The 57,260-nt window shown below is 64.1% G+C and carries 53 protein-coding genes and 3 pseudogenes (1 of these 56 only partly in view); 33 read left to right on the forward strand and 23 right to left on the reverse strand.

Annotation, left to right across the window (positions count from 1 at the left end; translation table 11 throughout):
* Window positions 1–112 precede the first annotated feature (112 nt).
* Complete coding sequence (gene urtA, locus J1M87_RS07570) at window positions 113–1,387, reverse strand: urea ABC transporter substrate-binding protein (protein WP_206488943.1); 1,275 nt, start codon at window positions 1,385–1,387, stop codon at window positions 113–115.
* A gap of 180 nt (window positions 1,388–1,567) precedes the next feature.
* Between urtA and J1M87_RS07575 the strand changes: the two genes are divergently transcribed.
* The 3 genes from J1M87_RS07575 to J1M87_RS07585 all read left to right on the forward strand — a co-directional run bounded on the left by J1M87_RS07575 (window position 1,568) and on the right by J1M87_RS07585 (window position 2,953).
* Window positions 1,568–1,780 carry a helix-turn-helix transcriptional regulator gene (locus J1M87_RS07575; protein WP_206488944.1) on the forward strand — a complete coding sequence of 71 codons (213 nt, stop codon included), beginning with the start codon at window positions 1,568–1,570 and terminating at the stop codon, window positions 1,778–1,780.
* Window positions 1,777–2,298, forward strand: coding sequence for a hypothetical protein (locus J1M87_RS07580; RefSeq protein WP_206488945.1), 522 nt, complete (start codon window positions 1,777–1,779; stop codon window positions 2,296–2,298). The genes J1M87_RS07575 and J1M87_RS07580 overlap by 4 nt, the downstream gene beginning before the upstream one ends.
* Before the next feature lie 328 nt (window positions 2,299–2,626).
* Complete coding sequence (locus tag J1M87_RS07585) at window positions 2,627–2,953, forward strand: hypothetical protein (protein WP_206488946.1); 327 nt, start codon at window positions 2,627–2,629, stop codon at window positions 2,951–2,953.
* A gap of 16 nt (window positions 2,954–2,969) precedes the next feature.
* Here J1M87_RS07585 and J1M87_RS07590 read toward each other — a convergent pair whose 3' ends face one another.
* The gene (locus J1M87_RS07590) at window positions 2,970–4,016 is read right to left on the reverse strand and encodes an agmatine/peptidylarginine deiminase (RefSeq protein ID WP_374222366.1); all 1,047 of its coding nucleotides are present in this window, start codon (window positions 4,014–4,016) and stop codon (window positions 2,970–2,972) included.
* On the reverse strand, window positions 4,013–4,999 hold the full coding sequence (locus tag J1M87_RS07595) for a nitrilase-related carbon-nitrogen hydrolase (protein ID WP_206488947.1): 987 nt from the start codon (window positions 4,997–4,999) through the stop codon (window positions 4,013–4,015). The genes J1M87_RS07590 and J1M87_RS07595 overlap by 4 nt, the downstream gene beginning before the upstream one ends.
* 81 nt (window positions 5,000–5,080) lie before the next feature.
* Between J1M87_RS07595 and J1M87_RS07600 the strand changes: the two genes are divergently transcribed.
* Window positions 5,081–5,680 carry a TetR/AcrR family transcriptional regulator gene (locus J1M87_RS07600; protein ID WP_206488948.1) on the forward strand — a complete coding sequence of 200 codons (600 nt, stop codon included), beginning with the start codon at window positions 5,081–5,083 and terminating at the stop codon, window positions 5,678–5,680.
* Window positions 5,681–5,747: 67 nt separating this feature from the next.
* Complete coding sequence (locus J1M87_RS07605; RefSeq protein ID WP_206488949.1) at window positions 5,748–5,924, forward strand: hypothetical protein; 177 nt, start codon at window positions 5,748–5,750, stop codon at window positions 5,922–5,924.
* A 17-nt stretch (window positions 5,925–5,941) separates the two neighbouring features.
* Here the strand turns inward: J1M87_RS07605 and J1M87_RS07610 are convergent, their stop codons facing one another.
* From J1M87_RS07610 to J1M87_RS07630, 5 genes are all read right to left on the reverse strand, one after another.
* Window positions 5,942–7,459, reverse strand: coding sequence for an APC family permease (locus tag J1M87_RS07610; RefSeq protein WP_206488950.1), 1,518 nt, complete (start codon window positions 7,457–7,459; stop codon window positions 5,942–5,944).
* A complete protein-coding gene (locus J1M87_RS07615; RefSeq protein ID WP_206488951.1) occupies window positions 7,456–8,313 on the reverse strand; it encodes a universal stress protein in 858 nt (285 codons plus the stop codon). Before J1M87_RS07615 ends, J1M87_RS07610 begins: the two co-directional genes overlap by 4 nt.
* A 28-nt stretch (window positions 8,314–8,341) precedes the next feature.
* The gene (locus tag J1M87_RS07620; RefSeq protein WP_206488952.1) at window positions 8,342–10,279 is read right to left on the reverse strand and encodes a primary-amine oxidase; all 1,938 of its coding nucleotides are present in this window, start codon (window positions 10,277–10,279) and stop codon (window positions 8,342–8,344) included.
* The gene (locus tag J1M87_RS07625; protein WP_206488953.1) at window positions 10,276–11,715 is read right to left on the reverse strand and encodes a gamma-aminobutyraldehyde dehydrogenase; all 1,440 of its coding nucleotides are present in this window, start codon (window positions 11,713–11,715) and stop codon (window positions 10,276–10,278) included. Before J1M87_RS07625 ends, J1M87_RS07620 begins: the two co-directional genes overlap by 4 nt.
* Window positions 11,716–11,814: 99 nt before the next feature.
* Window positions 11,815–12,477, reverse strand: a complete 663-nt coding sequence (locus J1M87_RS07630) for a TetR family transcriptional regulator (RefSeq protein ID WP_206488954.1) — start codon at window positions 12,475–12,477, stop codon at window positions 11,815–11,817.
* A gap of 70 nt (window positions 12,478–12,547) precedes the next feature.
* On the opposite strand from J1M87_RS07630, the gene mqo reads away from it, so the two are divergent.
* Complete coding sequence (mqo, locus tag J1M87_RS07635; protein ID WP_206488955.1) at window positions 12,548–13,870, forward strand: malate dehydrogenase (quinone); 1,323 nt, start codon at window positions 12,548–12,550, stop codon at window positions 13,868–13,870.
* Window positions 13,871–13,944: 74 nt separating this feature from the next.
* Here the strand turns inward: mqo and J1M87_RS07640 are convergent, their stop codons facing one another.
* From J1M87_RS07640 to J1M87_RS07665, 6 genes are all read right to left on the reverse strand, one after another.
* Window positions 13,945–14,721 (reverse strand): LLM class flavin-dependent oxidoreductase, encoded by a 777-nt coding sequence (locus J1M87_RS07640; RefSeq protein ID WP_206488956.1) that lies wholly within the window; start codon window positions 14,719–14,721, stop codon window positions 13,945–13,947.
* Window positions 14,722–14,829: 108 nt separating this feature from the next.
* The gene (locus J1M87_RS07645; RefSeq protein WP_206488957.1) at window positions 14,830–15,444 is read right to left on the reverse strand and encodes an ABC transporter ATP-binding protein; all 615 of its coding nucleotides are present in this window, start codon (window positions 15,442–15,444) and stop codon (window positions 14,830–14,832) included.
* Window positions 15,441–16,196 (reverse strand): ATP-binding cassette domain-containing protein, encoded by a 756-nt coding sequence (locus tag J1M87_RS07650; protein WP_307830755.1) that lies wholly within the window; start codon window positions 16,194–16,196, stop codon window positions 15,441–15,443. Before J1M87_RS07650 ends, J1M87_RS07645 begins: the two co-directional genes overlap by 4 nt.
* On the reverse strand, window positions 16,193–17,032 hold the full coding sequence (locus J1M87_RS07655; RefSeq protein ID WP_206488959.1) for an ABC transporter permease: 840 nt from the start codon (window positions 17,030–17,032) through the stop codon (window positions 16,193–16,195). Before J1M87_RS07655 ends, J1M87_RS07650 begins: the two co-directional genes overlap by 4 nt.
* Window positions 17,029–18,018 carry an ABC transporter permease gene (locus J1M87_RS07660; RefSeq protein WP_307830756.1) on the reverse strand — a complete coding sequence of 330 codons (990 nt, stop codon included), beginning with the start codon at window positions 18,016–18,018 and terminating at the stop codon, window positions 17,029–17,031. The genes J1M87_RS07655 and J1M87_RS07660 overlap by 4 nt, the downstream gene beginning before the upstream one ends.
* Complete coding sequence (locus J1M87_RS07665) at window positions 18,008–19,600, reverse strand: ABC transporter substrate-binding protein (RefSeq protein WP_206488960.1); 1,593 nt, start codon at window positions 19,598–19,600, stop codon at window positions 18,008–18,010. Before J1M87_RS07665 ends, J1M87_RS07660 begins: the two co-directional genes overlap by 11 nt.
* Before the next feature lie 106 nt (window positions 19,601–19,706).
* On the opposite strand from J1M87_RS07665, the gene J1M87_RS07670 reads away from it, so the two are divergent.
* Entirely contained in the window at window positions 19,707–20,003 is a 297-nt protein-coding gene (locus J1M87_RS07670) for a helix-turn-helix transcriptional regulator (RefSeq protein ID WP_206488961.1), read from the forward strand.
* Between the two features lie 89 nt (window positions 20,004–20,092).
* On the opposite strand, the gene ramB is transcribed toward J1M87_RS07670, so the two are convergent.
* Window positions 20,093–21,505: an acetate metabolism transcriptional regulator RamB gene (ramB, locus tag J1M87_RS07675; RefSeq protein ID WP_206488962.1), complete on the reverse strand. Its 1,413-nt coding sequence runs from the start codon at window positions 21,503–21,505 to the stop codon at window positions 20,093–20,095.
* Between the two features lie 146 nt (window positions 21,506–21,651).
* Between ramB and J1M87_RS07680 the strand changes: the two genes are divergently transcribed.
* The 5 genes from J1M87_RS07680 (at window position 21,652) to J1M87_RS07700 (ending at window position 26,386) form a co-directional block, all read left to right on the forward strand.
* Entirely contained in the window at window positions 21,652–22,056 is a 405-nt protein-coding gene (locus tag J1M87_RS07680) for a hypothetical protein (protein WP_206488963.1), read from the forward strand.
* A 497-nt stretch (window positions 22,057–22,553) separates the two neighbouring features.
* Window positions 22,554–23,843: an isocitrate lyase gene (gene aceA / locus J1M87_RS07685; RefSeq protein WP_206489097.1), complete on the forward strand. Its 1,290-nt coding sequence runs from the start codon at window positions 22,554–22,556 to the stop codon at window positions 23,841–23,843.
* A 163-nt stretch (window positions 23,844–24,006) separates the two neighbouring features.
* Window positions 24,007–24,882, forward strand: coding sequence for a 3-hydroxybutyryl-CoA dehydrogenase (locus J1M87_RS07690; protein ID WP_206488964.1), 876 nt, complete (start codon window positions 24,007–24,009; stop codon window positions 24,880–24,882).
* A 91-nt stretch (window positions 24,883–24,973) separates the two neighbouring features.
* Window positions 24,974–25,249: a hypothetical protein gene (locus J1M87_RS07695; protein ID WP_206488965.1), complete on the forward strand. Its 276-nt coding sequence runs from the start codon at window positions 24,974–24,976 to the stop codon at window positions 25,247–25,249.
* 96 nt (window positions 25,250–25,345) lie between these two features.
* Window positions 25,346–26,386 (forward strand): NAD(P)-dependent alcohol dehydrogenase, encoded by a 1,041-nt coding sequence (locus tag J1M87_RS07700; RefSeq protein ID WP_206488966.1) that lies wholly within the window; start codon window positions 25,346–25,348, stop codon window positions 26,384–26,386.
* A gap of 79 nt (window positions 26,387–26,465) precedes the next feature.
* On the opposite strand, the gene J1M87_RS07705 is transcribed toward J1M87_RS07700, so the two are convergent.
* On the reverse strand, window positions 26,466–27,323 hold the full coding sequence (locus tag J1M87_RS07705) for a polyphosphate kinase 2 family protein (RefSeq protein WP_206488967.1): 858 nt from the start codon (window positions 27,321–27,323) through the stop codon (window positions 26,466–26,468).
* Between the two features lie 33 nt (window positions 27,324–27,356).
* Here J1M87_RS07705 and J1M87_RS07710 point away from each other — a divergent pair, with 33 nt between their 5' ends.
* Entirely contained in the window at window positions 27,357–27,818 is a 462-nt protein-coding gene (locus tag J1M87_RS07710) for a PPOX class F420-dependent oxidoreductase (protein ID WP_206488968.1), read from the forward strand.
* 24 nt (window positions 27,819–27,842) lie between these two features.
* On the opposite strand, the gene J1M87_RS07715 is transcribed toward J1M87_RS07710, so the two are convergent.
* Both J1M87_RS07715 and J1M87_RS07720 read right to left on the reverse strand, forming a co-directional pair.
* On the reverse strand, window positions 27,843–28,823 hold the full coding sequence (locus tag J1M87_RS07715) for an iron-siderophore ABC transporter substrate-binding protein (protein ID WP_206488969.1): 981 nt from the start codon (window positions 28,821–28,823) through the stop codon (window positions 27,843–27,845).
* Window positions 28,824–28,839: 16 nt separating this feature from the next.
* Window positions 28,840–29,385 carry a type 1 glutamine amidotransferase domain-containing protein gene (locus J1M87_RS07720; RefSeq protein WP_206488970.1) on the reverse strand — a complete coding sequence of 182 codons (546 nt, stop codon included), beginning with the start codon at window positions 29,383–29,385 and terminating at the stop codon, window positions 28,840–28,842.
* Window positions 29,386–29,447: 62 nt separating this feature from the next.
* Here J1M87_RS07720 and J1M87_RS07725 point away from each other — a divergent pair, with 62 nt between their 5' ends.
* A complete protein-coding gene (locus J1M87_RS07725; RefSeq protein ID WP_206488971.1) occupies window positions 29,448–29,621 on the forward strand; it encodes a hypothetical protein in 174 nt (57 codons plus the stop codon).
* On the opposite strand, the gene J1M87_RS07730 is transcribed toward J1M87_RS07725, so the two are convergent.
* Window positions 29,618–30,376 carry a TetR/AcrR family transcriptional regulator gene (locus J1M87_RS07730; RefSeq protein WP_206488972.1) on the reverse strand — a complete coding sequence of 253 codons (759 nt, stop codon included), beginning with the start codon at window positions 30,374–30,376 and terminating at the stop codon, window positions 29,618–29,620. The two genes, J1M87_RS07725 and J1M87_RS07730, sit on opposite strands and share 4 nt — an antisense overlap.
* Before the next feature lie 73 nt (window positions 30,377–30,449).
* On the opposite strand from J1M87_RS07730, the pseudogene J1M87_RS07735 reads away from it, so the two are divergent.
* Window positions 30,450–30,584, forward strand: a pseudogene (locus J1M87_RS07735) (DUF445 domain-containing protein); the annotation flags it as partial.
* On the opposite strand, the pseudogene J1M87_RS07740 reads toward J1M87_RS07735, so the two are convergent.
* Window positions 30,585–31,551 (reverse strand): annotated as a pseudogene (locus J1M87_RS07740) (IS3 family transposase); the annotation flags it as partial.
* 148 nt (window positions 31,552–31,699) lie between these two features.
* On the opposite strand from J1M87_RS07740, the gene J1M87_RS07745 reads away from it, so the two are divergent.
* The 5 genes from J1M87_RS07745 to J1M87_RS07765 all read left to right on the forward strand — a co-directional run bounded on the left by J1M87_RS07745 (window position 31,700) and on the right by J1M87_RS07765 (window position 37,452).
* A complete protein-coding gene (locus J1M87_RS07745; protein ID WP_206488973.1) occupies window positions 31,700–33,154 on the forward strand; it encodes a phenylacetate--CoA ligase family protein in 1,455 nt (484 codons plus the stop codon).
* The gene (locus J1M87_RS07750) at window positions 33,151–34,254 is read left to right on the forward strand and encodes a ThiF family adenylyltransferase (protein ID WP_206488974.1); all 1,104 of its coding nucleotides are present in this window, start codon (window positions 33,151–33,153) and stop codon (window positions 34,252–34,254) included. The genes J1M87_RS07745 and J1M87_RS07750 overlap by 4 nt, the downstream gene beginning before the upstream one ends.
* A gap of 332 nt (window positions 34,255–34,586) precedes the next feature.
* Window positions 34,587–34,841 (forward strand): hypothetical protein, encoded by a 255-nt coding sequence (locus tag J1M87_RS07755; protein ID WP_206488975.1) that lies wholly within the window; start codon window positions 34,587–34,589, stop codon window positions 34,839–34,841.
* Window positions 34,842–34,949: 108 nt separating this feature from the next.
* Window positions 34,950–36,083 carry a hypothetical protein gene (locus tag J1M87_RS07760; protein ID WP_206488976.1) on the forward strand — a complete coding sequence of 378 codons (1,134 nt, stop codon included), beginning with the start codon at window positions 34,950–34,952 and terminating at the stop codon, window positions 36,081–36,083.
* Window positions 36,084–36,192: 109 nt separating this feature from the next.
* Entirely contained in the window at window positions 36,193–37,452 is a 1,260-nt protein-coding gene (locus J1M87_RS07765; protein ID WP_307830758.1) for an Ig-like domain-containing protein, read from the forward strand.
* A gap of 13 nt (window positions 37,453–37,465) precedes the next feature.
* Here J1M87_RS07765 and J1M87_RS07770 read toward each other — a convergent pair whose 3' ends face one another.
* Entirely contained in the window at window positions 37,466–38,221 is a 756-nt protein-coding gene (locus tag J1M87_RS07770) for an SDR family NAD(P)-dependent oxidoreductase (RefSeq protein WP_206488978.1), read from the reverse strand.
* Window positions 38,222–38,553: 332 nt separating this feature from the next.
* On the opposite strand from J1M87_RS07770, the gene J1M87_RS07775 reads away from it, so the two are divergent.
* The 10 genes from J1M87_RS07775 (at window position 38,554) to J1M87_RS07820 (ending at window position 50,982) form a co-directional block, all read left to right on the forward strand.
* Window positions 38,554–39,804, forward strand: coding sequence for an ROK family transcriptional regulator (locus tag J1M87_RS07775; protein WP_206488979.1), 1,251 nt, complete (start codon window positions 38,554–38,556; stop codon window positions 39,802–39,804).
* A 10-nt stretch (window positions 39,805–39,814) separates the two neighbouring features.
* Entirely contained in the window at window positions 39,815–40,666 is an 852-nt protein-coding gene (locus J1M87_RS07780) for an alpha/beta fold hydrolase (RefSeq protein WP_206488980.1), read from the forward strand.
* A 94-nt stretch (window positions 40,667–40,760) separates the two neighbouring features.
* Window positions 40,761–42,089, forward strand: a complete 1,329-nt coding sequence (gene mshA, locus J1M87_RS07785) for a D-inositol-3-phosphate glycosyltransferase (protein ID WP_307830759.1) — start codon at window positions 40,761–40,763, stop codon at window positions 42,087–42,089.
* Complete coding sequence (locus J1M87_RS07790; RefSeq protein WP_206488982.1) at window positions 42,086–42,583, forward strand: YbjN domain-containing protein; 498 nt, start codon at window positions 42,086–42,088, stop codon at window positions 42,581–42,583. Before mshA ends, J1M87_RS07790 begins: the two co-directional genes overlap by 4 nt.
* A 58-nt stretch (window positions 42,584–42,641) precedes the next feature.
* A complete protein-coding gene (locus J1M87_RS07795) occupies window positions 42,642–44,072 on the forward strand; it encodes a nucleobase:cation symporter-2 family protein (RefSeq protein ID WP_206488983.1) in 1,431 nt (476 codons plus the stop codon).
* 75 nt (window positions 44,073–44,147) lie between these two features.
* A complete protein-coding gene (locus J1M87_RS07800; protein ID WP_241256540.1) occupies window positions 44,148–45,239 on the forward strand; it encodes a BMP family protein in 1,092 nt (363 codons plus the stop codon).
* Between the two features lie 46 nt (window positions 45,240–45,285).
* Window positions 45,286–46,788 (forward strand): ABC transporter ATP-binding protein, encoded by a 1,503-nt coding sequence (locus tag J1M87_RS07805; RefSeq protein ID WP_206488984.1) that lies wholly within the window; start codon window positions 45,286–45,288, stop codon window positions 46,786–46,788.
* On the forward strand, window positions 46,772–48,019 hold the full coding sequence (locus J1M87_RS07810; RefSeq protein ID WP_307830760.1) for an ABC transporter permease: 1,248 nt from the start codon (window positions 46,772–46,774) through the stop codon (window positions 48,017–48,019). Before J1M87_RS07805 ends, J1M87_RS07810 begins: the two co-directional genes overlap by 17 nt.
* A complete protein-coding gene (locus tag J1M87_RS07815; protein ID WP_206488985.1) occupies window positions 48,016–49,293 on the forward strand; it encodes an ABC transporter permease in 1,278 nt (425 codons plus the stop codon). The genes J1M87_RS07810 and J1M87_RS07815 overlap by 4 nt, the downstream gene beginning before the upstream one ends.
* 99 nt (window positions 49,294–49,392) lie before the next feature.
* Entirely contained in the window at window positions 49,393–50,982 is a 1,590-nt protein-coding gene (locus J1M87_RS07820; protein WP_206488986.1) for an AMP-binding protein, read from the forward strand.
* A 105-nt stretch (window positions 50,983–51,087) separates the two neighbouring features.
* Here J1M87_RS07820 and J1M87_RS07825 read toward each other — a convergent pair.
* Both J1M87_RS07825 and J1M87_RS07830 read right to left on the reverse strand, forming a co-directional pair.
* Window positions 51,088–52,002 (reverse strand): annotated as a pseudogene (locus J1M87_RS07825) (glucosyl-3-phosphoglycerate synthase); the annotation flags it as partial.
* A 34-nt stretch (window positions 52,003–52,036) separates the two neighbouring features.
* The gene (locus J1M87_RS07830; RefSeq protein ID WP_206488987.1) at window positions 52,037–53,059 is read right to left on the reverse strand and encodes an alpha/beta hydrolase family protein; all 1,023 of its coding nucleotides are present in this window, start codon (window positions 53,057–53,059) and stop codon (window positions 52,037–52,039) included.
* A gap of 260 nt (window positions 53,060–53,319) precedes the next feature.
* Here J1M87_RS07830 and J1M87_RS07835 point away from each other — a divergent pair, with 260 nt between their 5' ends.
* The 3 genes from J1M87_RS07835 to J1M87_RS07845 all read left to right on the forward strand — a co-directional run.
* On the forward strand, window positions 53,320–54,774 hold the full coding sequence (locus J1M87_RS07835) for a condensation domain-containing protein (RefSeq protein WP_206488988.1): 1,455 nt from the start codon (window positions 53,320–53,322) through the stop codon (window positions 54,772–54,774).
* Window positions 54,771–56,228 (forward strand): MFS transporter, encoded by a 1,458-nt coding sequence (locus J1M87_RS07840; RefSeq protein WP_206488989.1) that lies wholly within the window; start codon window positions 54,771–54,773, stop codon window positions 56,226–56,228. The genes J1M87_RS07835 and J1M87_RS07840 overlap by 4 nt, the downstream gene beginning before the upstream one ends.
* Before the next feature lie 101 nt (window positions 56,229–56,329).
* Window positions 56,330–57,260: the 5' portion of a lipase family protein gene (locus J1M87_RS07845; RefSeq protein ID WP_206488990.1), read on the forward strand. The gene runs 278 nt beyond the window's last position; only the first 931 of its 1,209 coding nucleotides appear in the window; it begins with the start codon at window positions 56,330–56,332; its stop codon lies off the right edge, out of view.

Raw genomic sequence — 57,260 nt, forward strand, 5'->3', positions numbered from 1 at the left:
TCGACAGGCCGGTGAACAACTGTCCGATCACGACGTCCATAGGAAAGCTCCTTCGGAGCATGTGAGTGGAACTTCGGAGCAGGCTCCGAAGTTCCACTCACATGGGTGGTGGTCAGTTGAGGTCGGAAGCCCAGTCGTAGGTCTCGAGGAACGGATCGGGCTCGATCGGCTCCGGTGACTCGGAGACGGTGTAGATCAAACCGTCCGGACGAATCTCACCGATACGCGCAGTCTTGGAAATGTGGTGATTGTCGCCGTTGATGACGACCTCACCCTCAGGAGCGGCGAAACTGACACCACCAGCAGCATCCTGAATATCCGCCACCGCAAACGAATCAGCCTTCTCGACAGTGTTCTTCCACAGGTACACCGAGGTGTAGGCGGCTTCCATCGGGTCCGAGGTGGGCTTGTCGGCACCGTACTTGGCCTTGTAGTCCGCTACGAACTTGGTGTTCTCGGGGGAATCGACCGTCTGGTAGTAGTTCCACGAGGTCAGCTGACCCGCGATGTTCTGAGCGCCGATGCCGGCGACCTCTTCCTCGGCAATGGACACCGACATCACTGGCATGTCGGCAGCTTTGAGGCCGGCATTGGTGTACTCGCGGAAGAAGGCGACGTTGGAATCGCCGTTGAGGGTGTTGAACACCGCATCGGCATTCGCGGTGCGGACCTTGTTGACGATGGTGGAGAAGTCCGTCGAACCCAGCGGGGTGTAATCCTCACCGAGAATCTCGATACCGTTCGCGGCCGCGTAGGCCTTGATCTCTCGGTTCGCGGTCTGCGGGAACACGTAGTCGCTACCGACCAGGTAGAGGGACTTCACGCCCTGGTCCTTGAGGTAGTCCAGAGCCGGGACGATCTGCTGGTTGGTCGTCGCGCCCGTGTAGAAGATGTTCTTCGAAGCCTCGAGGCCCTCGTACTGGACCGGGTAATAGAGCAGCGCGTCGTTGTCCTCGAACACCGGCAGCATGGCTTTGCGGCTCGACGAGGTCCATCCGCCGAAAACGGCTGCGACACAGTCGCTGCTGATCAGCTTCTCGGCCTTCTCCGCGAACACGGTCGGCTCGGACGCCCCGTCCTCGGCGACGATCTCGATCTGCTTGCCGTTGACTCCGCCTGCCGCATTGATCTCTTCGACGGCCAGTGCGATCGAATCACGCACCGTCACTTCGCTGATCGCCATGGTGCCGGACAGGGAGTTGAGCGAGCCGACCTTGATGGTGTCACCCGAGGTGTCCACACACGAGGTGGTAGAGCCGCCGCCGTCGGCAGAGGTGGTGTCGCCGGCCTTGCTGCCGCAGGCAGTGGCCACCAGGCTCAATGCAGCCAGCGCGGCGGGAACGACCATCAGGCGTCTGGCTGATTTGCTCTTCGAGACAACAGGCATCTACGACCCTTTCGGAGTTTTGTATACGGAGCTGTATTCGCGATTGCGAACAGTAAAGGGCAGTTATTGCGTAGGTATGTTGCCCGGTGACGAGTCTGTTTCCCGCGTTACGCCGACGTAAATGCACGGAAATGACAACCCTGCTTGACATCTAATGACAAGTAGAGTTGACTTTTCCTCATGCCGGGATCCAACAACGTTCGCGAGCATCGCAAACGGGCGCGCATAACCCAGGCCGAACTCGGCACCATCTGCGGGGTCAGCAGGCAGAGCATCGTCTCGGTCGAAGGTGGCGACTATGCACCCAGCGTCTATCTGGCGCTGCGATTGGCCCGTGCACTCGACACAACGGTGGAAACACTGTTCGGAGACCAAGGAGAGTCCGCACCATGAGCGCATTCGTCAAAGCTGCCCGGTTCGTCGGAGACCTCGACGACGAGTTCTACGCCGACGAGCTGCAGCGCGACATCTGGAACGAGGCCTCGGCCGTCGGATTCCAGGCACTGCTGTGGATCGGATTGATCACCGGTGCGATCCTGCCTTTCGCGGCGGGTGTCACCGGGGCCTGGGTGGCGCTGGGTATCTACTTGGCCTTGAACGTCGTCGCCTTCGTGGTCCTGGGATATGCCCGCGCTCGGGGCATCGACATGTACACCGCGCAGGAACTTCGACGCGTTCGGATAGGACTCGCTGCCGTGCTGTTGGTAGTCAGCGGTGGGGGCGCGGCGATTCGCTTACTGGCTCATTACGGCGGCGGCGGTCTCGGGTCCTTGTCGATCGGAGCGGTCTTCGGCGCGTCGCTCGGTTTCGCCGCGGCGGTCGTCGGAGTCAGGCTGCATCAGCGGAAACAGCGCGAGACCGAGCGCGCTGCGGAAGAGGCCGAGGCACTCGGCTTCGAGTCGAACGAATGAACTGCGCGCCGAATGCGGGTAGTGCCATTTACAGCGTGTGAGAATACGTAACGGTCTCGGTTCCATCAGTTGGTTCGCAGATTCGGACCTCGGGAGGTATGTTCTGACCGGTGACATCGAGATCGTGCGGTGTCTGTGCTGTTGGCGGGCTGTTCGGACGCGTGGTTCGTAACGCGACCGACGATGCGCCCGAAGAAGAGAGAGGCTCGGTTCGAGGCCGATGACGACGTGCATCACCAATCCGTCCACCGTCGTGCCACGAAGTACCACTGAGACCACGTCGGGCGTTCACCTCAGGGTGGAGCAAGCTAACAGGGAAGTCGAGGCCGTGCGCAGAGACAAGAGTTACCTCAGACTCGTCGGGTCGAGCACGCCGGAACCTACCATCGAGGTTGTCGGCGGACCCAAGACCATCACCGTTCACGTCGACAACGTTCTGCCAGGTCAGACATGCGAGATTCTGCACAACGGCATGCTGTCGCTGAGCCACCGCATCGTCGTCGGCGACAACACCTCGAGCATCGATATCATCACCTTCGCCCTCAAGCCCGGTGAATACCACGTGTCGTTGCGGCTCGACGGCCGAGTCGAGTGTGTCACCGAGGCACAGACCGTCACCGTAGGAGAGCAGCTCGAAGTTCGGCGTAGCTCCTAGAACCGAGCAAGCACCGTCAGCCGAGCTTCAGAGCCGACGGCTGGTGCTGGGTGATGCAGTGGATGCCACCGCCCCGCTCGAAGAGCGGCCTCGCGTCCACCGTGACCACTTTTCGGCCCGGGTAAGCGTCGCGCAAAATGGCTGCCGCCTCCTCGTCCATCGGGTCGCCATAGCTGCAGGCGATCACGCCGCCGTTGACGACGAGATGATTGATGTAGCTGTAATCGACGAATCCGTCGTCATCGCGCAAGGTCTGTGGAGCCGGCACCTCGACGATGTTCCAATCTCCACCCGAGCCGTTGTGGCTGGCGCGGAAAGTGTCGATGATCAGCGCGCTGACCTCGTAATCGGGGTGAGACGCATCACGTTGTAGGTGCACCAGAACAGTTCCGGGTGACGGTATTGCCGCCACGATGTCCACGTGGCCGCGCGTGCCGAATCGCATCGAATCTCGAGTCAGCCCCCGCGGAAGCCAGATGACGTGCCGCGCACCGATGGTCCGCGTCAGCTCTGCTTCGATGTCGGCCTTCGACAGGGTCGGGTTGCGGCCGGGATCGAGTTGCACGGTCTCGGTGACCAGCACGGTGCCCGCGCCGTCGACCGCGATGCCGCCGCCCTCGTTGACGATGGGGGACGTAATCCGCTGTACTGCAGCCTGATCGGCGACGAATTCACCGATCTTGCAGTCCTTGTCCCATTGCGCCCAGTCCTGCGCGCCCCAACCGTTGAAGATCCAGTCGACCGCAGCGATCGAGCCGTCCTCTGCGTGAACGAAGGTGGGGCCGATATCGCGCATCCAGGCGTCGTTCAGCGGTGCCTCCACGACGTCGATGTCGCGCGAGAGATACGTCGCTGCGATGTCGCGCTCGGCTGGATCGACGACGACGGTCACCGGCTCGAACTCGGCGACTGCATGCGCGACGGCTGCCCAGGTGGAGCGAGCCCCGTGCTTGGCCTGCTCGCTCTCGCCGAGGGAATACCCCTCACAGGGAAATGCCATCCACACCTTGTCCTGCGGAGCCGTCTCTGACGGCATCGTCAATGCCGTTGCTGCCGTGTTCATTTGATCACCGGCGTCGCCGGATGTCCGTCACCGTACGGAGCGTCGGTGCGCACCGGCTCGGTCAGGCGGGCATAGGTGTCCGGTCTGCGAGTGAGCAGAAACGGGAACAGCTCCAACCACTCCCGTCGCTGATCGAGGTCGAGATCGGCGACGAGGACGGCCGGTTCGTCTCGGGGTGCCTGAACCAGGATGCGGCCGTAGGGATCGGAGATGAACGATGAGCCGTAGAAGGTGATCTCACCTTCGTTGCCGCAGCGGTTGGGCACCACCATGAACAGGCCATTCGAGATGCCATGGCCGACGATGACGTGCTGCCAGAGCGGTTGAGTGTCGAATGCCGGGAACGACGGTTCGGAGCCGATGGCCGTCGGGTAGGCGAGAATCTCTGCGCCGCCGAGTGCATAGCTGCGCGCGACCTCCGGGAACCACTCGTCCCAGCACGTGGGCAACCCCACCCGGGCACCGCCGAGGTGCTCCGGTGCGTAGACGGGATATGGGTCGTCGGCGGGACCGGCGCGGAAGTAGGTGTCCTCGTAGTAACCCGCCGAAATGGGGATGTGCAGTTTGCGGGTTCTGGCCAGTAGCTCGCCGGACGGGGAGACCATGATGGCGCTGTTGTAGCCCAATCCGTCTGCCGCCTCGGACTTCTCGTAGAGGGAGGCATGAACGACGATGCCGTTCGCGGTTGCTGCCTCCGCGGCGAGGGTGAATGTGGGTCCGGTCAGCAAGTCCTCCGCTTCGCTGCCCGGGTTCTCCCCGGCGCGGGTGTCGGCGGGGTAGCGCAGTAGGGCGATCTCGGGCAGGAAGACAACCTGCGCCCCCTGTTCGGCCGCAATGGAGATGGCCCCCTGCAGCTCGGCTTTCAGTGCGGCGGCATCGGGATTCCAGCGATGTTGCACCAGTGCGACACGCAGGGGAGTGCGAGCGCTCGGATCGACCCGCAGTGGCGCAGTGGGGGCGGTGAGGCTGGTGATCGTCAGCATGGAACCTCCGTTAAAACGAATTTGATTCGTTAAGTATTGTCGATGACGATCGGAACCGCAAGAGGATGAGGAGTGCGCACCGTGGGGAGACCGTCCGCGCCACTGTTGGACACCGGGAGGATCACCACAGCCGCCCTCGCGCTGGTGGGTGATTCCGGCGGCTTCACCATCCCGCTTCTCGCCAAGAAACTCGGTGTCAGTCCGTCGTCCCTGTACAACCACGTGTCCGGTCGCGACGAGATAGTCGAATTGTTGCGCGAGCGCGCCATGTCCGAGGTCGAGCTCCCTCCACACGGGCTCGACTGGCGCGAAACCGTCGCGCAGATCGCCCGTGCCTACCGCGACAGCTACGCCCGCTACCCACGTCTGATTCCACTGCTCACCGAGCACGCGGTGAACAGTGCACATGCCTTCGGGATGTACAACGCCCTCGCAGATGCGCTGTCGGAGGCCGAGTTCGGCCCCGCGGACGTGCTCAACATCATCACCGTTCTCGACAGCTTCGTGCTTGGCTCGGCGCTGGACCTGGCGGCACCCGAGGCCCCATGGCGTCCCAGCGTGGAGGTCGGCTCCGCCCTCCGCGCCGCCCTGGACACCGCATCCTCGAAGGCTTCTCGCTCCGACGAGGCTTTCGAGTACGGACTGCGCGCACTACTGGCCGGATTCGATCCCGCGACCTAGTCCAAGTTCGTCGGTTCACCCCGAGGATCCACAGATCCAGCAACTCGCCGACGACACGGTCGAATGGATGATCGACACCTGGGCCGGTGACGCCCGCGAGTGGTCCTTCGAGCGCGGTCTCGACGACCCTGCGGCCAACGCACTGCTCGCGGAGCAGTGGGCCGACCGGCCTGCCTGGGTGCGCGTCACCGAGCTGATCATGAAAGGCCTGCAGGAGCGCGGCATCGAGCATGCCCCACCCTGACGAAGGCCAGAGGATCGTCAGTCTTCGACGATCAGCGGCGGAGTATCGCGGCGAAGGATGTCGCCCTTGAAGAACTCGGGCTTGCGCAGCGCCACCACCAACATGATCACGAGACCGAGAGCGATGATGCCGACTCCGATGAGAAACACCATTCCGATGCCGAAAAGTGAGGAGCCGCTACCGAACTCGGGATCCCAGGCGTCGATCGAAGTTTGGATGAACACCACGGCCATGCCGACACCGCCGAGCAGCGGCGCGAGGAACTTGAAAAAGAAGTTGCGGGTGCTGGTGAACAAATCCTCGCGGAAGTACCAGACGCAGGCGAAGGCGGTGATGCCGTAGTAGAAGCAGATCATCAGGCCCAGCGCGGCGATGGTGTCGGTGAGTACGTTGTCGCTCACCACCCGCATCACGGCGTAGAAGGCTGCCGAGGACCCGCCTGCCACCAGCGTCGCGAAGCCTGGGGTGCTGAATCGCGGTGTGATGGAGGCGAACCGCGTCGGGAGCGCTTGGTAGTGGCCCATGGCCAACAAGGTGCGCGCCGGTGAGATGAACGTGGCCTGCAGTGAACTGGCCGAACTGCTCAGCACAGCGAGGGAGAGCAGAATCGCGAACGGTCCCATCACCGGACCGGCCAGTGCGGCGAACACATTGTCGGTGGTGTCGGGATTCTGCAGCCCGTTGCCGGTATCGCCGGTGCCGGCGAACAGCAGCGTGGCCACGGCGGTGAGCAAGTACAGAACGATGATGCAGAACACCGTGACCAGAGCGGCCCTGCCGGGAATCTTGGCGCTGCCCGCAGTCTCCTCGTTGACCGTCAGGCACACGTCCCAGCCCCAGTACATGAAGATCGACAGCGACAGGCCCGCAGTGAAGGCGGAGAACGTGGGAATGCCGAAGGGATCGAACCAATCCAGGCTGAAGGAGATGCCCTCGGCGCCCTCACCGGCACCGACCTTGACGAATGCAGCAACGATGAACCATGCCATCACCAGCAATTGGAACGTGAGCATCGTGTACTGGACGCGCTTGGTCTCCTGCATTCCCCGGTAACACAGCCACGCGGAGAGCGCCATGAACACCAGGCAGGTCACGATGTTGAGAGGCTTGTCGGCGGTCAGATCAGCCAGCGAGTCGTTGCCGGTGACCTGTGCGAGAAAGAGATAGAAGAAGTCGACGGCCACTCCCGCCAGGTTGGAGAGCACGATGATGGTGGCCGCGATCAGGCCCCATCCGCCCATCCAGCCGACGTACGGACCGAATGCCTTCGACGCCCACGTGAACGACGTGCCGCTGTCGGGTTCGGCGGCATTGAGCTCTCGATAGCCCAACGCCACCAACAACATCGGAATGAAGCCGACGATGAAGATCGCGGGCAGATGCACACCGACCTCGGTGACCGTCGGCCCCAACGAGGCCGTCAGCGCATAGGCGGGCGCGATGGTCGAGATGCCGAGCACCACGCTCGCGAGAAGCCCGAGTTGGCCGGCCGACAGGCCCTTGGACTCGACATCCACTGCCGCACGCTCGTTCATTTACCGGCCTCTCTCGGAACAACGATCATCGGAACGGGTACGACCCGAAGCATCTTTGCGGCAACCGATCCCAGAAACAGGCGGTGAGGTTGCGCGAGTCGGGACGAACCCACCATCAACACATCACCGGAGTGCCAGTCCAGTGAGGACGCGGCCTTCTCGATGCCCGAGCCCTCGGCCACCTGCAACTGCACATCCGATCCCGCGGGCAGTTCCGCCTTGACGGTGCGCAGCACGTCCTCGGCCTTGGCGAGACCGTTCGACCCCGGGGCCTGTATGGATTCCGCTTCGGCGGAGACGAGGGAGAGCAAGCGCAGCGGCAACTCGGCCGACGTGGAGAGGTCGGTGGCTGCCTCGACGAGTTCGGCAGCTCCCGGACGGCTTCCGATGGCGCAGGTGAGTTCGCGAATGCGCTGCGGGGGAGAGTGCCGATACCCGCGCGGTGCCAGGGCGACGGGTACGTGTGCCACGTGCAACAGATCGCTGGTGACGGTCCCGATCGAGTGGCGTCCGAGCAGACCGTCTCCGGCAGCGCCGACGACGATCATGTAGGCATCGCAGTGCTCTGCACAGTCGAGCAGACCTCGAGCGAACGACTCGTCGAACAGCAGATGAGTGCGCGCCTCGACATCCTCCGGCACCAGCGTCAGTGCCTCGGTCAGCCAGTCGGTAGCCTGATCGACCAGAATATCGTCGTATCCGGCCTCGACGGGTGCTTTGGACGGCACCGGACGCTCCCGAGGCAGAACAAGGCAGATGTCCAGCGAGGCCTGCAACGAGCGGGCGAGGGTTGCGCCCAGGGCGATTCCGTCCGCGCCACTCGGTGTTGCCTGGTATCCGACGATCAGACGCATGGGCGGACCTTCCCTGAAGTTGGTCGAATCAATGACAGGTACTGCCGGGCTCTGTGTGGCACGAACTCGACTCCGACGCCGCAACGTCGAGGGCGGGGTTACGGTCGAAGAATCCGAACGGCTCGAGCCGGAACGAGACCGTGTCCGCGGGCATCACCGGCCAGTCCTCCGGCCGAGTGATGTGGTGGATACCGAACGTGTACCAGACGACGACATCGGTGTTCTCGATGCTGCGATCCGCCTCGGTCCACTCGGGAAGCCCATGGTCGATACCGCTCTGGTTGACGAACTCGCCACTGGGCCAACGCTCGTCGGGCGAGTTGGGGGTGACCCACACGGTGTGACCGATCACCTGGGCCCGTTGGAAGATCGGCGAAGCAGGATCGAACATCGACGGGATCGCCGCTCCCGGCACCAACTTGTATGCAGGACGGGTGCCGAGACCGTTGGTGACGTTGTCGTTGACGACTTTCCACGCTCTCTGGGTGTTCCAGTCGTAATCCTGCTTGCCCTCCGACTCGGTGGTGAGCGGGGTGTTGACCTGAGTCAGCGCAAGACCGTAAGGATTGTTCGGGCCCATCGGAACACGTTGCGTCTCACTGGCGTACACCGTGTTCTCGGTGCCGTCGATGTCGAGATCGAGCCGGGCGACGAGGAAGTGCTGGTGATAGGGCGCGTAGGTGCGATTGTCGACGAGTGTGCCCGACGGGTGCGTGCCGCCCTCGGCGAGGTGGGTGACCACCATGATCCCGGTCGCGCGGACCTCGCACTCGATGTTGCCGTCCTGGTAGAACCGCCAGTAGACGAGATACTCGTAGTTCGCCACGGTGGCATGGAAGCTGACCGTGAGGCGACGCATGCGCCGTACCTCGGCCCCGGCGTCGTGATCGACGTGCTTCCACAGCACGGCATTGTCTTCCTCGTGGATGCAGATCGCGTTCGTGATGGTGTACGGCTCGCCCTTGCTGTTGTGCAACACAGCGTCCAGGTAGCGGATCTCACCGAGACAATCGCAACCGAGTTCGAGTGAGGTGGTCATGAATCCCAGGCCCCACTCGCCAATATCGAACGCAGTACGTCGGTAGTGATCCTCGGTGTGATCACGGTACGGAACGACCATCTCCGCGAACGACATTCGATTCGCGATCGACCGCACGTTCCCGTTGTCGTCGTACGTCACCGCGTGTAGCGTCATGCCCTCGCGGTAGTTGAACCCGACCCGCAGTGACCAGTTCTGCCACGTCAACTTGTTGCCGTCGAGCTGGAACGACGGACCGGACGGTTGAGTGATCTCGAGCGGCTTCAGCGGCGGACGGCTGCTGGCGGCACGGATACGCTCTGGAATATGACGGGGGACGTACTCGCCCATGATCTCCGGACGCTCGACCCGGTACGTGTCCTCGATCTCGAGCAGTTCCATCGTATTGACGTCTATGACGCAGTGGAATCCGCCGACCGGCCCGGCGTACGGATTGGCACCCTCGGCAGCCTTGACCCACGTGTCCGACCAGCCGAGGCGTCGACCCTTGTACTTCTCCGGCGTCACCGCATCGCCGTAGGTCCAGGTGTCCATGAACACCAGATCCAGATCGGTGATACCGCGATCGGCAAGGGCAGCAATCACATCGGGATGGGCACGCAGGGCGGCGTCGGCCTCTTCCCACTCGTCGACCGTGAAATTCGGCTGCACACCCGGTACGTGCGTCCACGATTCGGTGGTGCGATCGTCCAAGGAGACAACGGCCTTGAAGGTGGTGTTCTCGGCACGGTTGAGCACCACCGACACGGCCCGACGGGCAGGCACGGTACCGGCTGCATCGAACGCGACGATCTCGGCCTTGGTCGGTTCGATCATCTCGATGGAGGCGTAGCGCCAGCCGTCGCCGACGCCGTGATCGCGGCCGAGGACCTCGGCCACGGTGGCGAATTCCGCCTCGGAGAGGGGATCGAGAGGATGGAATGTCATCCGATGGACTCCGTCGAGCTCATGACGTGCTTGATGCGGGTGTAGTCCTCGACGCCGTAGGCCGAGAGGTCCTTGCCGTAGCCCGAGTACTTGAAGCCGCCATGCGGCATCTCGGCCACCAGTGGGATGTGGCAGTTGACCCAGACGGCACCGAAGTCGAGAGCAGCCGAGATGCGCAGTGTTCGAGCATGATCGGAGGTCCAGACACTCGACGCGAGACCGAAGTCGACATCGTTGGCGAGCGCGATCGCCTCCGCTTCGTCGGTGAACTTCTGCACGGTGAGTACCGGGCCGAACGTCTCTTCCTGCACGATCGGATCGGACTGCCGGACACCGGTGACGACGGTCGGCTCGTAGAAGAAGCCCTTGTCGCCGATGCGCTTGCCGCCGGTGACGATGGTGGCGTGCGCGCCGATGCCGTCGACCTTGGCGCTGACCTGTCCGAAGTGGTTGACGTTGTTCAGCGGCCCGAGGAAGGTATCGGGATCGTCTGGTAGGCCGACTTTCAACGTCTTCGCCTTGGCGACCAGGGCATCGACGAGAGTGTCGTGCACCGATTCGTGTACCAGAACGCGGGTGACGGCCGTGCAGTCCTGGCCTGCGTTGAAGAACGCGGCCTCGGCGATACCGTCGGCGGCCTTACTGATGTCTACGTCGCCGAAGACGATTGCCGGCGCTTTCCCACCGAGTTCGAGGTGTGCCCGCTTGAGTTGCTTGGCGGCGGCCACGGCGACGGCGATGCCTGCGCGAACGGACCCGGTGATCGACACCAGACCGGGAGTCTTGTGCTCCACGATGGCCGCGCCGGTACCGCCGTTGCCGAGAACGATATTGAGCACGCCGTCCGGAACGATCCCCTTCGACAGCTTCGCCAGCACCAGCGTGCTCTCGGGAGTGGTGTCGCTGGGCTTGAGCACGATGGTGTTTCCGGCGGCCAACGCAGGACCGATCTTCCAGATCGCCATCATGAACGGGTAGTTCCACGGCGTCACCTGCCCGACGACACCGATCGGTTCGCGTCGAACGTACGAGGTGAAGCCATCCATGTACTCGCCTGCCGACTTGCCCTCGAGCATGCGGGCAGCGCCGGCGAAGAATCGAATCTGATCTGCACCGACGGTCACTTCCTCGGCGGCGATGGTGGCTTTGGGCTGACCGGTATTGCGACTCTGTGCCTCGACGATCTCGTCGCTGTGCGCTTCGATCGCGTCCGCGAGCTTGAGCAGTACCTTCTGTCGTTCGCCCGGCGTCGTCTTGCCCCAGGTCTCGAAAGCCTTGGCAGCGGCAGACATTGCAGTGTCGATGTCGGCCGCGTCGGAGATGGGAGAGTGGGCGACGATCGACTCGGTCACCGGATCGACCACATCGAGCATCTCGGTGCCCGAGGGCGTCACGAACGCCCCGTCGATGTAGTTCTGCAGGACAGGCACCGTCATCACTCAACCCCTAGCGTCGTCACTGTTGCGGTTCTGCAAAGCCTGCACCTCCGGACGAGACTTCGCCACCCGACAAGATGTCCAATGTCTTGGTTCGGATCAGGACGAAATGTCGGTCTCTCCGGCCAAGGCTCTGACGCCCGCGACGAACGTGTCGAGACCGAGCTTCTCGAATGCCGCTCGAGTCGAGGCATCGCCCAGATGTGGGGCGGCAGCGAGGATGTTCGGGAACTCCTCGGGATCGAGGGATTCCATCGTGGACGCCACCTCGTGCTCGACGTGCGCCCGGCGCTCCGGCTCGACATCGACACCGGTGAACAGTGGCTCCGTGATCAGCGAAATGGCGACCCGAACGCCCTGGCGGGCGAGCTGGGTGGCGTCGGGAAGGGAGAACCCGGCCTCACGTAGAAGTTTCAGGGTCAGCTCCATCGCAGCTCTGCTGTTGGCGGAGAACAGCATTCGCGGCACCACGATGGTCGCGGCTCCTGGATGTTCCCGCAGGGCGCGCATGAAGTCCTCGAGTACGGTGCGTAGTTGCTCCCACCATCCCGCGGTGGGATCGACGGTGAGCTCGAGTTGTTCGCAGACGCGATCGCCCATGGCGTCGAGAAGCTCGTCCTTGTTCTTCACGTGCCAGTAGATCGCCATCGGGGAGACGCCCAGTTCGCCGGCGATCTTGCGGATGGTGAGCGAATCCAGGCCGTGGTGATATGCGACGTCGAGGGCGGCGTCGACGACGGCGGTCCTGGTCAGGCGAGGCATCGACAGAACTATACACCTGTACGAGTCGGTGCTAGCGTTGGTTGTACTTAGTACGAGAAGGGGTGGATAGATGGACGACGTCATCCTCGTCGGCGGCGGAATCATGAGTGCGACGCTCGGCACGCTGCTGCACCGGCTGGAACCGACCTGGTCGATTCGGGTGCTCGAGCGATTACCGCGCGTGGCCGCAGAAGCATCCGATGGCTGGAACAATGCGGGAACGGGCCACGCTGGTTTGTGCGAAACCAATTACACGACCATGAGATCCGACGGTTCGGTGGACATTGCCCGAGCCGTGGGGGTCGCCCAGCAGTTCGCGACGACCCGCCGCTTCTGGTCCACCTTGCCCACGTCCGGTTTCCTGCGCCCGGTGCCGCACATGACGTTCGTCCGAGGTGCCGACAACGTCGCGTTTCTGCGAGCGCGGCACCGGGCACTGAGTGCTCACCCGCTGTTCGAGGCGATGGAGTACACCGAAGACCCTGCGGTGTTGCAACGATGGGCACCGCTGGTCGGCGAGGGCCGCACCGGCACCTGGGCGGCCACGCGGGATGCGACGGGCACCGATGTCGACTTCGGAGCGGCGACTCGACACATGTTCGACGCCATGGCGCGCACCGGTGCGAGCGTGGAGACGGGCCGGGAAGTGCGTGGGCTCTCGCAGGCTCGGGACGGATCCTGGCGACTTGAGGTGCGAGGCGGCCGGCCGGTGGAGCACGCTCGATTCGTCTTCCTCGGAGCCGGCGGCTGGGCGTTGAAGTTGTTGCGGCAAGCGGGGATTCCGGAGGCGCGTGGCTACGGACTGCTGCCGATCAGTGGACAGTTCCTGCGGTGTGACCGACATGAGGTGGTCGATCGACACGATGCCAAGGTCTACGGGACACCTCCTGTCGGTGCACCGCCGATGTCGGTGCCGCACCTGGACACCCGCATCGTCGGCGGGCAACGCTCCATATTGTTCGGGCCGTACGCAGGCACGAATCCCAGGTTCATGAAACACGGATCGCTGCTGGACCTGCCGCGATCGATCAGGCGAGACAACATCGGTTCGTTGCTGACGATGGCCCGAAACAACACACCGCTGATCGCACTGCTGCTCTCCGAACTGACAGCCACGCGTGCTACGAAGACAGCCGCGCTGCGTCAGTTCGTCCCGCACGCTGCGTCTGCGGATTGGGCCATCGTCGGTGCCGGTCAGCGTGCGCAGATCGTCAAAGCCGGCGAACTGCGGTTCGGCACCGAAGTGGTTGCCTCGCAGGACGGCACCATCGCGTCGGTGCTCGGAGCATCACCCGGTGCGTCCACGGCCGTTCCGATCATGATCGAGGTACTCCGCCGATGCTTCCCCGGGCGCGAATTGGACCAGCGGGTGCGCGAGATGCTGTCCGCCTAGTCCGATGCGTCGAGCACGGGCGGCTCACCCAGGATCAGAAGCGCCAGTGCCCCGAACAGGGCCGTCGAGTGGTCCTAGCGGCTCGCATCGAACTCTGTCGTCAACGAGGCCGCGGCCTCGAACACGCTGTTCAGATCGGAACGATCTGCGGAGGGCTCGAGCACCACAGTTGTTGCCCCGGCGTCGATCCAACGTTGCACAGCGTGCGTGGAGGTGTCGGAATCGGAATCGACCGAAACGTAGACGATCACCTCGTGCCGAGGCCCTCCGTCGATGTGCTCGATAGCGGTGCGCACCTGTTCCGGGGTCGTCTCGCTGGTGAGGATCGTTCCTGTGCTGCTGCGACCGCTCAGGGCCAGTGTCTTCGGGCCCGTCGCACCGACGAGCAGCGGCGGTGGTTGCGGCGGTGGCCAATTCAACTTCACCTCGTCGAGCGAGACGTATCGTCCCTGCACCGTGACCAAGTCACCCGCCAGCAGGCTCGTCAGCGCCGCCATCTGCTCGCGCAGCAGGGTCAGGGGAGACTGCACTCGGCCACCGATCTGACCCATCCAGGATTGAACGCCGTGGCCGAGCCCGACGCGTAGCCGTCCCGGATGGACTCGGGCAATGGTCGCGATCTCCATCGCCGTCGACGCCACGTTGCGCATCGCGGTGGGGAGCACTCCGATTCCGACGTTCACCCGATCGGTGTGCGCGAGAACAAGTGCCGCAGTGGACAGCCCACCGGAGAAGAAGCAGTCTTCCCACAGCCACACCTCGTCGACGCCTGCGGCGTCAGCTGTGCGCGCCGCCTCGATCAGTGCTTCGGGAGCAATCTCGGGTCGAAGTACAACGCCTATTCGCGTCATCGGAGTTCCTCTCGAGGCCGATTTCTCATCCGATCAGTGAACGTACCTGGACTCGAGCGGTGAGCGCATCACCTGCGGGGCTCGGGACGAACTACGTGGGACAGACGCTCACACTGTGTTGTGTGGGCGGAGTTCGAGATGTTCGGGCGCGAGTGCGTCGATGACGGCCCGGTCGTGGCTGACCACAGCGAGCCCGGCACCGTCTGCGGCGAGTGCAGCAAGCAGTCGCATCACGGCGCGGGTGGCGATCGGATCGAGCATGGACGTCGGCTCGTCGCACAGGATGTAGATCGGCCGTTGCACCAGGATGCGCGCAAGGCAGGCGCGTTGGAGTTGCCCGTCGCTCACCTGGGCCGGGAATCGCCGTAGCAGAGCGGTATCGAGGCCGACGCGCTCGCAGACGGTGTCGAGGTCGATGGTCTCCCGGCGAATCGATGCAGGCTCGGACACGATCGAACCGAGGGTCCACCGCGGATTGCACACCAGTCTCGGATGCTGCGCGAGCAGAGCGATGGATCCGCGCGGGGGCCGGGCCTGCCCATCCCAGGTGACGGTGCCTGCATGCGGCTGTATCGAACCGGCCAGCACCCCGAGCAGCGTGGTTTTGCCGACGCCGGACGGGCCGGTGATGCCGGTTGTAGCGCCGCGGGCAACGGTCACCGAGACATGTTGTAGGACAACGCTACCGCCGAACTCCACAGCGACATTGCGAGCTTCGATCATACTGTCGCCCCATCGAAGAGAGCGCCGATGTAGTCGTCCTCGTGCGCGAGTATCGCCGCCGGCGTGGCCTGGAGTACCGTCGCCCCTGCCTTCATCACCGCGATGGATCCACAGGTGCCCGAGCGCATCATCGAGGTCAGATCATGAGTGACGACGAGAACGGCTCGACCGTCTGCCGCGATGCCGCTCAACAGTGCCCAGACCTGTTCTGCCAGAGCAGGATCGAGTGCAGACGTGGGCTCGTCCGCAATCACCAGATCCGGTGATCCGGCGAGCGCCGCGGCGATCGCGGCGCGCTGCGCCATTCCACCGGACAGTTCGTGTGGGAACAGTTGCGCGGCCGATGACGGGAGTGCGACGCGGTCGAGCAGCTCCGGCACACTGTGTGCGCTTTCGAGGGTTCGTGCGATCTCGGCGAGTTGGGATCCGAGGGTGCGCACGGGTGTGAACGAGGTAGCGGGTGACTGTGGGATCAGCCCGATACCGTGCCCGCGGAGGCGTCGCCAGTCGGCCTCGGTCTGCACTGCATGTCCGGCTATTTCGAGGGTTCCGGTCGTGTGTGACCCGGGGGGGAGCAACCCGCACAGTGCGCGCGCGACGAGGGACTTTCCGCATCCCGATTCGCCGACGAGGGCGGTGACCCGGCCGGAGGCGACGTCGAGATCGACGGAGTTCAGCGTGCGCACCACCGTGCCTCCCCGGCTACGGGAGTCGATGTCCACGCTGTATCCGCAGAGCCTGGCTGCGCTCACCACACCGAACCTCCGGGGGGCGTGAGTCGGCGTCGCAGCATCGACAGTCCAAGGGTGAACGCGAGTGCCGTCACCACCAGCGCCGTGGCCGGAACGGCGAGCGTCCACCACGCGCCGAGCATCACGTCACCTCGGGCCTGCCCGAGCAGTGTGCCCAGGCTCGCCCGATCGGGTGAGAGGCCGACACCGAGGAACGACAATGTCGATTCGTGCCAGATGGCGTGCGGAATCAGCATCGCCATCGCCACCAGGATCTGCCCGCCCACCGACGGTGCGAGATGTCGGTGGGCGACGAACCATCGGGACGCGCCGGCCAGGCGAGAGGTACGAACCCACCCGGAATTGGCCGTTGCCAAGACCTCGGCCCGCACGATCCGGGCGACAGAGGGCCAGTGCGTCAACGAGATCGACGCCACCACGGCCAGCGGCTCGCCTCGCCACAGCGCCGCGATGACGATGCCCAGTACCAGGTGGGGGAGGGCGTTGACCGTATCGACCGTGCGCATGACGACGGCGTCGAACCATCCACCAGCAGCGGCCGAAGCGACCCCGATGACTACTCCGAGTGCGCACGCGATCACCGCGCAGAGAGCCGCGATCTGCAGCGAGATCCGTAGCCCCTCCGCTGTTCTGACGAGCATGTCGTAGCCGGAGTGATCGGTGCCGAGCAGGTTCGAGGTACTCGGCGGCAGCAGCGCTGCCGAAAAATCAGCGGTTTGCCGACCGGCGATCATCGGGATCAGCAGTGCGATGAGTGCGATCGCGAGGACGAGGAACCACGGCGCGTCGGGTATGTATCGACGTCGAGCATCGAGTTCGTGGTCGCGGGCGGTCATGCGGCGATCCGTACTCGTGGATCGATCGCGGCGGTCGCGGCATCGGACAGTGCCGAGCCGAGCAGAACTGCCAATGCCGCGGCGGTCGTCGTCGCCGCCATCAGCGAGAAGTCCAGTGCTGCAGCCGATTGCACCAGCGCGTTCGCCATCCCGGGCCAGCCGAACACGGTCTCGACGATGGCCGCACCCGCGATGAGTTCGGGTAACCGCGTGCCCAGCAGTGCCAACGTCGGAGCCACCGACGTCGGCAGCACGTGCCCACGCAACAGCGCCCATCCGTAGATCCCGCGGGACCGCGCCGCGCGCACCGCATCGGACTCGGTCGAGTCGACCACCGCAGCCCGCATGGCCAGCAGTAGCCAGGGGATCTGCGAGACGGTGAGCGCGATGAGCGGAAGCACGGCGTGCGCGGCGATCCCGGCGGCCGAGTACGTGGTGCCCGGTGCCCGTGCCCCCGAGGTGGGAAACCACCGGAGGGTCACTGCGAACACCGAGACCAGGACGAGCGACACCACGAACGGGGGCACGGCCGCGAAGGTCGCGGACAGAACCGAGCATGCCCGGTCGAGCAGTCCGCCGCGGCGCATCCCGGCCGACGAACCCAGTACGACGGCGATCGCAGTGGCCAGAATCAGTGCGAGACCCGACAGGCCGAGAGTGAAGGGCAGACGTTCGGCAAGAACCGTCGAGACCGGGAGGGATTGGGTGGACGACCACCCGAGGTCGCCGTGCAGCAGATCGGTCAGCCAGGTCCACCACGCGGTGTACCAGGGTTGCTCCGTTCCGTACGCGTCTCGAAGTTGCTGCCGCTGCGACAGAGTCGCACTCTGGTAGCTGTCACCGAGGTACGCCGCGAGCGGGTCGAGAGGCGACGCCGACGCCAGAGCGAACATGGCGGCCGAGACCGCGACGACCGTCGGGATCGCGATACCCGCACGGACGGCGAGGATCCGCCCCGCTGTGCCGCCCCGTGTCCTACTGCGCACGTGTCCACGCCGCCAGGTGCCACCACGGACCCCACGAGACACCGTGCGAGTGCGGTTCGAGTATCGGAGGGCTCTGGTTCCAGCCGAGATCGCGATACGCGTAGGCGTGGTCGAGAAACGCGAGGAACACCGAGGACGGCTGCTCGACGTAGAGCTGTTGGATCCGCCGGTATCGAGCGTCGTTCTCGGGTCCGGACGCGGAATCGCGTGCCTGCTGCAACAAGTCGTCCATACCCGGCGCGGTGAAGTTGCCGGGGTTGGCATAGGGCGAGGAGTCCGCCACGCGGGTGTGCAAGGTGTCGAACACCTGGGAGTCGATGCTGTACGGGGTGTCGCCGCCGCCGAGCAGCACTGCCGAGTCGCCGAGGCGGGTCTCGATCTCGTCCCACCCTGTGCCGCGGGGCCGCACCTCGATACCCACCGGTTGCATGGCGGCGGCGAAGGCCACCGCGAGATCCCGTCGCACGGAATCCTGGGCATTGTAGAGAAGCTCGAACGACGCAGTGGCACCGTCCTTCTCGCGGACGCCGCCTGCGCCGGCGCGCCACCCTGCGGCATCGAGGACGGACTCGGCGGCGGACAGGTCGAACGGGAACACTGCTGTCGGCTCGTAGGCCTCGCCGTAGACCGCGGCCACCGGTGTGCTCGCGGGGCGTCCGTATCCACCGAGAACATCGTCGACCATGCCGCTGCGATCGACGGCGAGGTTCATCGCTATCCGGGCCTGCGGGTCGGATGTGAACGCATTGCCCGCCGGGAGCGAGACCCCGCGCCAGTCAGCAGATTTCACCCCGACCGTTCTGACGTCGTCGCGTCCGTCGAGCGCTGCGACGGCAGTGGGAGGCAGTGAAGTGCCGGAGACCTCGCCCGTGGCGACGCGCTGCACGCGGGTGTTGTCGTCCGGGGTGTAGGTGATCACCAGTCGTCTCACCTGCGGGGCCTCGCCCCAATAGTCCTCACGTGCGGTGAAGACGGCCTGATCCGCACGCAGGCTGTCCAGAATGTACGGTCCGGTTCCGACGGGTTCGGTGTTCAGCGCCCAGTCGGCCGCGGGTGCCTGCTCGATGCGCTCCGACGGAGCGATGCCGAGCAGAAGGTACGGCGAGGGATCTGCGTCGGTGTTCATCGTGACCACGACGGCATCGGATCCATCGGCGACGACTTTGGTGATCGGATCGAAGTCCGTCGAGATCTCGGATGCGACGATCGGATTTTTCACGGCCTCGTAGGTGCTCACCACGTCCGCGGAGTCGAACGCGGTACCGTCCGAGAAAGCGACGTCCGCGCGCAAGGCCACTCGCCACTGTCGCGGCGCGATCTGGATCGGGGCCGAGTCCGCCAGGGACGGAACGAGATCGGGAAGTGTGGAGTCGGAATCGGCATCGGGGCGCAGTAATCCCTCGTAGATCGGGGAGACGCCGAGTGCTCCGTATCCGGACACCGGACTGAACCCGCCGAGTTCCTGGCTGTCGGCCAACACGATCGCCTCGCCGGCGTCGTCCTCGGAGGCTGATGCGCATCCTGCGGCGGTGAGGGCGAGAGCAACGGCGAGGCCCAGAACTCGGGCGATGGACGGTTTCACGGACTACTCCACGGTGCGGGCTCGATCAGGATATGTGTCCAAGTGGACACATATTGTGTGCCGTAGCGTAACAGCAGTATTCGAAACCAGCAGCGCGGGAGAATCGATGAGCGACAGCGACGACATCGAACAATGGTCGGCACGCTTTGCCGTGCTGTCCGATCCGACACGGTTGCGTCTGATCAGCTACATGCACGAGAAATCCGGTGCCACTGTCGCGGAACTCGCTGCCGCCGTGGGGGTCACCGAGAACGCGGCATCGCAATCGCTCCGCGCACTCAGAGCCCGCGGGTGGGTCGACACCACGAAGTCGGGCCGCACGGTGCACTATCGGGTGGTCGCCGACGCCATCGTGCACCGCATCCTGCACGACATCATGGGCGCGAAGCACCGGCACGGCTGATCCGTCGGAACCGCCAAGATCCCCATGTTCTCCGAGTCCGATGGTATCGAGACCGGTGCAGAGCGGTGCACGCGCAGTGTGGTTGTCCCTCAGCGAACGAGGTACGGCGATACCGAACTTCGGTGCTCGTCGATGTCGAGATCCTTGCCCAGCGGCGGGAAAGCGCGTTGCGGGCAATTCGCCCGCTCGCACACCCGGCAACCTGCGCCGATCGGTGTCGCGGCCGCAGAACCCTGCACGTCCAGACCGTCGGCGTACACCAGCCTGCCTGCGTGGCGTAGCTCGCAACCGAGACCGATGGCGAAGGTCTTGCCGGGCTGACCGTATCGCGCGGCGCGACGCTCGACGGTGCGCGCGATCCACAGATAGTTGCGGCCGTCGGGCATCTCGGCGATCTGGGTCATGATCTTGCCCGGGTAGGCGAAGGTTTCGTACACATTCCACAGCGGACAGGTTCCGCCACTCGACGAGAAATGAAAACCTGTGGCGGACTGCCGTTTGGACATGTTCCCAGCGCGGTCGACTCGGACGAACGAGAACGGCACACCCCGCAACTCAGGTCTCTGCAACGTGGAGAGTCGGTGACAGATGGTCTCGTAGCTGACCGAGAAGAACGCCGAAAGCCGCTCGATGTCGTACCGGAAATCCTCGGCTACATCGTGAAACTGGTGATACGGCAACACCGTTGCGGCAGCGAAGTAGTTGGCGAAGCCGAGCACCGCCAACTTCTTCGAGGACTCGCTGGAGAAGTTCCCCTCCTCGGCCATCCGCTCGAGCAGGTCTCCGCATTCGAGGTACGCCAACTCGGCGGCGAACCGGAACACCTTCTGACCACCGGACAGGTGTGGTGATATCTCGAGTACGCGCGTCTGCTGATCGAATCGGTGTAGTACGTTCTCGCCGAGGTCGATGCGATTGACGATCTGTACATCGTGCACGGTCCGTAGTCGCTTGGCGATCTCGCCGCCCAGGTCCGCGCGATGGAAGCGAATCCTCGACGTGAGCGCCTCCGCGGCGGTGTCCAGATCGTGTAGGTAGTTCTGCCGCTGGTAGAAGTAGTCGCGCACTTCCTCGTGCGGCTTGCTGATCGAACCACTGCCACTGCCATCGGAGAAGCGCTCCTCGGTAGCGGCGAGCAGCTGAGCCGTCGTATTGCGGTATCGGCGATGCATGTTGACCATCGCCCGCGCCAACTGCGGGTGCGAGCTGACCATCTGGGCGATCTCATGGGCGTCGGCGTCGATACCCATGTCTTGATCGAGCGCCACCTCGCGGAGTTCGGCGACCAATCTGGTGTCGTCCTCGGAGGAGAAGAACGAGGTGTCGACGCCGAAGACCTCGGAGATGCGGAGCAGTACCGGCACCGTCAGCGGACGCACATCGTGTTCGATCTGGTTGAGATAGCTGGCCGAGATGCCGAGCTTCTGGGCCAACGACACCTGGCTCATGCTGCGTTCGCTGCGAAGCTGCCGAAGCCGCACGCCGACGAAGGTTTTCGACATATCGCCAGGCTACGCCTGCGAAGAAATGCGTTAGCACCGTTGGCAAATGCTGTTGGGTCACAATTGGGTGTTCATCGGGAACATTTGCCGAAGTAAAGGCGTATACCGGTATACGGGTTATTCGCACAGCACCTCGAGGAGCGGTCATGTCCAAGCATCAACGCACATGGGAAATCGTCAGGGACGTCGTCGTATTCATCACCGGAGCTGTTCTCGTCGGGTCCACCGTCTGGCTCCCGGTTCAGGGAGTTCAGGAGGTCACCGGAGCGATCCTGGTCCTCGGGATTCTCGCGGCATCGACCGCGCTGTGGGCCATCGGATCCTCGTCGAGGCAGAGCCACTGGGCTCACGTCGGTCTCGGTCTGCTTCTTGTGCTCTCGCCTGCACTGATGGTGTTCCCGTCCGGGGTACTGGCCGCAGACCTGTTCGCCATCATCGGCGGGCTGGTGATCGCCGCCATGGGAGCCCTCGGTGTGCTCGCCACGCGTCGTGCCCCGACCACCTCGCGCGTAGTGGCCTCCAGCGACGATAGAACCAGTATTCGCATCTGATTCGTTCCAACACCCTTCATGCTCCACCTCCGGGGCGTGCGCGACGATGGTCGTCCACAGCCCCGGGGAGTGGAGCATTGTTGTTTCGGTGCAGCTCGGGGCCGTGTCATCGATGCTTCGCCCGTCGGAGTGCGTCCATATCCTGAGACGATACAAGTGTGATCTCCATCACATGCACGTCGAATTCTGACTCGATTCAGACGTCCCCATCAAACCGTACGAGCGTCCGGTAAGAGATTTCGTGCATTGTGTTCACCAACTGGGGTTTCGTCGCTACTGACGAGTAACCGAGCTGTCCGATCGGCGAGGTTTGTAGCAGTCAAAAATTCGCAACATTAGCAAGGTGTTCGGGAAAGCTAGCCAAGATTGGCACTAACAACTGGTAGACGCATGTTTTGGGGTGTGCCATTGTTTTGGAGTACACCAGAAGGGCCTGGCAACGATGTGAAGATTTGTCTCGAGGCAGGCCGAGAATGCAGAAGAGACTGGAGCTGAAGATGTCGACCACCGGCACCCCGAAGACCACCGCCGAGATCCAGCAGGATTGGGACACCAACCCGCGCTGGAAGGGCGTCACACGCAACTTCACCGCACAGCAGGTCTCCGACCTCCAGGGCACTGTGGTCGAAGAGGCTACGCTGGCGCGCCGCGGCTCCGAGATCCTCTGGGATCTCGTCAACAACGAGGACTACATCAACTCGCTCGGTGCCCTGACCGGCAACCAGGCCGTGCAGCAGGTTCGCGCCGGCCTCCAGGCGATCTACCTCTCCGGCTGGCAGGTCGCAGGCGACGCCAACCTCTCGGGCCACACCTACCCGGACCAGAGCCTCTACCCGGCCAACTCGGTGCCGTCGGTGGTCCGCCGGATCAACAACGCACTCCTGCGCGCAGACGAGATCGCCAAGGTCGAGGGCGACACCGCCGTCAAGAACTGGGTTGCCCCCATCGTGGCCGACGCCGAAGCCGGCTTCGGTGGCGCACTGAACGCGTACGAGCTGCAGAAGGCCATGATCGCAGCCGGTGCCGCCGGCGTGCACTGGGAGGACCAGCTCGCATCGGAGAAGAAGTGCGGCCACCTCGGTGGCAAGGTGCTCATCCCCACCCAGCAGCACATCCGCACCCTGACCTCTGCGCGTCTGGCCTCTGACGTCGCCGACGTGCCTTCGGTCATCATCGCCCGTACGGACGCCGAGGCAGCCACGCTGATCACCTCCGATGTCGACGAGCGTGACCGCGAATTCCTGGACGGAACCCGCACCGCCGAAGGCTTCTTCGGAGTGAAGAACGGCATCGAGCCCTGCATCGCTCGTGCCAAGGCCTACGCACCGTACGCAGACTTGATCTGGATGGAGACCGGCGTGCCGGATCTCGAGGTCGCCAAGAAGTTCTCCGAGTCGGTTCGCAGTGAATTCCCCGACCAGCTTCTCGCCTACAACTGCTCGCCTTCGTTCAACTGGAAGGCGCACCTGGACGACGCGACCATCGCGAAGTTCCAGAAGGAGCTCGGCGCAATGGGATTCAAGTTCCAGTTCATCACCCTCGCCGGCTTCCACTCGCTCAACTACGGCATGTTCGATCTGGCGCACGGCTACGCCCGCGAGGGCATGACCGCGTTCGTCGATCTGCAGGAGCGCGAGTTCAAGGCTGCCGAGGAGCGCGGCTTCACCGCCATCAAGCACCAGCGTGAGGTCGGCGCGGGCTACTTCGACCGCATCGCCACCACCGTCGACCCCAACACCTCGACGGCTGCACTGAAGGGCTCCACCGAAGAAGGACAGTTCCACTAAGCAGTTCCGCCTCCCCGGATCTTCAGCGCACCAGTCGGGCGGCCCGCAACTTTCGTTGCGGGCCGCCTGATTCGTATCGTCTGGGTTCTGGGTGCACCTGGCAAGAGTTACCCCCATCTCGCCTCTAGTTGTTGTAGCGCAGGTTATTTCGAAGGAGTTTGCTGTGACGGTCGAGCGGGTGGGGATCGTCGGGGCCGGACAGATGGGCGCGGGCATCGCAGAGGTCTGCGCACGCGCGCACGTCGACGTATTGGTCTACGACCAGACTCGGGAACTGACCACAGCCGGGCGGCAGCGCATCCTGCGGTCTCTCGATCGGGGCGTCAGTAGCGGCAAGATCACCGAGCGTGAACGAGAGAACGCGGCCTGCAGGCTGAGCTTCACCTGCGACCTTTCGGACTTCGCCGATCGCGAGTTGGTGGTCGAGGCGGTACCCGAGGACGAGATGACGAAATCAGGCATCTTCGCCGAGCTCGACGCCGCCGTATCAGATCCCGGCGCCGTGCTGGCCTCGAACACGTCCTCGATTCCCATCACGGCGCTCGGGTCCGCGACCGCAGCACCGGACCGCGTCGTGGGTTTGCACTTCTTCAATCCGGTGCCGGTGCTGCCGCTCGTCGAACTCGTCGTCACGGACTCGACCTCGGAGGCCGTTGCCGGCCGGGCCGAGAGATTCGCAGGCGATGTTCTCGGCAAGCAGGTGGTGCGGTCGGCAGACCGGCCGGGCTTCGTCGTCAACGCATTGCTCGTGCCCTACCTGCTGTCGGCGATTCGCATGGTCGAGTCGGGTTTTGCCAGCAAAGAGGACGTCGACAAGGCGACGATGCTCGGACTCGCACACCCGATGGGCCCGCTCGCCCTCACCGATCTGATCGGCCTCGACACGGTGAAAGCCATCGCAGATTCGATGTACTCGGAATTCGAGGAACCACTGTTCGCAGCCCCTGCTCTGCTGCTGCGCATGGTCGAGGCCGGGCAGGTGGGCAAGAAGGCCGGAATCGGTTTCTATCGCTACGAGAACGGTCGGGTGACAAAGTAGGGGCCGTCTCGGGCGGGTCGCCCCGCAGGATCGGACGGAGCGCTATTGTCGGTCTGCCAGTTCACACAAGTCGATCGCAGGGAGCGCATCAGTGAGCAAGTCCAAGAAGTCGAACAGTCTGGTTCCCAAGGCATTCGGAATCGGGTTGGCCGCAACCGGTGCCGCTCACTTCGTGGTTCCCGAGGCCTTCGAGGGAATCACCAAGCTTCCGTTCCCCAAGGACACTCGAACCTGGATCAGTCGTAACGGAGCGACCGAACTGGCCGTCGGCACCGCGATCGCGTACCCCAAAACTCGTCGGATCGGACTGGTCGGTCTGGGCGCGTACGTGCTGTGGCTCGGCGCCAATATCGCCAAGAACAGCTGACGTTACTGTTGCAAACGACTCGTCCGCGGCAGGAATAGCCTGGTCGAGGCGCCGGCCTGGTTGCACTCGCACAGATGCGTAGGTAGCAATGTAAATATGACTTCAGCTACCGCCTACCAGGCCACCGCTCCCGACGCTCCGCTCGAGAAGACGACCATCGAGCGACGCGCACTCGGGGCGAACGACATCCTCATCGACGTCAAGTTCGCCGGCATCTGTCACTCCGACATCCACACCGCTCGCAACGAGTGGGGTGGCACTACCTACCCGGTGGTTCCCGGCCACGAGATCGCGGGCATCGTTGCCGAGGTCGGCTCCGATGTCACCACCCGCAAGGTCGGCGACCGCGTCGGCGTGGGCTGCTTCGTCGACTCCTGCGGCGAGTGCGCGGCCTGCAAGGACGGCGACGAGCAGTACTGCACCAAGGGCGTCGTCCAGACGTACAACTCCAAGACCTACGAGGGCGAGTTCACCCACGGTGGCTACTCCACCCAGATCGTCGTCACCGAGAAGTTCGTCCTCGGCATCCCCGAAGGCATCGAGCTCGACGTCGCCGCGCCCCTGCTGTGCGCAGGCATCACGCTGTACTCGCCGCTCAAGCACTGGGGAGCCGGACCGGGTAAGAAGGTCGCCATCATCGGAATGGGCGGCCTCGGCCACGTGGGCGTCAAGATCGCCCACGCCATGGGTGCGCACGTGACTGTGCTGAGCCAGACCGACAGCAAGGAAGCCGACGGCAAGGCCTACGGTGCCGACGAGTACTACGCCACCAAGGGCACCACCGCCCTGAAGGATCTGCAGGGCTCGTTCGACCTCATCCTCAACACCGTGTCGGCCAACCTACCCATGGGCAAGTACCTGGGACTGCTCGCTCGTAACGGCACGCTCGTCGAGCTCGGCGTTCCCGAGAAGCCACTCGAGGTGCCGGCATTCAACCTGTTGGCCAACCGTCGCTCGTTCGCAGGCTCGATGGTCGGCGGCATCGCCGAGACCCAGGAAATGTTGGACTTCTGCGCCGAGCACAAGATCGGTGCCGAGATCGAGCTCATCCCGGGCGACAAGATCAACGAGGCCTACGACCGCGTCGTGGAATCCGATGTGCGCTACCGCTTCGTGATCGACGCAGCGACGCTGTAACTGTCTCGTTGTACGCGTGAATGGTCCATCGACCTGCCCAGACGGGGGTCGATGGACCATCCACGCCTTCGAAGGGGGTTCAGCTCTCGGCGAGCCGCTTCTTCTCGAGTTCGATGTCGAAATCTGCTGCAGGCCAATCGAGATCGAGCTTCTCCAAGGCATCGATCAAAATCTCCGTGACCGCGAGGCGGCTGTACCACTTGCGGTCGGCCGGTACGACGTACCACGGCGCATGATCGCGGTCCGTGCGATCGAGAACTCGCTGATACGCCTCGCGGTACTGCGGGAGGAAGCCGCGCTCGGTGACGTCACCCGGGTTGTACTTCCAATGCTTGTCCGGCCGATCCAGCCGCTCCTGTAGCCGCTCTTTCTGCTCGTCCGGCGAGACGAACAACGCGATCTTGACGATGACGGTCCCCTCCTCGGTCAGCTCCTTCTCGAAAGCATTGATCTCGTCGAATCGCTTCTCCCACACCTGCCGTGGCACCAGATCATGCACCGCGACAACGAGAACGTCCTCGTAGTGGGAGCGGTCGAACACCCCGATCCGACCGGCCCGAGGTAGCGCGTTGCGGATGCGCCACAGGTAATGGTGCTGCTTTTCCAGCTGCGTCGGAACGCCGAACGACGCCAGGTCGACGCCCTGTGGATCGACCATCCCGATGACATGCTTGACCATGCCGCCCTTGCCCGCGGTATCCATGCCCTGCAGCACCAGCAAGACCGAACGGTCGCCGCCGGTGCGCCCGTGCGCGTAGAGCTTCTCCTGCAACTCGGCCAGGACTGCACCGCGCTGCTCGAGGATGTCGTTCCCGTGAGATTTGGACCCGTCGAAACCCGGAGTTGCGGTGAAGTCGATGTCTTCCACCCGGGGAGAGGCACTGGCGCGCAGCACATCGACGGGAGAGTGCGTCCACAGTTTCGACTTGTCGGCCATGACTGAGGAGACTACTTCTCTACGATGGAATGCATGGCACCTACGATCGCAAAAGCCGAATCCGTTTCGCGCGAACAGCTGCTCGAGTTCGTCTCGCCTCGGCACCGCCACACCCTGATCACCCGCAAGCGCGACGATGGTCTGCAGGTCTCCCCGGTCTCTGCCGGTGTGGACTCGCAGGGCCGTATCGTCATCGCCACGTACCCCGAGCGCGCGAAGGTGCACAACATTCGCCGCAACGCCGCCGTGACCGTGTTGGTGCACAGTGACGACTGGGACGGTGACTACGTGCAGGTCGACGGGACTGCAGAGATCATCGATCTGCCCGACGCCGTCGAGCCTCTGGTGGAGTACTTCCGCAGTATCGCCGGCGAGCACTCGGACTGGGACGAATACCGCGCGGCGATGGTGAAGCAGGGAAAGTCGTTGATACGCATCGTGATCGACGCCTGGGGCCCGATCGCCGCGGGTGGCTTCCCACCAGGGAGAGTGTGACAAGCCCGCCGGGGAGAGTGTGATCTAGCGCTTCAGCGGCGCCGCGAACAGTGGCACGGCGTTCTCCAACGCGTAGCGGGTTCCCGCAACCGAGGCTGCCGAGAATGCGTTGGAGAGGTTCTGATCCCCGAGTACCACCAGCCGACCGTCGCGGGCCGAGGCAAGTCCCTGAATCGATGGATTCTCGGTGATCACCTCGGGTCCGGTGCCGATGGGGAACATGACGGTCAGGTCCGCGTCGAGCGCTGCGATGTTCTCCTCGGACAATTCGATGCTGAACTTGCCGGGTTCGGCGAGGTTCTGGACGGTCGGGGTGTTCGTCAGGCCGAGGGATTCGAGGAAGTCGACGCGGGTGTCGCCGCGGACATAGGCACCGACCTGTCCGCTGTAGAGGGTGCCGACGGCAACGGTCTTGTCTGCGAACTCTGGATTGGCGGCGACGGTGTCGTCGAACATGGCCTCGGTGTCGTCGACGAGTTTCTTGCCCTCGTCGACTTTGCCAAGAGCCTGCGCGACGATCTCGGTCTGGCCGTCCCAGGTGGTGCCGTAGGCGGTCTCGGTTCCCGGCGGTGCCCCGACGGTCGGCGCGATCGCGGACAGGTCCTCGTAGACGGACTCGTCGTTGGTACTGCGGGTCCACAGGATCAGGTCCGGTGCCAGTGCCGCGATCGATTCGATGTCGACGTCGTAGGTGCCGAGGATCGTGGGATCGGTGTCGTAGGACTGCTCGACCCAGGGGCCGAGGCCGTCTCCGCCGACGCCGAGCCAATCGCTGGCACCGACGGGTTGCACGCCGAGGGCCAGGGCTGTTTCGGCGTCGGACCAGCCGAGCGCCACCACGCGCTGTGGATTCTTCGGAACCTCGACCTCGCCGAAGATGTCGGTGACGACGACCCCGCCGGGCTCGGTCGAATCCGCGCTGGTGTCGCCGGAACTGCATGCGGTGAGGGTGAGAGCGAAGGCGAGAACTGCCGCAGGCAGAACCGACGAACGGGAAAAGTGCATAGGGCACGCTAACCTATCAAGCGCTGAAATTCTCCACGATCTTCGCGCAGAACGCCGGCAGATCGTCCGGGTTTCGGCTCGAGATCAGGTTGCCGTCCACCACGACTTCCTCGTCGACGACGGTTCCACCCGCGTTGCGGATGTCGGTGCGGATGCTCGGGTAGGAGGTCAACGTGCGGCCTCTGAGGACGTCGGCCTCGACGAGTGTCCACGCTCCGTGGCAGATCACGCCGATGGGCTTGTGGGTCTGCATGAAGGCACGGACGAACTCGACTGCATCCGCGTCGACGCGAAGTTGATCGGGGTTGGTGGTTCCGCCGGGCAGAATCAGCGCGTCGAAGTCGTCCGTGGAGACCTCGGCGATGACGCGGTCCACCGTGAAGGTGTCGGCGGCATTGACATCACTTTCCATGGCTTGGATATCGCCGTGCACAAGTGAGACCAATGTGGCTGTGGCTCCTGCTTTCTCGACGGCTTCGCGCGGCTGAACCAGCTCGACTTGTTCGACGCCGTCGGTGGCGAGTATGGCAACGCGGCGTCCGGTCAAGGTATCGGTAGTCATGCCCGTTCGGATGTCCGACCGGGACGAATCTCAAACGGACGAGCGATGGTACGAATGGAGACATGAGCGAGAAACCCATCGAAACCCCGACCGAGGATCGAGCCTTGCAGAACACGCCGATCATGGACGAGCCCGAGGAGCCGACTGCGGTTGATCTGCCCATCGAGGCCGATGTCCGCGATGCGCTCGATCAGCGAGCCGAAGTGCCCCTGGACGAGGACCGCGACGAGCGTTAGGGCGCGGTCGGCTTGTCGTCGACGACCAACGGGTGCGGCTGCGATTTGAATTTCGCGGGCGAACCGTCGGCCATCGCGACACCGTGAATGCCACCCCACATCATCATGCAGAGGTAATCGATCAGGTCGTCCGCGGACATGGATTTGTTCGAAATCCACCAGTGCGTCGCCAGCTGGACCGCGCCGACGATGGCGAAAGCCCACGGCACCGAACCGCCGGAATCCATTTCACGCTGCCGTAGCCGCTCTCCCAGGACGGTGGAGAGCAACTCGGCGATCATCCGCTCGGACTCGGCGACGACGTCTCGGTTGTTGCCCGCGTTGTTCGCCATGACGTAGAGGTAGACCTCGGGATCGGTGGCGACGGTCTCGACGTACGCGGTCACGACGACACGAGTGAGCTCGTACTCGTCGAGTTCGTTCGAGATCGCGGCGTAGATCCTGGGGGCGAGCGTCGTCTCGACGTACCGCGACATGGTTGCATTCGTCAGATCGTTCTTGTCGGTGAAGTACCGGTAGAGCACCGTCTTGGATATACCGATCTCCGACGCGATCTCGTCCATGCCGATCTCGCGGCCACGGGTGCGGATCGCGGCCAGCGTGCCGTCCACCAGTTCTTCGCGTCGAGCGATCTTGTGCTCGCGCCACCGCCGTTTGCGGCCGTCCGGCTTCTCGGCCTTGGATTGACCCGCGTCGGGTCGTTCTCGCGTCTCCCCGGCCTCGTCCGACTGCGCTACCGTCGTATTTCTCACCACAACTCCACCCTATGCGCCTGCTCCGACACCATTGCAGCCTGCGTCCGGTTGATCGGTCACATTTCTGGGCACAATGGCGGTTGTGCAGCTGATGAACTTCGACGACGAGACCAAGCGCCGCGACCTCCGCAAGATGAAGACAGTCGCGACGGGCTTTCTCGTCTTCGCATCGGTGGTCTATCTGTTCTGCCGGTGGCAGGAGTCGAAGTGCCCCAACCCGGCCCATCGATCCGCGTAATCCATTGTGGGACAGGGCGTACACGAAGTTCTTGGATCGGAACTGGGTGAGCCGCGATCCGAGTGAACGATCGTCCCCGCCGAGCCTCTCTGCGCCACAGCATTATCCAACGCGGACACCGCCAACGAGGCCTTCATTCAGGAGTTGATCGAGTAGCCGACGATCCGGTTCGACCACACGTCCTCGAACGCGCAGAGATACAGTTTGCCCTCGTCGGTGCGATGTCAGGTGACGAAAGGTCAGCCACAGCTGGTCCGCGGCGTGTGCGGTGAACTGACGATCCACAAGGTCATCGTGGACCGGCGGGCCGGCCTTCCTGTTCAGGCCGCGATTCTTCGAGAACACCGACCAGATGCTCTCTTGTGATCACAACCGCGCGACCTGGTTCTCGCTAGCGGTCATGCCGCGGTCGGGTAGCTCGTCTGCGATGAAGTGGTAGCCGCATGCGGGGTCGTCGGCGTGGATCTCACGAGCAATGTTGATCAGATGTGCATCATTCCAATCTCGTTGCGTGACTCGCTGTTTCTTTCATTTATAGAACGATTGTGTGGAGAAACCGAGAACCCGGTGGGTCACTGTGACGGGGACTCCGTCGCCAGCAAGGTCGAGGACCAGCGGTGGGGGCACCTCCCGCTTGCAGGGAAGATCATTTTGGGAGTATGTCTCGACTCAGATAGGCCGCAGCTCGCCGCAGAACGTCGTTCTCCTGCTTGAGCAGCCGGTTGAGCTTCTTCAACTCCCGCAGCTCAGCGGACTCGTCACCAGGGTTCTGCCGGGTCACGGGCAACGCCGTCTTCACGATCGGCAAACTTGAGCCAGCGATGCAAACATCCTTCGGAGATTCCGAAATCCTTTGCGATTTGACGCAGGGGGCCTCGCCTTTGCGTAGGACGGCGATCACGTCGCGGCGGAACTCCTCGGGAAATGCTGTCGGCATGGTGAACACACTTCCACCGTGAGGAGCGATCCTCACAGAACAGACGTCAACCAAAGTCCGGGCAGTCCCCAGCACGCGATCCGGAACGTCGGGGGATCGGTGGAGTCAGGGCGAGGCCAAGAGAGCCTTGCCCTACGAAAGGCTCCGCATGTCTCTGTTCGCCCCGATTTGCACCGACCCCGCCTCCGGTGCCGCAGGAGCTATGGCTGTTTACTCGACCGCTGTTGCCCGTATCCCTGCCTATCAAGAGTTCCTGCGTGAGCAGGGATTCGATCCCGAGACCGTTCGCGCCCTGGAAGACTTCGCGCGAATACCGGTGATGACCAAGAAGAACTACATAGGTGCGTACGCGCTCAATCTACGAATGATAAACGGCGACATCAACGGCGCTCAGATTATTTCGTCGAGTTCGGGGTCGTCGGGTGAGCCGACCTTCTACGCACGAGGGCCGCTCTCGATCGCGGAGAGCGTGGAGTTGCACCGACGAATACTGGCAGGATTCAACCTCGGCGGGGGCAATACGCTCATCGTCGTTGCGCTCGCAATGGGTAACTGGATCGGCGGCACGTATACAACGGAAGCCGCCGAGAAGCTCAGTGAGCTGGGGCATCGCGTTGTGGTGGTGGCACCGGGTGTAGACAAGCAGTCGGTTTTGGCGACGGTCAAAACCCTTGGGCCGATGTTCCACAATGTCGTGCTCGTCGGATACCCGCCGTTCCTCGTAGACGTCGTCGATGAGGCTGACGATGAGATCCTGGCGCAGAACATCAAGCTGATCTTGGCAGGGGAAGCGATCGGTGAGGACCGGCGTGACAGCCTGCTGAGCGCGCTGGGTAAGCCGGGGTGCGTCGAAGACATTTGCGTTGTCTACGGGACTGCGGATGCAGGGATGATTGGGCACGAGACGCCGTCGTCGATCGCGATCAAGCGATTGGCGCTTTCGCACCCCGCACTTGACGAGGCGCTATTTGGCGGTGATGCCGAGACATCGACGTTCGTCGAATACGACCCCAACATCCGTTTCATCGAGACTGAGGAGGATGGGCACCTGCTGTTCACCGTCGAGTCGAGCAACCTTCTGCGTTACCGAATCAACGATGTGGGAGCTGTCTGGGACGGCGACGAAGTCCGCCGAATCATGGCCGAAAACGGTTACCAACTCGAGGTGGCGACGTCGACCGCCGGTGCCGGGTTCGTTGTTCTGAAGCGGCGTTCCGACGTCGCCGTGTCGTTTTATGCGATCAACATCTATCCGGAACCGATTCGTGCATCGCTGGCAGATCCGCTACTGAGGGGCGTGCTAACGGGGAGGTTCAAGATCGGACGCGTGCCGGGCGCAGGCATGGGTTCGGACACCCTCGGGCTCGACGTCGAGATGCGCGAAAGGATCGATCCGTCGACAGGTCTGGACGAGGACTTTGCTCAGACGGTGAAAGAAATCGTGAGCGACGGGCTCATCCGGTCCAACAGTGAGTACCGCGAGTTGCTGCGCCAGGAGGGGGAACGTGTCGAGCCACGAATAACGCTGCACAGCTTCGGTTCTCTGCCTTCTCGTATAGGTATCAGACAGCCGACTATCAAGGACAATGAGGTGCAGAAGTGATCGAAATACTGAACCCGCGCGACGATGCAGGACGGATCTCGACGTTAACCGCACCTGGGTCGGGCTACCGGTTCGTAGACGGCTGGGAGTCGGCGCGCGAGGAGTTGATGGCAATCGACTCCTTCGACCCGAACGTCCGGTGGGATTGGGGAGACGCTGATGTGGTGGCTGATGCGAGCCGGTTTATCGTCTATCCCTGGCGCTCGACGATGGTTCGGCTGCCTGATCGTGAGCACTTTCACCGGTTGCGTACCGCGCGCAACCGGTTCCTGCTCGACGACAAGGAGCAAGACGACTGGAGCGGGGCACTGATCGGTGTCGCGGGTCTGAGCGTCGGGTCGTCGGTTGCTTCGGTGTGCTCGTTGACAGGTGCGCGACGGTTCCGGCTTGCGGATCCGGACACCTTGGGTCCGAGCAATCTCAATCGTCTGCTCGGATCGGTGTGTGACTTGGGAGAGTCGAAAGTGACTCTGGCGCAGCGTCGACTCCTCGAGACGGACCCGTACACAGATGTGACTCCGTTCGCGGACGGGTACACCGAGGGCACGTCGGAGGCGTTCCTGGGTGGGCGTAGGACTGAGCGGCTCGCGGTTCTGATGGAGGAGATGGACAACCTTGCGATGAAAGTGGCGATTCGTCTGCGCGCCCGTGAGCGCGGAATTCCCGTGATCATGGCGACCGATAACGGGGACAACGTGATTCTCGACGTGGAGCGCTACGACCTCGAACCCGACTACGAGCTCTTCCACGGTCGGGCGGGGGAGCTGTCTGCGATGACAAACGAAGAGTTGAACGCGCCGACTCGACGACTCCAGATTGCAAACGCAATCGTCGGAAGTGGGGTAACGCCGAGGACACGATTCTCGCTGACTCAGGTCGGTGTTCGGTTGCCTTCATGGCCTCAACTCGGTACCGCTGCGACTGTGGCGGGTTCTATCGCTGCCCTCGCCGCTCGTTTGTTGGTGTGCGGTGCTGACTTGCGCTCGGGGCGCTACCGCGTTGACCTCGACCGGACGTTGCTGGGGGAGTCGGCAGGCCTTGCAATGCGGTGGAATGAACTCGACGAGGACGAATTCATGGACGTCATTTCGCGAAGGTGAACCTCACGCCTGCCGGTCCGTATGGGCGATGACGATTCTCACCACCATCGACAACGGCAACGACCTTTCCACGATTCCGTTCTCGCCACGGCGTCTGAGGTGATGAGGGTGTTCGACCCCAGTGTCGCGCGTGCGCTCGACAGAGGCACCGCACCGAGGAGTCTGGAACCACGTGACCACACTCCCCGTAAGCACGCCAACCACCTCCACAAATGCCCGTTAGAGCCGGGGAAGGATCGCCGCGGCCGCGCGGTGGCTCGCCCTCTCGCTTGCCGTCCTGGCCGTCACGCTGGGTCTGACGGTGACGGCCCCCAGCCAGGCCGACGCTGACCGTGACCAACTGCGGCGGCGGGCGATGCACGGTGTACCTGTCGAAGTCCGAGACACGGGCACTGGGTCAGGGACGCATTCCGGCGCCGCCCGCCTCGCCCTGGTGGCAGGCCAAGGCCGGCTACTACGCCCTGGCGCAGGGGCACCGTTGGTTCGCTCAGCAGTACGCCAACCGCGGCCAGTGCTCCGCGTTCACCATCTCGATCAACCCAGCGGGCACCCAGGGGTACTACGGATACTCCTGCAACTGGAACTGATCACCAACACCGAAGCCCCCGAGCGCCTCAGGCGCTCGGGGGCTTTCGTGTGTGATCGGCCCGAGCGGCCGACCGGACGCACACCCTCGACAGGTTAGGGTGATTTCCGTGTCTGACAAAGTCTCCCGCGCGAGGAACGTCGTCGACGAAATCGAATCATGGGTGGACAGCGAGGCGTTGGCCACCTTGTTGGCACTCATCCATGCGGAAGGGCAGCCCGACGACGTCGACGACTCGCCATGGCTCCATCTGAACGAGCAACTGCCGGAGTGGCTGCTGGAACTCCTCGCCGAGGGTTCGGTACCTGCAGACCAGGATCCATCCCTGCAGCTACTCAACCGACTGATCAACCTCGAGAAGAGGGCGGCAGACGACTTCAACTTCCGAGGGCGAGCCGGCCAGGTCTATAAGGAACGTTCCGAAGCCGCCACCGCCGACTTCGATCCCGATACTCGTGCACGGGTACTCGATCTGACGACGCAGTTGGGTCTCGTCGAACCGACTCCTCCGAAACATCAGGCGTACGACATGACGCTGGTGCTTGGCGGCGGATTCAATTCGCCCCTCCTTCGGAGCAAGTACGCGGCATCGCTTGAAGCACGAGGAATCGACCTCGGCGAGTTGTATTTTCTCGGCAGCCCGCGGTTCTTGATCACCGGAGACACCCCGGAGGAGCCCGTCACATCGCTGTACGCCCCCGGCGCGACGGACGAGTTCGGGCTCCTGCAAGCGGCTGCTGAGTCGGAGTTCGGCTTCTCCTCGGCCCCTGTCGACCTCCTGTGTGGATGCTCCTCGACGTCGGCTATCTGTCCTCGGTGGCGACATGATGTCGTCGACGGCAATACCGCAGATGTGCCACCCGAGTACACACACGAGAGATCCGCGGAACTGACGTCGGCCGACGGCCGGCATCGGGGATCGGTCATCTCGGCGAGTACGAGTCGACCTCCCTACCGACCCGACACATCGGATACATACGCGCTGTGGGCGAAGTATGCAAATCCACACAACGGCCAGAAGGTCCTCACGGTCACCACTCAGGTATTCGTCCCATTCCAGCGATTCGACGGACTTCGGCGCCTCTACCTCACCCGTGGTCTCGACCTGGACGCAGTCGGATTCGGTGCCGAGTGGGGAGACCGTCCCCAAACCGCCGAATATCTGCTGCAGGAGACCTTGTCCGCGATCAGGTCTGCACGACGGTTGCTGGTCGATGCCGTCGAAGTTGTCGTGGGCGGTTGACTAAATACTGTGCGAACTGGCCGGATAAGCCCGTGAATACGGTGTGAATCTACGCGCACCACAGCTTTCGATGGTGGTTCACGTATTTGACCCAGGTACGTTGGATAACGTGCATGAGCAGGTAGAACAGACAAAACGGACGCGCGCGGTGTGGTTGGTCGCCGTGCTCGTCGCCTTGGTGGCACTCGTGGCGGGGTGCACCGTCGGATCGGGCGAGGGCGGCTCGGGTAGCTCGGCCCCCACCACCGAGGCACCGCCCGTCGCGCAGGTGACCGAGAACCCGGTCGCCGGTGCCGACGACGTCAGTCCCATCGCACCGATCTCGGTGACCGTGACGAGCGGAACGCTCACCGAGGTCGCTCTCACCAACCCCAACGGCAAGGTCGTCGAAGGGGCGCTCTCGCCCGACAAGACCTCGTACGCCATCACCGAACCTCTCGGCTACGGCGTGAAATACACGTGGTCCGGCTCTGCCGTCGGCTCGGACAACAAGACAGTGCCTGTCGAGGGCAGCTTCACCACCGTCGAGCCGGACAGTCGAACCGCGGTGAGCACCAACATCGGCGACGGCCAGGAGGTGGGCATCGCTGCGCCGATCATTCTGCAGTTCGATTCGTCCATCGCGGACAAGGCCGCCGTCGAGAAAGCACTGACGGTGACCACCAATCCGCCGACTCCGGGTGCCTGGGCCTGGTTCCCGGACGACAACGGCTCACGCATCCACTGGCGACCGACCAACTACTGGGTTCCCGGCACCACCGTGTCGGTGGACGCGAAGCTGTACGGCGTGAACTACGGCGACGGTGCCTACGGGGCGGCCGACCTCACCTTGAACTTCAGTATCGGACGCAGTCAGATCGTCGTCGCCGACGCGACCAGCCATCGCATGCAGGTGGTACGCGACGGCCAGACCATCATGGACATTCCCGTCAGCTACGGCGAGGGCAACGAGGACCGCAACGTCACCCGCAGCGGTATCCACGTCGTCACCGAGAAGCACGAGGACTTTCTGATGTCCAACCCGCCGTTCTACGAGAACGTGCGCGAGCGGTGGGCGGTGCGTATCTCCAACAACGGCGAGTTCATCCACGCCAATCCGTTGACCACAGGGGTACAAGGCGCATCGAACGTCACCAACGGCTGTATCAACCTCTCCACCGAGGATGCGCAGCAGTACTTCGGCACGGCGATGTACGGCGACCCCGTCGAGGTGACCGGAACCCGCATCGACCTCTCGGCGGCCGACGGCGATCTGTACGACTGGACCATCGATTGGCCGACCTGGCAATCGATGTCGGCTCTTCCTGCCGGCGGTGCGAGCGCAACCACGACACCTGCGACTTCGCCTGCACCCGCGCCCGCCGGCTGAGTGCGTCGCGCGCTCAGTCGCGGGCGAAGCGCCCCGGACCGGCCTGATCACGCGGCTTGATGATGATCTGGTCGATGTCGACGTGTGACGGCCTCGAGGCGACGAAGCCGATGACCTCGGCGATATCGCTTGCGACCAGCGGCGTGATTCCCCGGTACACGGCGTCCGCCTTGGCGGCGTCGCCGTCGAAGCGGACGAGAGAGAACTCGGTTTCCACCGCGCCCGGTGCCACCTCGGTCAACCGCACCGGCTTCCCGAGCAGTTCGCCGCGCAGGGTGCGATGCAGCACGGCCTGAGCATGTTTGGCGGAGGTGTAGCCCGAACCGTTGTCGTAGGCCTCGAACGCTGCAACCGAGGTGATCGTGACGATCAGGCCGTCGCCGGAATCGATCAGCTTGGGCAGCAGGGACTTCGTGATCCGGAGTGTGCCGAGGACGTTCGTCTCCCACATCCAGCGCCAGTCGTCGAGGTCGGCGTCGATCACCGGAGCCAATCCCTTGGCACCGCCTGCATTGTTGATCAGCACGTCGACGCGGGGAATCACCGAGGTGAATGCGGCCACCGAATCCTCGTCGGTGACATCGAGTTCCAGTGCGGTACCGCCGATTTCCGAGGCCAACTCCTCGAGTCGGTCCAGTCGGCGGGCGCCGATGACGACGTGGAACCCGTCGGCTGCGAGCTGGCGTGCGGTGGCCGCGCCGATGCCGGAGCTCGCTCCGGTGACGACGGCGATTCGGGAATCGGGTGCGATGTGTTCGGACGAGGTCATGGCTCGATTCTATGCCGGTCGACCACGACGCCGATGCGGCGGCGATTGGCCAACGAGCGGGCAGGTGCTAATTTTGCAGGCATGTCGGCTTCCGAGACCACCGCGATGCGGGTCACCTATGTGACGGCGTCCCTCGGTGCTCGCTTGCCGCTTCCTCGTGAACTGTGTTGTCTCGGCGCAGGAACCTGTCTCTAGCCGTTCGAGCTACAGACAGTCGATTGGATGCGGTCGCCCTTCGTGGCCGCCGCATCGACCCCTGACCTGCATCGCTTCGCCCTGTCGGCGCTGTCGTCCCGCGCCGAACAGGCACAACTGCTGAGGATCGTCGACGGATGTCTGTCACCACCGCGCATCGCCGTACTCGCCCCGCCGCCGCGCACCCATCGGTGCGACTGGTCGCGCCCGATCTGAGGATTGCCGGCGGCCCTGCCTCGTCCGTGCTTCGAGTCGCCTGTTCGGTGGGCCCGATCACGCGCGACAGTGCCGCTCGCGCAACAGGGTTGAGCGTCGCCACCGTCAATCGTCAAGTATCGGCCCTGCTCGGGGCCGGGCTGCTGCGCGAGCGCGCAGACCTGACGGTGCCGGGAGCGACAGGGCGGCCCCGCGTGCCATTCGAGGTGGACCACGAAGCGTTCTCGACGATCGGCATCCACATCGGTGCCGTCAGCACCGGCATCGTCATGAGCGATCTGCGCGGCCGCGTTCTCGCTGCTGTCGAAATCCCCACCCCCGGTGGATCTTCCGAGGCAGCGCTGATGTCCATCACGCGCAGTACCTGCGCCTTCGCTGCACGCTGGCATCGCCGCACCCTGCTGTGGGTCGGGGTGGCGACCGGCGGACGCGTCGACACGGCGCGCGGCACCGTCGATCATCCTCGACTGGGTTGGCGTGACGGACGAGTCGCCGCCGTCGTCGGCAGCGGACTCGGGGTCCCTGTCTCGGTGTCCGGGCACGTCGAAGCAATGGCCGCCGCGGAACTACTCCTCGCCCCGGCGCCGTCGAACAGCATTGCAGCGCAGGATGGAACGTCCCTCTACGTCTATGCACGCGAGACCGCTGGAATGGCCCTGACGATCGACGGCCGCGTCCACACGCCCGCGAGCGGGCCCGGTTCCATCGCACACCTGCCCACCGGATCCTCGGCGCTGTGCGGCTGCGGTGCTCGCGGATGCCTGGAAGCCTCCGTCGGTGACAGGGCAGTGGTCGCCGCTGCGGTGAACCGCGCAATCGTTGCCCCGCACACCCGTCCGAGTATTGCCGCGGTGTACGGCGCAGCGCAGGGCGGTTCGGAGGCAGCGCGGGAACTGCTCACCGAACGGGCCCGGATCCTGGGGCGGACGGTGGCGCTGCTGCGGGACATGTTCAATCCGGATCGCGTCGTACTCGGGGGACAGGCATTCACTGCATATCCAGCCGCGATCGTTCATGTGCGAGAGGCATTCGTGCAGCATTCGACCCTGGCACCCGGGAATGTTCGAGTGACCGGATTCGGCGACCGGGTACAGCAGTACGCCGCGACGGTGGTCTCACTGAGCGCCCTGTACTCCGATCCGCTCGCCGCGATGCGCACAGTCGCCGCGTAGGTTGCCCGATATGAGCATCGGGACAGCAGGACCAGTTCGCCAGGCCACCGGAATCGACGGGACCAACATCGTCTACCGCGTCAGTGGTGACCCCGCGTCCCGGCCGTTGATTCTGCTGCACGGGTGGGCGCAGAGCTCGGCGTGCTGGGGATCGGGATTACTGGCCGATTTCGCGGCGCGGTACCGCGTTGTCGCCGTGGACCTGCGCGGTCACGGTTACTCCGACGCGCCGACATCGGGATACGAGGACTCGAAGAACTGGGCAGGAGACGTCGCCGCGGTACTCGCTGCAGAGGGCATCACCGCAGACGCAGTGCTGCTGGGCTGGTCCTACGGCGGGCTGGTGATCTGCGACTATCTCGCCGAACACGGATCCGATGCGGTGGCGGGCATCGTGCTCGTCGGGGCGATCACCAGCATCGGTCGCGGACAAGCAGGCGGACGCGTCGGCACCGCGATGCGGGCAGCGATCCCGGGTGCCATGGCGGAGGAGCCCAGGGTCGCCATCAAGGCACTCGGAAGTTTCGGACAGGCCCTGACCGGGCCCACCGAAGGAAAAGGAACCGAGGCACAGGCGTTGTTCGGGCTGACGCTCGCGACCCCGCCTCGGGTGCGCGCTGCCCTGTTCGATCGCACGGTCGAACACGACGACCTGCTGCGGAGCCTCGGTATCCCGGCGTTCGTGCTGCATGGAACCGAGGACACCGTCGTCGATGTCTCGGCGGGCCGGCACGCCGAGGAGTTGATTCCGACGGCGGTGGCGTCGTTCTGGGATGGCGTCGACCACGGCCCGTTCGTGGCCGATCCGCAGCGATTCCTGACCGAGGTGGCCGGGTTCGTGGACGGTCTGGGTACGGCATGAACGAACAGTCCGGATCATGCGCGGGGTCATTCCGGCCCGGCCGTCGGAAGGGGTAGTTCTCGAGACGTAATGTGGAGGAGTGCACACTGAAGACGTGACGGGACACCAGCTCAGCAGGGTCGCTGTGTTGTCGTTGCATACTTCCCCGCTGGCGCAGCCCGGTACCGGCGATGCGGGCGGGATGAACGTCTACGTACTGCAGAGTGCGAAAGAGCTGGCCAAGCGGGGCGTCGAGGTCGAGATCTTCACCCGGGCCACGGCCTCGTCCGATGCCCCGGTCGTCGAGGCTGCGCCCGGCGTGCTCGTCCGCAACATCGTCGCCGGTCCGTTCGAGGGCCTGGACAAGCACGACCTGCCCACCCAGCTCTGTGCGTTCGCGGCCGGGGTGTTGCGTGAGGAAGCTCGCCACGAGCCCGGTTACTACGACCTGGTGCACTCCCATTACTGGCTCTCGGGCCAGGTCGGTTGGCTTGCGCGCGACCGTTGGGGAGTGCCGCTGGTGCATACCGCGCACACACTCGCCGCAGTCAAGAACGCGTCCCTGGCTCGAGGCGACTCGCCCGAGCCCGCCGCGCGCCAGATCGGCGAGCAGCAAGTGGTCGCCGAGGCGGACCGGCTGATCGCCAACACCTCCGAGGAGGCGAAGTCCCTCGTCGAGATCTACGGGGCAGCGCAGGAATCGATCGATGTGGTTGCGCCGGGAGCCGATCTGACGCAATACAATCCGGGCGACAAACGGGCAGCTCGCGTCGCACTCGGCCTCGATCCGGACGAAGCGATCGTCGCCTTCGTCGGACGCATCCAGCCACTGAAGGCACCCGATGTGCTCATCGCTGCGGCTGCGGAAGTGCTGCAACGAGATTCGGCGATGCCACTGCGCATTCTGATCGTCGGCGGGCCGTCCGGCAGCGGGTTGGACCGGCCCGGCAGCCTGATCGATCTGGCCGAAAGTCTCGGCATCTCGGCCAAGGTGACCTTCATTCCGCCACAACCGTCCTCGCGCCTGGTGCAGGTCTACCGGGCAGCCGACATCGTCGCCGTGCCGAGTTACAACGAGTCCTTCGGTCTGGTGGCCATCGAGGCGCAGGCCTGCGGAACTCCCGTGCTGGCAGCCGATGTCGGCGGGTTGGGTGTGGCCGTGCGGTCCGGCGAGACCGGTCGGCTGGTGCAGGGGCACCGCACCGCGGACTGGGCCGATGCGCTCTCGTCCATGCTTTCGGATTCGGCAGCATTGGCCGAGATGTCGATCGCAGCGCCGCTGCACGCGCGCAACTTCTCGTGGGAGCACACCGCGGACGGACTCATCGAGAGTTACCGGCAGGCCAGGTTCCATTTCGATCGTGGTGAGGCACCGAGCGAGTTCTCGCCGCGCCGGGTCCGAGGATTGTCGAAACTACGCAGATCAGGAGCTGTGACTGCATGAGCGAGACCGCCGACCTGATCGACCGGGCACTGAAAGACCGCGAACTGGACTACACGCGTCGCGGTGAGGTGTTCACCGTCGAACTGCCCGGGGAACGCAAACTGAAGACCACGACGATGTTGACCGTCGGGCATCACGGGGTACGTATCGAAGCATTCGTCTGCCGCAAACCCGACGAGAACTTCGAGGGCGTCTACAAATACCTGCTGCGACGTAACCGCCGCCTGTACGGGGTGCACTACACGATCGACAAGGTCGGCGACATCTACCTGGTCGGCCGAATCTCGCTGCACGCGGTCAACGGCGACGAACTCGATCGGATTCTCGGCCAGACTCTCGAAGCCGCGGACGGCGACTTCAACACGCTCCTCGAACTGGGCTTCGCGGAGTCCATCAAGCGTGAGTGGGCGTGGCGGGTCTCGCGCGGGGAGTCGTTGGCGAATTTGAAGGCATTCGAGCATCTGGTCGACGAAGATGCCGCCGCGCAACCGTAACTCGCCCGAAATGGCACGGAGCCGTCGCCCGTAACGTCCGGTTCTTAGCCTGACATTCATGACCAGGCCAGAGGATGCGCGCCCACCGGTGTTGCAGATGTTCGGTTACGGTATGCAGCACATTCTTTCGATGTTCGGTGGCGTGATCGCCGTTCCCATCATCGTCGGTGGTGCGGCCGGGCTGTCCGGGGCCGATCAAGCCCTGTTGATCTCGTGCGCCCTGTTCGTCAGTGGGGTCGCGACCGTGCTGCAGACCATCGGGATTCCTTTCTTCGGCTCGCAATTGCCACTGGTGCAAGGCATTTCGTTCGCATCGGTCTCGACGATCCTGACCATCATCGGCAGTGCCGAGGACGGACGAACCGGCCTGCGCACCGTGCTCGGGGCCGTGCTGGTGGCCGCGCTCATCGGTTTGGCGATCGCGCCGTTCTTCTCCAAGGTCGTTCGCTTCTTCCCGCCACTGGTCACCGGAAGCATCATCACCGTCATCGGACTCTCGCTGATGCCGGTGGCCGCGCGCTGGATCACCGGTCAGGAGACGGTGGGAGGTGCGCCCAATCCGAACTACCTCGACCCGGGAAACATCGGACTGGCGATGTTCACCCTCCTCGCAGTGTTGGTGATGACCAGGATCCCCGGATTGTCACGGCTGTCGATTCTGCTGGGCCTCGTGGTCGGCACCATCGCGGCGCTGATCGTCGGAAAGACGGACTTCGACGGCGTCGGCGACGCCTCCGTGGTGGCCGTGCCGACTCCCTTCGCATTCGGGTCACCGATCTTCGCGGTCGGCGCGATCGTGTCGATGACCATCGTGATCCTGGTGATCATGGTCGAGACCACCGCAGACATCCTCGCCGTCGGCGAGGTCGTCGGAACCGACGTCGACACCAGACGCGTCGGCGACGGGTTGCGCGCCGACATGGTGTCCTCTGCCGTGGCACCGATCTTCAACACCTTCCCGGCCACCGCCTTCGCGCAGAACGTCGGACTGGTAGCGATGACCGGTATCAAGAGTCGCTTCGTCGTCGCAGTGGGCGGTGGGGTACTGGCACTGCTCGGTCTGTCTCCGGTTCTCGCCGCCGTCGTCGGTGTCGTCCCACTTCCCGTGCTCGGTGGCGCGGGCATCGCACTGTTCGGCACCGTCGCCGCCAGCGGGATCCGCACCCTCGGCAAGGTGAACTACGACAACAATTCCAATGTGGTCATCGTGGCGGTGACCTTGGCATTCGGCCTCATTCCCGTTGTCGCCGGCGACTTCTGGGACGAGTTCCCGGACTGGTTCGTCACCATCTTCCATTCCGGTATCAGTGCCGCCAGCATCGTGGCAGTGGTACTCAACGTATTCTTCAACGTGATCAAGCCCGGTACGCCACCGAACCCCTCGGTGGTGGCAGCGGGCCCGGCCGTGATGGTTCGTGAGGACGAAGCGAGAACACTCCGCGAAGGCGGCAGCCTCCCCGAAGATCGGGCGTCGAACAAGGATGCCTGAGCGAAATCCTGCGCACCCTCGCCCGCACGAGTAGCGTCCCGAAACAATAGAAGTACATCTGAACTGGAGGACATCTTGTCAATCGTCACCCGCACGAGTACGCGAAAGGCAGCGCTCGGCGGCGTCGCGTCGCTCGGTGCCATCGCCCTGATCGCAGCTTGTGGATCTGCTCCCGAGAACGAAGGATCGGGCGGAGGCGGATCGAGTGACTTCCTGCCGTGCATGGTCTCCGACAGTGGTGGCTTCGACGACAAGTCGTTCAACCAGCTCGGATACGAGGGCCTGACCGAGGCGGCCTCGACGCTCGGTGTCGAGCCCCGCACCGTGGAATCGGCGTCGCCGACCGATTACGCACCCAACATCAACAACCTCGTCGATCAGGGCTGCAATCTCATCGTCACCGTCGGATTCGACCTCGCCGATGCCACCAAGGTCGCAGCGGAGGCCAACTCCGACATCGACTTCGCCATCATCGACGACTCCTCGATCGACCTCCCGAACGTCAAGCCACTGACCTACGACGCGTCGCAGTCCGCCTTCCTGGCCGGCTATGCGGCCGCGAGCTACAGCACCACCGGCGTGGTCGGCACGTTCGGCGGCGCGCAATTGCCGACCGTGACCATCTTCATGGACGGTTTCGCAGACGGTGTGAACTACTTCAACGAGCAGAAGGGTGCGGCAGTCCGAGTCATCGGCTGGGATGTCGCCTCCCAGAACGGCTCGTTCACCGGCGGATTCGCCGCGAACGAGGTCGCGAAGAACACCGCCCAGGGGCTGATCGACCAGAACGCGGACGTCATCTTCCCGGTCGGTGGACCCATCTACCAGAGTGCGGCGCAGGCAATCCGGGACTCCTCACGTCCGGTGGCCCTCATCGGTGCCGACGCCGACGTCTTCGAATCCGACCCGTCGGTAGGCGATCTGTTGCTCACCTCGGTGACCAAGGGCCTCAAGACCAGCGTCGACGAGGTCGTCGCCAACTCGGGTGCCGATTCGTTCGACAACACCCCGTACGTCGGCACACTCGAGAACGGTGGCGTCGGTATCGCGCCGTTCCACGACTTCGAGTCGAAGGTCGATCCCGCACTGCAGGGCGAGCTGGATACGATCGAGGCCGGGATCATCGACGGTTCCATCACCGTCGTATCGCCATCCGCACCCAAGTAGTACCACCGAGTACTCCACGGTCACATCACTCACTGGTTGCGGGGACATGAAGCTCGAACTTCGCGGTATCACCAAACGATTCGGCTCGTTGATCGCAAACGACCACATCGATCTGAGCGTCGAATCCGGCGAGATCCATTGCCTTCTCGGTGAGAACGGTGCAGGCAAGTCCACGTTGATGAACGTGCTCAGCGGACTGTACCGAGCCGAGGAAGGGCAGATTCTGCTCGACGGCGTCGAGCAGAACTTCGCCGGACCCGGCGAGGCCATGGCCGCCGGGATCGGCATGGTGCATCAGCACTTCATGCTGATCCCGGTGTTCACCGTTGCCGAAAACATCGTGCTCGGCAACGAAACCACCTCGCTCGGTGGACGACTGGACCTCGTGGCAGCGAGAAAACTGGTACGAGAGATATCAGCGAGATTCGGCTTCGATCTCGACCCCGATGCTCTCGTCGGCGACCTACCCGTCGGCGTGCAGCAGCGAGTGGAGATCGTCAAAGCGCTCTCCCGCGAGGCCGAGGTACTCGTCTTCGACGAGCCGACGGCCGTCCTGACCCCGCAGGAAACCGACGATCTGATGCGGATCATGCGCGAACTCGCGGCCTCGGGCACCACCATCGTCTTCATCACCCACAAACTGCGCGAAGTGCGCGAAGTGGCAGACAAGATCACCGTCATCCGGCTCGGCAAGGTCGTCGGCGAAGCAGAGCCGACCGCCGACAACACCGAACTCGCGGCCTTGATGGTGGGACGCGATGTGCAGCTGACCGTTTCGAAAGATCCGGCGACACCCGGGGACGCTGCGCTGGTCATCGAGAACCTGTCGGTGTTCGATGCCCAGGGCAACAAGACCGTCGACGACGTCAGCTTCGAGGTCGCGGCGGGGGAGATCCTCGCCGTCGCCGGGGTGCAGGGCAACGGCCAGACCGAGCTCGTCGAAGCGATACTCGGGCTGCAGAACAACGTATCCGGGAAGATCAGCCTCGACGGCCGGTCACTCGTCGGGTCCTCGGTGCAGCATGTGCTCGACGCAGGGGTCGGCTTCGTGCCCGAGGATCGCACCGTCGACGGTTTGGTCGGGGAGTTCTCGATCGCGGAGAACCTGATGCTCGATCGCTCGAACAGCATGCCGTTCGTTCGGCGTGGCGCGGTGCAACGCGACTACTTGCAGAGCTTCGCGTCGGAGAAGCTGAGCGAATTCGACGTTCGGGCACCGGGAATCAGCACTCCGGTCGCGCGGCTGTCGGGAGGAAATCAGCAGAAGGTGGTGCTCGCCCGCGAGCTGAGCCGAGATCTGCGCCTGTTCGTCGCAGCCCAGCCGACGCGTGGAATCGACGTCGGGTCCATCGAATTCGTGCACAAGCGCATCGTCGCCACTCGGGACTCGGGGATCCCGGTCATCGTGGTGTCGAGCGAATTGGACGAGGTCGCCGCTCTGGCCGACCGCATCGCCGTCATGTACCGAGGAGCAATCGTGGGAATCGTCCCCGGGGATACGTCCCGTGAAACACTCGGATTGATGATGGGCGGTGAGCGTGGTGAGTGACGCCGAGCAGCCCTCGACATCCCAGGAGCCTTCCACCTCGCATCGCGTACTGCGGCAGATCTTCACCGGCAGTGCCATCATCTCGGTCCTCGCGGTACTTCTCGCGCTGATCGTCGGTGCCGTTCTCATCGCCGCCACCAACTCGGCCGTCCAGGAATCGGCCGGGTACTTCTTCTCGCGCCCCACCGACATGCTCAATGCGATCTGGGATTCCGTTGCCGGAGCGTACTCCTCGCTGTTCCAAGGTTCGGTGTACAACTTTCGGCGTCCCGGATTCGAGAACGGCATCCGGCCACTGACCGAGACGTTGACCTTCGCCACTCCGCTGATCGTCGCGGGACTCGGTGTGGCGCTTGCTTTCCGGGTCGGCATGTTCAACATCGGTGGCCGAGGCCAGATGCTCATCGCCGCGGCCTGCGCCGGATGGATCGGGTTCAGCGTGAACCTGCCTGCCGGTATCCACCTGCTGGTGGCCGTCGTAGCCGGAGTGGTCGGCGGCGCGGTATGGGGCGGTATCGCCGGATTCCTCAAGGCGCGCACCGGTGCTCACGAGGTCATCGTCACCATCATGCTCAACTACATCGGGTTCTACCTCGTCGCCTACCTGCTGCGCACGCCAGGAGCGCTGCAGGCGCCAGGATCGAACAATCCCAAGTCCGCGCCTATCGCGTCCACCGCGGTGTTCCCCAAACTGTTCGGTGACCGCTACAGCCTGCACCTCGGATTCGTGCTGGTGATCCTCGTGACCGTCGCGGTGTGGTGGTTGCTCGAGCGATCGAGTCTCGGATTCCGCTTCCGTGCGGTGGGCGAGAATCCGCACGCCTCCCGGGTGGCGGGCATGAACGTCGACCGCATCTACCTCTACGCGATGATCCTGTCGGGGGCCCTGGTCGGCCTGGCCGGAGTTGCGCAGGTACTGGGCACCGTGACCACAGGTTTCAGTGCCGACATCGACGCCGGAATCGGATTCGACGCCATCACCGTCGCGCTGCTCGGCCGATCGAAACCCTGGGGCGTCTTCTTCGCCGGAATCCTGTTCGGCGCGTTCAAAGCCGGTGGCTTCGCGATGCAGGCGGCCGAGGGCGTGCCGATCGACATCGTGCTCGTCGTGCAGTCGGTGATCGTGCTGTTCATCGCCGCGCCGCCGCTGGTGCGAGCAGTGTTCCGATTGCCGGAACAGCGAGCAGGCAAGGCCAACGGGGCAGCGACCGCAAAGGTCGGTGCACTGTGACCCCCGCCCTCGGCACCGTCGACAGCCCGGCAGGGACTGCGCTGGGCCGCAATTGGAAGGTCCCGTCGATCCTCGGAGTCGTGACGCTCCTGGCGTTGGTGCTGTTCGTGCTCCGAAAAGGCTCGGGGAACAGTACATTCGCGTTGTCATCGGACGGCGACTTCTTCGCACTGCCCGCTGTGAGCGTGCCCTCGTACGGCACCGGCCTGGTCGTCGTCGTCCTGCTGGCCGTCATCACCGCATATGTCTCGCTGCTGGTGTGGCGGTCGCGTGCTACACCGCGATGGTTACCTGCACTGTTCGCAGTACTGTTCGTGTTCGGATTTCTCGCCTGGGCCGCGGACGGGGAGACCATCCCGGTCCCCGGATTGCTCATCGGCGCAGTCGCTCTGAGTACACCGCTGATCTTCGGTGCGATGGGTGGAGTGATCTCCGAACGCGTCGGGGTCATCAACATCGCCATCGAAGGGCAGTTGCTCGCAGGTGCCTTCGTCAGCGCCGTCGTCGCCTCGATCACCGGATCGACCTATGTCGCGCTGTTGGCGGCCCTGGTGGCCGGAGCACTCACCGCGTCCTTGCTGGCGGTGTTCTCCATCAGCTACTTCGTCAATCAGGTCATCGTGGGTGTGGTGCTCAACGTTCTGGTCGTCGGGTTGACCAGCTTCCTGTATTCGGTGGTACTGACGAAGAACGCCGAAACACTCAACTCGCCGCCGCGCTTCCCGCGCCTCGACATTCCCGTGCTCTCCCAGATCCCGATTCTCGGACCGGTGCTGTTTCAGCAGACGCTGATCGTGTACCTGATGTATGCCGCGGTGGCTGTCGTGTTCTTCGGACTGTTCCACACCAAGTGGGGACTTCGCCTGCGGGCCGTCGGCGAGCACCCGCAAGCTGCCGATACCGTCGGCATCGACGTCGCCCGAACCCGATTCTGGAACGTCTGCCTCGCCGGTTCCATCGCCGGGCTCGGCGGTGCCTACTTCACTCTCGGTTCCGTCGGCTCCTTCGGCAAGGAGATGACCGCAGGCGCAGGCTACATCGCACTGGCCGCGGTGATCTTCGGTCGCTGGGATCCGGTGCGCGCGACTCTGGCGGCACTGCTGTTCGGTTTCGCATCCAATCTACAGAACGTGCTCGGCATCATCGGTTCCCCCGTGCCCAGCGAATTCATGCTGATGCTTCCCTACGTGGTGACCATCTTCGCCGTCGCTGGACTGGTGGGTCACGTCCGAGGGCCTGCCGCAGCCGGCAAACCGTATGCCTCGCGAAATTAGCGCATGCCATACCTGACTCGGCGGTAGGGTCGCTGTCCGTTGTGACCGCTTTCACTGTAGGGTTCGATCATTGTTGTCGCAGTTCTTCGAAGGAGAGCCATGAGCTTCCGCAGTCCCTTCCCCGACGTCGAGATCCCGAATCTGAACGTCTACGACTTCCTGTTCGGCTCCATCGCCGAGTCCGACCTCGACAAGCCTGCGCTCATCGACGGTACGTCGGGTGACGTCACCACCTACAAGACTCTGATCGGCCAGATCGACGCCATTGCAGGTGCTTTGGCCGCCCGCGGACTCGAGGTCGGCGACGTCGTCGGCCTGCATTCGCCGAACGTTCCCGCATTCGCCTCCGTGCTGCACGGCATTCTCCGCGCGGGCGGAACCGCGACGACGATCAACGCGTTGTACACGGCCGAAGACATCGCAAAGCAGCTCACCGGTTCGGGCGCGAAATTCCTGTTCACCGTCTCGCCGCTGTATCCACAGGCCAAGGCTGCCGCAGAGCAGGTCGGTCTCGATGCCGACCACGTGATCGTCCTCGACGGTGCTGAGGGCCACCCGAACCTGCGGGACCTGCTCACCCAGGGCGCCCCTGCCCCCGAGGTCTCCTTCGATCCGGCCACGCACGTGGCCGTTCTGCCGTACTCCTCGGGCACGACGGGCGTGCCGAAGGGCGTCATTCTCACCCACCGCAACCTCGTCGCGAACGTCGCGCAGATGGAACCACGCGTCGGTATCGACAGCAACGACGCCATTTTGGCGTTGCTGCCGTTCTTCCACATCTACGGACTGACGGTATTGCTCAACATCGCCCTCAAGCTGCGCGCGCATCTGGTGACGATGCCGAAGTTCGATCTCGTCGAATTCCTGCGGATCATCCAGGACCAGAAGTTGACGTACCTGTTCATCGCCCCGCCTGTGGCCGTCGCGCTCGCCAAGCACCCGATGATCGATCAGTACGACCTGTCGAGCGTGCACACCATCTTCTCGGGTGCAGCACCGCTGGACGAGGAGCTGGGCAAGGCCGTCGCCAGGCGACTGAACACGCGCGTGCGTCAGGGCTACGGCATGAGCGAGCTCAGCCCCGTCAGTCACGCTATTCCCTTCGACCGCGACGACATGCCGCTCAGCTCGGTCGGACAGCCGCTGGCCAACACCGAGAACAAGCTCGTCGACCCGGGAACGGGCAACGAGATCGACCTTCCCACAGAGGGATTGAGCGCGCAGGGTGAGCTGTGGGTCAAGGGCCCGAACGTGATGGCGGGATACCTCAACAATCCCACCGCGACGGCTGAGACCCTCGACTCGGACGGTTACCTGCACACCGGTGATATTGCCGTCGTCGATCCCGAGGGTGTCGTCTACATCGTCGATCGACTCAAGGAACTGATCAAGTACAAGGGCTATCAGGTACCGCCGGCCGAGCTCGAGGCGCTGCTGCTCACGCACGAGCAGATCGCCGACGCGGCCGTGATCGGTGTTCTCGACGACGAGGGCGAGGAAATCCCCAAGGCATTCGTCGTCCGCCAGCAGGGTGCCACCATCGACGAGGAGGCCGTCATCGCCTTCGTCGCCGAGCGTGTGTCGCCGCACAAGAAGGTACGCCGCGTCGAGTTCATCGACATCGTGCCGAAGTCGGCAGCGGGCAAGATTCTGCGCAAGGATCTGCGCGCCGCGGAGGCCGGTAAGTAGCTCCGGCAGTACCGCCCCCTCCATCGAGCTCCACGGTGGAGGGGGCATTGCTGTCAGAGGGGGGGCGCTCATCGAAGGGCGTCGATGTCCACGAACGTAATCGTCCAGCGTGATCAGCGGCGGGCGATCGATCGTCGAGACCGGCGCGACACTCATCGACAGCTGGCCTTCGGCGGCCGCGAACGTGGTGAAACCGGCACCCGAGTCGCGCAGGCCAAGGCGCGGGAGCATCGTCGCGATGATTTGGCGACTCATCACAGCCAACTCCGAGGTCGGCCTGTTTCGGTGCCGCCGTGTGCCCAGTCCGACCTGTCCGATCGGGCCCGCACCCAGCCGGTGATACGTGTCGAGCAGAAGGCCGATCTCGACACCGTAGCCAGGGGCGAACGGGAGCGATTCGAGCAGTTGCCGAGTTGCGGCGTATTCGCCGCCCAGCGGCTGGAAGACGCCGGCCAGTTCGGGCCGCAGTGCCGTCAACAGTGGCCGCACCGTCAGCTGCGTGACGCGTCCCCCGCCGTCCTGGTCCGTGGTGTCACCGATCCTCAGCGGCCGCCGATAGAAGCCCTTGACCAGTTCGAGGTTCTCGACCATCAGCAGGGGACCGACGAGGGAGGGGACGAAGTGCGCACCCGGTTCGAGAAGATCGGAATCGACGAACACGACGATCTCGCCCGAGGTGGCCGCGACGCCGCGCCACAGAACCTCTCCCTTGCCGTGGACGACGGGTGTTCCCGGTAGTACTTGCTCTCTGGGCACCACCGTGGCACCGGCAGCGCGGGCCCGAGATACCGTGCGGTCGGTGGAGCCGGAGTCCAGCACCACCAGTTCGTCGACGAGAGTTCCCAGGTACGGGACTATCGAGGCGATGACATCGGCGACGGTGTCCTCCTCGTCCAGCGCGGGAAGTACAACCGAGACCGTCCGACCCTGTTTGGCGGCGATGATGTCGGCGAGCGGCCAAGGCGAGCGGGCCCACGTGGCAGCAAGGGCAGGAGTGCCAACGGCACCGTTTCGGCTCATCGAGTTTCCTTCGTCATCGCTGAAACATCACGGCTCAGGACGGGCCGGTCGGCAGCCCCAACGACGGAGCGATCACCGACCACGAGTCGTGTAGGTCTTCCTGCCAGTAAGCCCAGGAGTGGGTTCCGTTGGGTCGAAAGTTGTAGGTCGCCGGAATGTCGAGCTCCTGCAGCCGCTGTTGCATCTGATGCGAGCACGCATCGGTGGTCGCCTCGATCACGGCACCGACGGCGACCTGCTGGGCGAGCTTGCTGTAGTCGCTTCCGATTCCGGGGCCGCCGGGGACATCGAACGGGCCCGGCGCGCCGGTTCCCGCCGAAATGTAGATCTCGATGCCGCGCAGACCTTCGGCATTGACGTAGGGATCGTTGTCGACCCAGGCAGCAGAACCGGGCGGCCCCCACATGTTCATGGTGGAGCCACCTCCGCGAGCTTCCACAACCGATCTGACGTACATCGCACCCACCGGATCGCTGGTACGAGCGCATCCGCTGTACGCCGCGACGGACCGGTACACCGAGGGGTGCGCGATCGCCAATTGCAGCACCGACGTACCGGCCATGGAGATGCCGGCGATCGAATTGACTCCGTTGCCGGCGAGCTCGGCGTCCATCAACGGCGGCAGTTCGATGCCGAGGAAGGTGGACCACTTGTTCCGACCCAGCACCGGGTCGTCGTGCAGCCAGTCGGTGTAGTAGCTCGCCGCGCCGCCGCGCGGAACCACCACGTTGACGTTCTTGTCTCCGAAGAAGCCGACGACGTCGGTCTGATCGAACCAACTGCTGCCACCGTCGCCGCCTGCGGCACCGTTGAGCAGGTAGACGGTGGGGGCACCGGGGTGCTTCGCCCGGAAGATGTCGACGGTGATGTCGCGGTCCATCGATGCCGAATACACGTGCACGATATCGCGGCGTTCCGCGATGTTCTCGACTCCGACGATCTCCGATGCATCCTCGGCGGTCGCCACAGCTGCTGTGCCCGACATGAGAACGACGACGGTTGCGAGCACGCAGAGAGTCGAAACAATCGCCTCACGCAGGCGGTATCGGTCGATCATCCACCGTTCCTGACGTCGTGGGGGCAGCGCAATGCCTGAGCTTCGGCCGGCGCGGTACTCCCAGGACGGTAGGTCCCGCCCACGTATGTCTCTACACTTCTGACGATTTCTCAGTTTTGACACAGATTCAGATCAGAACTTTGTCGATTCTCCACAAATCCGCTCGTGGGGTATTCACCGATGCGCGTCAGTGATGCACTGGCTGCTCCGACGCACTCCTTGCGTTGCGCCCGTACCGCTCCTCTTCGAAAGGTTGTGCCGTGGTTGCATTCGGACTCATCGACGAGTGGACGCCCACTCCGGGCTCGCTCACCACGTGGTCGCCTTCCGAGGCCTCACGCGCCGCCGCGGCAGCAGCACCTGTTCATCCGGCCCGGCCGTCACACATCCAGCAGGCGTACCTCGAGGCTGCGTACCGCAACCGAGGATCGTCCTTTCGCTTCTCCAGGCTGTGCCTCGTCACGTTCCGCATCGAAGGAAAGCTGGACGTCGCGGCGATGGGCCGAGCGTTCACTGCGTTCGTCAAACGTCACGACTCGTTCTCGAGCTGGTTCGAGGTGACGGCAGAAAGCGCGGTGCGCCACCGCGTCGACGTCGAGGACATCGTGCTCGAGGCAACCCCCTTCGGCATGCCGTCGGACTCGGCGGCTATCCGCAGGCACGTGCAGGACAGCACCCCCGGGCCCGACAGCTGGGACTGCTTCTCCTTCGGCACGATCGAGCACGAGGACCATTTCGTGGTGTACGCGGCGGTCGATCATCTCGACACCGACGGAATCTCGCAGGCGTTGACGTACTACGAGCTCCGACAGCTCTACCGCAACGCGGTGACGGGGGAGTCCGACGAGTTGTTCACCCCCGGTAGCTACCTCGAGTACTGCGAGCGCGAGCGCGCCGAGAGCGACGCCACGACCCTCGAGACCCCAGCTGTGCAGACGTGGATCGACCTCGTGGTGGGCAACGGCGGTGATCTACCGACCTTCCCACTCCCGTTGGGGCGCAACAGTGCCGACTACACCAGGACGTCGCACAACTCGTTCCCGCTGTTCGACGGTGCGCAGGCCACGGCGGTCGACGAGGCATGTGCAAGCGTGGGGGCCAAGTTCATCGGCGGAATCTTCGCAGCGGCAGCACTGGCCGAATACGAACTGGCGGGCAGAGACAGCTATCTGGCCCTGACGCCCAAGAGCACTCGATCTCTGCCGGGCGAATTCGCCTCGATCGGATGGTATTCCAGCCTGATCCCCTTGCGCTTCGAGGTGGGTTCGTCGCCGACCTTCCGCACCCTCGCCGTCCGTGCTCAGCACGCGTTCGACGCCGGAAAGCTGCTGGCGAACACCTCGTATCACCGGGTACTGGAATTGGTCGGTCCCGAACACGGAATCACTACCAAGCCGGGTTGGACCGCCCCGATGATCTCGTACGTCGACGTCCGCAAATTGCCCGGTGAAGCCGAACTCGACGCCGCAGGGGCCGGGCTGTACGGAAACCGAGGCAGCTCGGAGGAAGTCTTCATGTGGGTCAACCGATTCGAGGACCACACCGGCGTCGAATTTCTGTACCCGGGCACGGACGAGGCCGATCGCTCTATCGACCTGTACTTCTCCAAGATCTTCGAGATCTTCTCCGCCGTCGTCGAATTCGGAGACTACGCCCCGCAGCTTCCCGACGCGAGCACGTTCGCGCGCGAGATCGCGGACGTCAGCAGGGTATGACGCACCGTCGCAGCGGCTCGTGGCTGACGCTGTGCGCCTGTCTGCTGGCAGTGACGATGCAGATGATCGACGTCACCGCCGTCACCGTTGCGTTGCCGACGATCGCTCAGGACCTCGGAGGGCAAGGCGCACAGCAAGTCTGGGTTCCAGCGGCGTATCTGCTCGCCTTCGCGTGCGCGCTCCTGACAATGGCGAGAACGGGTGAGGTCTTCGGACGAAGAAACACATTCGTCGTCGGCACCGCGATGTTCGCATCGACATCGGTGCTGTGTGCGTACGCGCCGACGATCGAGGTGCTGATCCTCGGTCGAGTCCTGCAAGGTCTGGCGGGTGCGGCCATGTCGGCTCAGACCGTGGCCATCGTGACCGCAACCTACGCCGGGGCGCGGCGCACCACCGCGTTCGCGCTGTACGGAGCCGTCGCCGGGCTCGCCGGTCTGGCAGGACCGGCCGTCGGCGCGGTTCTGCTCGAACTCGACATCCTCGGAACCGGTTGGCGTGCAATCTTTCTGATCAACGTCCCGATCGCGGTGATCGCCATTGCGATCGGCCGCCGATACGTCGCCGTGGGTCATCAGTACGTGCAGTCCGGTACCGGTGGGCGGTTCGATCCGGTCGGGGTCCTGCTGTGGTCGACCGGTGCTCTGCTGATCGTCTACCCGATCATGACGAGTTCGAGCCCGACCACCGCGGTACCGGCAATGGGCATCGGACTGGGTCTGCTGGCCGTGTTCGCGGTGTGGGAACGGCGTCGAAGGGCAGCCGGCGCACACGTCATGGTCGACACGAGCGTGTTCGCCGAGCGAGGATTCTCCTACGGCTGCGCGGTCTCGGCTCTGGTGTACGGCACCTTCACCGGATTCGTGCTGACGATGTCGGTGACACTGCAGACCGGTCTCGGCGACAGCGCCTCGATGGTGGGGGCGATCACGGTGCCTTTTGCTCTGGGCGCCATCGCAGCATCCTTGGTCGCACCGATGGCGTTCGAGCGCTGGGACTCTCGGTCGGTGGCTGCCGGTGCGGCGATCATGGGGGTGTCGCTGTCGGTGCTCGGCCTAGCGACCGCGCAGCTCGGACAACCCGGTTTCGCCTGGTGGCTGGTGGTTCCACTCGCTTTGATCGGGGTCGGCCTGGGTTCGGTGATCGCGCCACTGCAGAGCACCATCGTCGCCGGGGTCGGGCCGGAGGCCATCGGCTCCGCCACGGGCATCATGCCGACGGTCCAGCAGATCGGGTCTGCAGTGGGGACCGCAGTCACCGGTGTCGTGTACTTCGCACTGCTTCCCGCCCAACCGATCGCATCGGACTATCTGGCCTCGCAGCAGAAGGTTCTGTTCGGGCTGGCGGTGAGCATGGCTGCGGCCACCGCCGTTTCGGTCGCGCTGCCGCGCCGAGACCGAAAAACAGGCGGCGAGGCACGAGCGCCTGCGATGGCACCGCAGAGATCTCCTTGACCCAGAACGCCGCGAGCGAAACACAACGATCCGCAACACAATCCGAGGAGCCCGGGCCTCGAGGACCGGCCGGGCCGAACGAAATCGAGAAGAGTTACCTCATGCGCCGCACCCTGACTGCCCTGACGATCGCCGTCGGGCTGATGTCGATGCTGTTCGTCTCAGCACCTGTCGCATCGGCCGGGCCCGACGACCCGGTACCGCCCCCCGGCACCATGTACACATCGCCTGTGGACCTGACCGGTAAGAACAACGGCGATGTTCTCGACAGCAGGCGCTTCACCAGCCCGCTGTATCCCGGAGCCGACATCTGGCAGCTTCGGTATCGGTCCTCCGACTCGAGGGGAGACGCGATCGCTGCCGTGACGACGGTCCTCGCGCCGGCCGATCGTGCTCCCGGCGGCCCGCTGCTGTCCTACCAGCCTTTCGTCAACGCGCTCGGGTTGCAGTGCGCGCCATCGGAATCGTTGTTCGGTGCCGACCTGACCACCGGCGTGCAGGAACGCGAATTTCTGAACCTGGCACTGGTACGGGGATGGACCGTCGCTGTCCCGGATCATCTCGGACCCAAGAGTGCCTACGGTGCCGCGAAATTGGGCGGTCAGATCACCCTCGACGGCGTGCGGGCCGCGCAGCGGGTACCCGAACTCGGGCTCGCGGCCAGTCCGGTGGGGATGGCGGGGTACTCCGGTGGCGGAATGGCCACGGCCTGGGCTGCGGCCCTTGCTCCCACCTACGCACCGGAGCTGAACATCGTCGGTGCCGCCGCAGGCGGTGTGCCCGCCGATCTGGACAACATCGCCCGCGCGCTCGGCTTCCAGCCCCACCAGGCCTTCGGTCTCGCGTTCGCGGCGGCCCTCGGGCTCGAGCGGGAATACCCGGACCGGCTGCCGATCTCAGCGCAACTCAACGACACTGGTCTCGCCTTGAAGGAGCAGGTCGCCAATGCCTGCACGCCGGTGATTCTGGCTGCCGGTGCATTCAAGAGTGCGCTGGCCGTCTCGACCAACACCTCGCTGGTGGACAGCCCCG

This window comes from Rhodococcus sp. KRD162 (assembly GCF_017168335.1).
Taxonomy (GTDB): Bacteria; Actinomycetota; Actinomycetes; order Mycobacteriales; family Mycobacteriaceae; genus Rhodococcoides.

Bases quoted from the DNA above. Each gene is read 5' to 3' on its own strand.
- J1M87_RS07655 (WP_206488959.1), bottom strand. From the start codon at position 17,032: ATGACCGCCCGCGACCACGAACTCGATGCTCGACGTCGATACATACCC.
- J1M87_RS07775 (WP_206488979.1), top strand. From the start codon at position 38,554: ATGTCTGTCACCACCGCGCATCGCCGTACTCGCCCCGCCGCCGCGCAC.
- J1M87_RS07715 (WP_206488969.1), bottom strand. From the start codon at position 28,823: ATGCACTTTTCCCGTTCGTCGGTTCTGCCTGCGGCAGTTCTCGCCTTC.
- J1M87_RS07615 (WP_206488951.1), bottom strand. From the start codon at position 8,313: ATGCGTCTGATCGTCGGATACCAGGCAACACCGAGTGGCGCGGACGGA.
- J1M87_RS07770 (WP_206488978.1), bottom strand. From the start codon at position 38,221: ATGACCTCGTCCGAACACATCGCACCCGATTCCCGAATCGCCGTCGTC.
- J1M87_RS07580 (WP_206488945.1), top strand. From the start codon at position 1,777: ATGAGCGCATTCGTCAAAGCTGCCCGGTTCGTCGGAGACCTCGACGAC.
- J1M87_RS07745 (WP_206488973.1), top strand. From the start codon at position 31,700: ATGTCTCTGTTCGCCCCGATTTGCACCGACCCCGCCTCCGGTGCCGCA.
- J1M87_RS07645 (WP_206488957.1), bottom strand. From the start codon at position 15,444: ATGATCGAAGCTCGCAATGTCGCTGTGGAGTTCGGCGGTAGCGTTGTC.
- J1M87_RS07820 (WP_206488986.1), top strand. From the start codon at position 49,393: ATGAGCTTCCGCAGTCCCTTCCCCGACGTCGAGATCCCGAATCTGAAC.
- J1M87_RS07795 (WP_206488983.1), top strand. From the start codon at position 42,642: ATGACCAGGCCAGAGGATGCGCGCCCACCGGTGTTGCAGATGTTCGGT.
- J1M87_RS07575 (WP_206488944.1), top strand. From the start codon at position 1,568: ATGCCGGGATCCAACAACGTTCGCGAGCATCGCAAACGGGCGCGCATA.
- J1M87_RS07790 (WP_206488982.1), top strand. From the start codon at position 42,086: ATGAGCGAGACCGCCGACCTGATCGACCGGGCACTGAAAGACCGCGAA.
- J1M87_RS07640 (WP_206488956.1), bottom strand. From the start codon at position 14,721: ATGACGCGAATAGGCGTTGTACTTCGACCCGAGATTGCTCCCGAAGCA.
- J1M87_RS07610 (WP_206488950.1), bottom strand. From the start codon at position 7,459: ATGAACGAGCGTGCGGCAGTGGATGTCGAGTCCAAGGGCCTGTCGGCC.
- J1M87_RS07590 (WP_374222366.1), bottom strand. From the start codon at position 4,016: ATGAACACGGCAGCAACGGCATTGACGATGCCGTCAGAGACGGCTCCG.
- J1M87_RS07670 (WP_206488961.1), top strand. From the start codon at position 19,707: ATGAGCGACAGCGACGACATCGAACAATGGTCGGCACGCTTTGCCGTG.
- J1M87_RS07710 (WP_206488968.1), top strand. From the start codon at position 27,357: ATGGCACCTACGATCGCAAAAGCCGAATCCGTTTCGCGCGAACAGCTG.
- mqo (WP_206488955.1), top strand. From the start codon at position 12,548: ATGGACGACGTCATCCTCGTCGGCGGCGGAATCATGAGTGCGACGCTC.
- aceA (WP_206489097.1), top strand. From the start codon at position 22,554: ATGTCGACCACCGGCACCCCGAAGACCACCGCCGAGATCCAGCAGGAT.
- J1M87_RS07630 (WP_206488954.1), bottom strand. From the start codon at position 12,477: ATGCCTCGCCTGACCAGGACCGCCGTCGTCGACGCCGCCCTCGACGTC.
- urtA (WP_206488943.1), bottom strand. From the start codon at position 1,387: ATGCCTGTTGTCTCGAAGAGCAAATCAGCCAGACGCCTGATGGTCGTT.
- J1M87_RS07625 (WP_206488953.1), bottom strand. From the start codon at position 11,715: ATGACGGTGCCTGTCCTGCAGAACTACATCGACGGGGCGTTCGTGACG.
- J1M87_RS07680 (WP_206488963.1), top strand. From the start codon at position 21,652: ATGTCCAAGCATCAACGCACATGGGAAATCGTCAGGGACGTCGTCGTA.
- J1M87_RS07605 (WP_206488949.1), top strand. From the start codon at position 5,748: ATGATCGACACCTGGGCCGGTGACGCCCGCGAGTGGTCCTTCGAGCGC.
- ramB (WP_206488962.1), bottom strand. From the start codon at position 21,505: ATGTCGAAAACCTTCGTCGGCGTGCGGCTTCGGCAGCTTCGCAGCGAA.
- J1M87_RS07700 (WP_206488966.1), top strand. From the start codon at position 25,346: ATGACTTCAGCTACCGCCTACCAGGCCACCGCTCCCGACGCTCCGCTC.
- J1M87_RS07595 (WP_206488947.1), bottom strand. From the start codon at position 4,999: ATGCTGACGATCACCAGCCTCACCGCCCCCACTGCGCCACTGCGGGTC.
- J1M87_RS07620 (WP_206488952.1), bottom strand. From the start codon at position 10,279: ATGACATTCCATCCTCTCGATCCCCTCTCCGAGGCGGAATTCGCCACC.
- J1M87_RS07720 (WP_206488970.1), bottom strand. From the start codon at position 29,385: ATGACTACCGATACCTTGACCGGACGCCGCGTTGCCATACTCGCCACC.
- J1M87_RS07830 (WP_206488987.1), bottom strand. From the start codon at position 53,059: ATGATCGACCGATACCGCCTGCGTGAGGCGATTGTTTCGACTCTCTGC.
- J1M87_RS07780 (WP_206488980.1), top strand. From the start codon at position 39,815: ATGAGCATCGGGACAGCAGGACCAGTTCGCCAGGCCACCGGAATCGAC.
- J1M87_RS07840 (WP_206488989.1), top strand. From the start codon at position 54,771: ATGACGCACCGTCGCAGCGGCTCGTGGCTGACGCTGTGCGCCTGTCTG.
- J1M87_RS07805 (WP_206488984.1), top strand. From the start codon at position 45,286: ATGAAGCTCGAACTTCGCGGTATCACCAAACGATTCGGCTCGTTGATC.
- J1M87_RS07725 (WP_206488971.1), top strand. From the start codon at position 29,448: ATGAGCGAGAAACCCATCGAAACCCCGACCGAGGATCGAGCCTTGCAG.
- J1M87_RS07705 (WP_206488967.1), bottom strand. From the start codon at position 27,323: ATGGCCGACAAGTCGAAACTGTGGACGCACTCTCCCGTCGATGTGCTG.